Source organism: Kribbella sp. NPDC023855 (genome assembly GCF_040639475.1).
Classification (GTDB): domain Bacteria; phylum Actinomycetota; class Actinomycetes; order Propionibacteriales; family Kribbellaceae; genus Kribbella.
Genome location: NZ_JBFAAA010000018.1, coordinates 57,172 through 109,719 on the forward strand (window position 1 = coordinate 57,172; position 52,548 = coordinate 109,719).

General features: G+C 68.4%; 54 protein-coding genes (1 of these 54 only partly in view). 16 read left to right on the forward strand and 38 right to left on the reverse strand.

Translation table 11 applies throughout. The features are described from left to right. Positions 1-170: the 5' portion of a hypothetical protein gene (locus tag AB0F51_RS36930; RefSeq protein WP_360287985.1), read on the reverse strand. It extends 169 nt beyond the left edge of the window; only the first 170 of its 339 coding nucleotides appear in the window; the start codon lies at positions 168-170; the stop codon falls past the left edge of the window. A 68-nt stretch (positions 171-238) separates the two neighbouring features. Further along, on the reverse strand, positions 239-1,528 hold the full coding sequence (locus tag AB0F51_RS36935; protein WP_360287987.1) for an aspartate aminotransferase family protein: 1,290 nt from the start codon (positions 1,526-1,528) through the stop codon (positions 239-241). A gap of 65 nt (positions 1,529-1,593) precedes the next feature. Between AB0F51_RS36935 and AB0F51_RS36940 the strand changes: the two genes are divergently transcribed. Then, positions 1,594-2,691: an LOG family protein gene (locus AB0F51_RS36940; protein ID WP_360287989.1), complete on the forward strand. Its 1,098-nt coding sequence runs from the start codon at positions 1,594-1,596 to the stop codon at positions 2,689-2,691. Here AB0F51_RS36940 and pdxY read toward each other — a convergent pair. From pdxY to AB0F51_RS36965, 5 genes are all read right to left on the reverse strand, one after another. Then, complete coding sequence (gene pdxY, locus AB0F51_RS36945; RefSeq protein ID WP_360287991.1) at positions 2,688-3,539, reverse strand: pyridoxal kinase PdxY; 852 nt, start codon at positions 3,537-3,539, stop codon at positions 2,688-2,690. The genes AB0F51_RS36940 and pdxY overlap by 4 nt on opposite strands. A gap of 42 nt (positions 3,540-3,581) precedes the next feature. Then, positions 3,582-7,358, reverse strand: coding sequence for a hypothetical protein (locus tag AB0F51_RS36950; protein WP_360287993.1), 3,777 nt, complete (start codon positions 7,356-7,358; stop codon positions 3,582-3,584). A gap of 81 nt (positions 7,359-7,439) precedes the next feature. Then, the gene (locus AB0F51_RS36955; protein WP_360287995.1) at positions 7,440-8,063 is read right to left on the reverse strand and encodes a DivIVA domain-containing protein; all 624 of its coding nucleotides are present in this window, start codon (positions 8,061-8,063) and stop codon (positions 7,440-7,442) included. Then, on the reverse strand, positions 8,063-9,184 hold the full coding sequence (gene rlmN / locus AB0F51_RS36960; protein ID WP_360287997.1) for a 23S rRNA (adenine(2503)-C(2))-methyltransferase RlmN: 1,122 nt from the start codon (positions 9,182-9,184) through the stop codon (positions 8,063-8,065). The genes AB0F51_RS36955 and rlmN overlap by 1 nt, the downstream gene beginning before the upstream one ends. A gap of 103 nt (positions 9,185-9,287) precedes the next feature. Then, entirely contained in the window at positions 9,288-10,037 is a 750-nt protein-coding gene (locus AB0F51_RS36965; protein WP_360287999.1) for a C39 family peptidase, read from the reverse strand. A gap of 269 nt (positions 10,038-10,306) precedes the next feature. On the opposite strand from AB0F51_RS36965, the gene AB0F51_RS36970 reads away from it, so the two are divergent. Beyond that, positions 10,307-11,341, forward strand: a complete 1,035-nt coding sequence (locus AB0F51_RS36970; RefSeq protein ID WP_360288000.1) for an LLM class flavin-dependent oxidoreductase — start codon at positions 10,307-10,309, stop codon at positions 11,339-11,341. Here the strand turns inward: AB0F51_RS36970 and AB0F51_RS36975 are convergent. The 6 genes from AB0F51_RS36975 to rpsB all read right to left on the reverse strand — a co-directional run bounded on the left by AB0F51_RS36975 (position 11,331) and on the right by rpsB (position 16,415). Then, positions 11,331-11,939: a GNAT family protein gene (locus tag AB0F51_RS36975; protein ID WP_360288002.1), complete on the reverse strand. Its 609-nt coding sequence runs from the start codon at positions 11,937-11,939 to the stop codon at positions 11,331-11,333. The two genes, AB0F51_RS36970 and AB0F51_RS36975, sit on opposite strands and share 11 nt — an antisense overlap. A 32-nt stretch (positions 11,940-11,971) precedes the next feature. Next, positions 11,972-12,805: a phosphatidate cytidylyltransferase gene (locus AB0F51_RS36980; RefSeq protein WP_360288004.1), complete on the reverse strand. Its 834-nt coding sequence runs from the start codon at positions 12,803-12,805 to the stop codon at positions 11,972-11,974. After that, positions 12,805-13,362 (reverse strand): ribosome recycling factor, encoded by a 558-nt coding sequence (gene frr / locus AB0F51_RS36985; protein ID WP_360288006.1) that lies wholly within the window; start codon positions 13,360-13,362, stop codon positions 12,805-12,807. The genes AB0F51_RS36980 and frr overlap by 1 nt, the downstream gene beginning before the upstream one ends. Positions 13,363-13,494: 132 nt before the next feature. Next, positions 13,495-14,256 (reverse strand): UMP kinase, encoded by a 762-nt coding sequence (gene pyrH / locus AB0F51_RS36990; RefSeq protein ID WP_360288008.1) that lies wholly within the window; start codon positions 14,254-14,256, stop codon positions 13,495-13,497. A 50-nt stretch (positions 14,257-14,306) separates the two neighbouring features. Then, the gene (gene tsf / locus AB0F51_RS36995; protein ID WP_360288010.1) at positions 14,307-15,125 is read right to left on the reverse strand and encodes a translation elongation factor Ts; all 819 of its coding nucleotides are present in this window, start codon (positions 15,123-15,125) and stop codon (positions 14,307-14,309) included. A 312-nt stretch (positions 15,126-15,437) separates the two neighbouring features. After that, positions 15,438-16,415, reverse strand: coding sequence for a 30S ribosomal protein S2 (gene rpsB / locus AB0F51_RS37000; RefSeq protein ID WP_360288012.1), 978 nt, complete (start codon positions 16,413-16,415; stop codon positions 15,438-15,440). Positions 16,416-16,732: 317 nt separating this feature from the next. Here rpsB and AB0F51_RS37005 point away from each other — a divergent pair, with 317 nt between their 5' ends. Further along, on the forward strand, positions 16,733-17,581 hold the full coding sequence (locus AB0F51_RS37005) for a M23 family metallopeptidase (RefSeq protein WP_360288014.1): 849 nt from the start codon (positions 16,733-16,735) through the stop codon (positions 17,579-17,581). 56 nt (positions 17,582-17,637) lie between these two features. Here the strand turns inward: AB0F51_RS37005 and AB0F51_RS37010 are convergent, their stop codons facing one another. Together AB0F51_RS37010 and AB0F51_RS37015 are read right to left on the reverse strand one after the other, a co-directional pair. Continuing rightward, positions 17,638-18,117: an Rrf2 family transcriptional regulator gene (locus AB0F51_RS37010; RefSeq protein WP_360288016.1), complete on the reverse strand. Its 480-nt coding sequence runs from the start codon at positions 18,115-18,117 to the stop codon at positions 17,638-17,640. Positions 18,118-18,148: 31 nt separating this feature from the next. After that, entirely contained in the window at positions 18,149-19,090 is a 942-nt protein-coding gene (locus AB0F51_RS37015) for a tyrosine recombinase XerC (protein WP_360288018.1), read from the reverse strand. Positions 19,091-19,226: 136 nt separating this feature from the next. Between AB0F51_RS37015 and AB0F51_RS37020 the strand changes: the two genes are divergently transcribed. The 4 genes from AB0F51_RS37020 (at position 19,227) to dprA (ending at position 24,855) form a co-directional block, all read left to right on the forward strand. Further along, positions 19,227-20,852: an amino acid permease gene (locus tag AB0F51_RS37020; RefSeq protein WP_360288020.1), complete on the forward strand. Its 1,626-nt coding sequence runs from the start codon at positions 19,227-19,229 to the stop codon at positions 20,850-20,852. A 90-nt stretch (positions 20,853-20,942) separates the two neighbouring features. Beyond that, on the forward strand, positions 20,943-21,299 hold the full coding sequence (locus AB0F51_RS37025; protein ID WP_360288022.1) for a YraN family protein: 357 nt from the start codon (positions 20,943-20,945) through the stop codon (positions 21,297-21,299). Then, positions 21,299-22,876 carry a YifB family Mg chelatase-like AAA ATPase gene (locus AB0F51_RS37030; RefSeq protein ID WP_360288024.1) on the forward strand — a complete coding sequence of 526 codons (1,578 nt, stop codon included), beginning with the start codon at positions 21,299-21,301 and terminating at the stop codon, positions 22,874-22,876. Before AB0F51_RS37025 ends, AB0F51_RS37030 begins: the two co-directional genes overlap by 1 nt. Before the next feature lie 917 nt (positions 22,877-23,793). Next, entirely contained in the window at positions 23,794-24,855 is a 1,062-nt protein-coding gene (gene dprA / locus AB0F51_RS37035) for a DNA-processing protein DprA (protein ID WP_360288026.1), read from the forward strand. 27 nt (positions 24,856-24,882) lie between these two features. Here the strand turns inward: dprA and AB0F51_RS37040 are convergent, their stop codons facing one another. Together AB0F51_RS37040 and AB0F51_RS37045 are read right to left on the reverse strand one after the other, a co-directional pair. After that, complete coding sequence (locus AB0F51_RS37040) at positions 24,883-25,365, reverse strand: alpha/beta fold hydrolase (protein WP_360288028.1); 483 nt, start codon at positions 25,363-25,365, stop codon at positions 24,883-24,885. 89 nt (positions 25,366-25,454) lie between these two features. After that, positions 25,455-25,847, reverse strand: a complete 393-nt coding sequence (locus tag AB0F51_RS37045) for an alpha/beta fold hydrolase (RefSeq protein ID WP_360288030.1) — start codon at positions 25,845-25,847, stop codon at positions 25,455-25,457. A gap of 103 nt (positions 25,848-25,950) precedes the next feature. On the opposite strand from AB0F51_RS37045, the gene AB0F51_RS37050 reads away from it, so the two are divergent. After that, positions 25,951-26,826 (forward strand): helix-turn-helix domain-containing protein, encoded by an 876-nt coding sequence (locus AB0F51_RS37050; protein ID WP_360288032.1) that lies wholly within the window; start codon positions 25,951-25,953, stop codon positions 26,824-26,826. 200 nt (positions 26,827-27,026) lie between these two features. On the opposite strand, the gene AB0F51_RS37055 is transcribed toward AB0F51_RS37050, so the two are convergent. Further along, complete coding sequence (locus AB0F51_RS37055) at positions 27,027-28,058, reverse strand: hypothetical protein (RefSeq protein ID WP_360288034.1); 1,032 nt, start codon at positions 28,056-28,058, stop codon at positions 27,027-27,029. A gap of 510 nt (positions 28,059-28,568) precedes the next feature. Between AB0F51_RS37055 and AB0F51_RS37060 the strand changes: the two genes are divergently transcribed. After that, entirely contained in the window at positions 28,569-28,805 is a 237-nt protein-coding gene (locus tag AB0F51_RS37060) for a hypothetical protein (protein ID WP_360288036.1), read from the forward strand. A gap of 7 nt (positions 28,806-28,812) precedes the next feature. Here AB0F51_RS37060 and AB0F51_RS37065 read toward each other — a convergent pair whose 3' ends face one another. From AB0F51_RS37065 to AB0F51_RS37115, 11 genes are all read right to left on the reverse strand, one after another. Next, on the reverse strand, positions 28,813-29,136 hold the full coding sequence (locus AB0F51_RS37065; protein WP_077012708.1) for a DUF2469 domain-containing protein: 324 nt from the start codon (positions 29,134-29,136) through the stop codon (positions 28,813-28,815). After that, positions 29,133-29,831 (reverse strand): ribonuclease HII, encoded by a 699-nt coding sequence (locus tag AB0F51_RS37070; protein ID WP_360288038.1) that lies wholly within the window; start codon positions 29,829-29,831, stop codon positions 29,133-29,135. Before AB0F51_RS37070 ends, AB0F51_RS37065 begins: the two co-directional genes overlap by 4 nt. 8 nt (positions 29,832-29,839) lie before the next feature. Then, positions 29,840-30,604 carry a signal peptidase I gene (lepB, locus tag AB0F51_RS37075; protein WP_360288040.1) on the reverse strand — a complete coding sequence of 255 codons (765 nt, stop codon included), beginning with the start codon at positions 30,602-30,604 and terminating at the stop codon, positions 29,840-29,842. Continuing rightward, positions 30,601-31,248, reverse strand: coding sequence for a signal peptidase I (lepB, locus tag AB0F51_RS37080; RefSeq protein ID WP_360288042.1), 648 nt, complete (start codon positions 31,246-31,248; stop codon positions 30,601-30,603). Before lepB (AB0F51_RS37080) ends, lepB (AB0F51_RS37075) begins: the two co-directional genes overlap by 4 nt. A 119-nt stretch (positions 31,249-31,367) precedes the next feature. Continuing rightward, entirely contained in the window at positions 31,368-31,727 is a 360-nt protein-coding gene (gene rplS / locus AB0F51_RS37085) for a 50S ribosomal protein L19 (RefSeq protein WP_360288044.1), read from the reverse strand. Positions 31,728-31,946: 219 nt separating this feature from the next. After that, complete coding sequence (gene trmD, locus AB0F51_RS37090; protein WP_360288046.1) at positions 31,947-33,146, reverse strand: tRNA (guanosine(37)-N1)-methyltransferase TrmD; 1,200 nt, start codon at positions 33,144-33,146, stop codon at positions 31,947-31,949. Beyond that, positions 33,146-33,694 carry a ribosome maturation factor RimM gene (gene rimM / locus AB0F51_RS37095; RefSeq protein ID WP_360288051.1) on the reverse strand — a complete coding sequence of 183 codons (549 nt, stop codon included), beginning with the start codon at positions 33,692-33,694 and terminating at the stop codon, positions 33,146-33,148. Before rimM ends, trmD begins: the two co-directional genes overlap by 1 nt. Before the next feature lie 310 nt (positions 33,695-34,004). Beyond that, on the reverse strand, positions 34,005-34,256 hold the full coding sequence (locus AB0F51_RS37100; RefSeq protein ID WP_020389433.1) for an RNA-binding protein: 252 nt from the start codon (positions 34,254-34,256) through the stop codon (positions 34,005-34,007). A 5-nt stretch (positions 34,257-34,261) separates the two neighbouring features. After that, positions 34,262-34,774, reverse strand: a complete 513-nt coding sequence (gene rpsP / locus AB0F51_RS37105; RefSeq protein WP_360288053.1) for a 30S ribosomal protein S16 — start codon at positions 34,772-34,774, stop codon at positions 34,262-34,264. Positions 34,775-35,121: 347 nt separating this feature from the next. Beyond that, entirely contained in the window at positions 35,122-36,465 is a 1,344-nt protein-coding gene (locus AB0F51_RS37110) for a 6-phospho-beta-glucosidase (RefSeq protein ID WP_360288055.1), read from the reverse strand. After that, complete coding sequence (locus AB0F51_RS37115; protein WP_360288057.1) at positions 36,462-37,214, reverse strand: DeoR/GlpR family DNA-binding transcription regulator; 753 nt, start codon at positions 37,212-37,214, stop codon at positions 36,462-36,464. The genes AB0F51_RS37110 and AB0F51_RS37115 overlap by 4 nt, the downstream gene beginning before the upstream one ends. 124 nt (positions 37,215-37,338) lie before the next feature. Between AB0F51_RS37115 and AB0F51_RS37120 the strand changes: the two genes are divergently transcribed. The 4 genes from AB0F51_RS37120 to AB0F51_RS37135 are packed head-to-tail and all read left to right on the forward strand — an operon-like array spanning position 37,339 to position 41,360. Continuing rightward, the gene (locus tag AB0F51_RS37120) at positions 37,339-38,316 is read left to right on the forward strand and encodes a carbohydrate kinase family protein (RefSeq protein ID WP_360288059.1); all 978 of its coding nucleotides are present in this window, start codon (positions 37,339-37,341) and stop codon (positions 38,314-38,316) included. A 4-nt stretch (positions 38,317-38,320) separates the two neighbouring features. Then, on the forward strand, positions 38,321-39,607 hold the full coding sequence (locus AB0F51_RS37125) for an extracellular solute-binding protein (RefSeq protein WP_360288061.1): 1,287 nt from the start codon (positions 38,321-38,323) through the stop codon (positions 39,605-39,607). Then, the gene (locus AB0F51_RS37130; protein ID WP_360288063.1) at positions 39,604-40,536 is read left to right on the forward strand and encodes a sugar ABC transporter permease; all 933 of its coding nucleotides are present in this window, start codon (positions 39,604-39,606) and stop codon (positions 40,534-40,536) included. Before AB0F51_RS37125 ends, AB0F51_RS37130 begins: the two co-directional genes overlap by 4 nt. Further along, entirely contained in the window at positions 40,533-41,360 is an 828-nt protein-coding gene (locus tag AB0F51_RS37135) for a carbohydrate ABC transporter permease (RefSeq protein ID WP_360288064.1), read from the forward strand. The genes AB0F51_RS37130 and AB0F51_RS37135 overlap by 4 nt, the downstream gene beginning before the upstream one ends. Here the strand turns inward: AB0F51_RS37135 and AB0F51_RS37140 are convergent. Continuing rightward, positions 41,350-41,592, reverse strand: a complete 243-nt coding sequence (locus tag AB0F51_RS37140; protein WP_360288066.1) for an aminoglycoside adenylyltransferase domain-containing protein — start codon at positions 41,590-41,592, stop codon at positions 41,350-41,352. The genes AB0F51_RS37135 and AB0F51_RS37140 overlap by 11 nt on opposite strands. 42 nt (positions 41,593-41,634) lie before the next feature. Further along, on the reverse strand, positions 41,635-42,282 hold the full coding sequence (locus AB0F51_RS37145; protein ID WP_360288068.1) for a maleylpyruvate isomerase family mycothiol-dependent enzyme: 648 nt from the start codon (positions 42,280-42,282) through the stop codon (positions 41,635-41,637). A gap of 101 nt (positions 42,283-42,383) precedes the next feature. Here AB0F51_RS37145 and AB0F51_RS37150 point away from each other — a divergent pair, with 101 nt between their 5' ends. From AB0F51_RS37150 to AB0F51_RS37160, 3 genes are all read left to right on the forward strand, one after another. Continuing rightward, on the forward strand, positions 42,384-42,578 hold the full coding sequence (locus AB0F51_RS37150; protein WP_020389422.1) for a hypothetical protein: 195 nt from the start codon (positions 42,384-42,386) through the stop codon (positions 42,576-42,578). 24 nt (positions 42,579-42,602) lie between these two features. Beyond that, complete coding sequence (locus AB0F51_RS37155; protein ID WP_360288071.1) at positions 42,603-43,955, forward strand: SPFH domain-containing protein; 1,353 nt, start codon at positions 42,603-42,605, stop codon at positions 43,953-43,955. A gap of 143 nt (positions 43,956-44,098) precedes the next feature. Next, positions 44,099-44,881: a M23 family metallopeptidase gene (locus AB0F51_RS37160; RefSeq protein ID WP_360288073.1), complete on the forward strand. Its 783-nt coding sequence runs from the start codon at positions 44,099-44,101 to the stop codon at positions 44,879-44,881. Positions 44,882-44,923: 42 nt separating this feature from the next. Here AB0F51_RS37160 and AB0F51_RS37165 read toward each other — a convergent pair whose 3' ends face one another. The 7 genes from AB0F51_RS37165 to AB0F51_RS37195 all read right to left on the reverse strand — a co-directional run. Beyond that, positions 44,924-46,060, reverse strand: coding sequence for a S1 family peptidase (locus AB0F51_RS37165; protein ID WP_360288075.1), 1,137 nt, complete (start codon positions 46,058-46,060; stop codon positions 44,924-44,926). Between the two features lie 100 nt (positions 46,061-46,160). Beyond that, entirely contained in the window at positions 46,161-46,799 is a 639-nt protein-coding gene (locus tag AB0F51_RS37170; protein WP_360288076.1) for a response regulator transcription factor, read from the reverse strand. Further along, a complete protein-coding gene (locus AB0F51_RS37175) occupies positions 46,790-48,022 on the reverse strand; it encodes a histidine kinase (protein ID WP_360288078.1) in 1,233 nt (410 codons plus the stop codon). The genes AB0F51_RS37170 and AB0F51_RS37175 overlap by 10 nt, the downstream gene beginning before the upstream one ends. 127 nt (positions 48,023-48,149) lie before the next feature. Beyond that, on the reverse strand, positions 48,150-49,529 hold the full coding sequence (locus tag AB0F51_RS37180; RefSeq protein WP_360288080.1) for an N-acetylmuramoyl-L-alanine amidase: 1,380 nt from the start codon (positions 49,527-49,529) through the stop codon (positions 48,150-48,152). A gap of 197 nt (positions 49,530-49,726) precedes the next feature. Beyond that, a complete protein-coding gene (locus AB0F51_RS37185; RefSeq protein ID WP_360288082.1) occupies positions 49,727-50,818 on the reverse strand; it encodes an amidohydrolase family protein in 1,092 nt (363 codons plus the stop codon). 25 nt (positions 50,819-50,843) lie between these two features. Further along, positions 50,844-52,016, reverse strand: a complete 1,173-nt coding sequence (locus AB0F51_RS37190) for a lytic transglycosylase domain-containing protein (protein WP_360288084.1) — start codon at positions 52,014-52,016, stop codon at positions 50,844-50,846. A gap of 252 nt (positions 52,017-52,268) precedes the next feature. Beyond that, a partial coding sequence (locus tag AB0F51_RS37195) for a hypothetical protein (protein ID WP_360288086.1) occupies positions 52,269-52,548 on the reverse strand: 280 nt, incomplete at its 5' end.

The following is a 52,548-nucleotide window of genomic DNA, read 5'->3' on the forward strand; positions in this document are numbered from 1 at the left end:
CGGTACGCCGCGACCACCGCTTCGCGTCCCTCGAACGGTCCGACCGGGATGCCCACGAACGTCATCGTGCAGTCGGCCGTGAGGCCACCTGCGAGCTGCTCCGCATCACCGCCGGCGGCAACAGCGTTCACCGCTGCGATGTGCCGGTCGAGGATCTGTTGCTCGGTCATCAGCTCGCTTTCGGGTCGGACGCACACGGCTGCGGGCCCCCGGCCGGAGGCCCGCAGTACCGGCTTCGTCAGCGCAGGGTGTTGAAGGAGTCGCGGATGATTTCCAGGGCTTCGGTGGCTTCTTCTTCGGTCAGCGTCATCGGTGGAGCCATCCGGAGGACGTTGCCGTAGAGGCCGCCCTTGCCGATCAGGAGGCCGCGGTCCTTGGCCTCCTGCTGGAGTTTGACCGTGGTGGGGGCGTCGGGTTTGCCGTCGGCCGGGTCGACCAGCTCGGCGGCGAGCATCAGGCCCTTGCCGCGGACGTCGCCCAGCTCGGGGAACTCCTCCGAGATCCCGCGCAGGCCGTCCATCAGCTGGGCTCCACGCTTGGCCGCGTTGGCCTGCAGGTCGTTGTCGGCGATGTAGTCCAGCGTCGCCTTCGCCGCGGTGGTCGAGATCGGGTTGCCGCCGAAGGTCGACAGCGAGTTGGCGCTCAGGCTGTCCATCAGCTCCGGCCGGGCCACCACCCCACCGATCGCGAAGCCGTTGCCGAGGCCTTTGGCGAACGTCATCGCGTCCGGTACGACGCCGTGCGCCTGGATGCCCCAGAAGTGGTCCCCGGTCCGGCCCCAGCCGGTCTGCACCTCGTCGGAGATGAAGAGGATGCCGAACTCGTCGAGCACCTCCTTGAAGGCGGCGTACAGGCCGTCGGGCGGTGAGGAGAAGCCGCCGACGCCCTGGATCGGCTCGACGATCAGGCAGGCGACGTCACCCGCCGTACCGGTCTCGATGACGTTGCGGAGGTCGTCGACGCAGACCTTGATGTACTCCGCGTCGGGCAGGTCCTTGAACGGGCTGCGGTACCGGTAGGCGCCTTGTACGTACTGCACGTTGACCGGTGACAGGCTGCTCGCCGACCAGCCCCGGTTGCCGGTAATGGCGACCGTGCCGAAGCCGCGGCCGTGGTACGAGTTGCGCATCGCCAGCACCTGGTTGGAGCGGCGCTTCTGGGTGGCGAACAGCAGGGCCGCCTCGTTCGCCTCGGTGCCGGAGTTGGTGAAGAAGACCTTGGCGTCCGGGATGCCGGACAGCTCGGCGATCTGCTCGGCCAACTCGATCTGCCGCCGGATCAGGTACACCGTCGAGGTGTGCGCGATCCCGGTGTCCAGCTGCTCGCGCACCGCGTCGGAGATCTCCGCGATGTCGTAGCCGATCGCGTTGGTCAGGATGCCGGCGAAGAAGTCGAGGTACTCCTTGCCCTCCCCGTCGGTGACCCGGCGGCCGGTGCCCTTGACGATCTCGATCGGCTCTTCGTAGTACAACGCGAGCCAGTCCGGCATGACGGCCCGGTGGCGCTCCCACAACTCCGCATGTGTCATGTCCTAGCAATACCGCATCACGCAGCTGTCCGCTAGCGGCCTGCCGGTGACTTAGAGTGCTGCGGGTGACGACGCCGAGCATCCCGCACCTGGATATCGAGTCTCTGCAGCACTTCGACCAGGTGATCGCTGCTGGAGCCAGCTCGATGGGTGGCTGGCGGGTGCAGTCGGTGGACCTGACGGAGCGCACGCAGGTACTGCTCAGGTTGTCGCCGGCTGGTTCCCTGTTCCTGGGCTGTGCGCTGGAGGAGACCGCTGCGGCCTGGATCCGCGACGGCGGCGGGCTGATCTTCCCCGCGATCCCAGAGCTGCCGTTCGACCCGTACCGCGGCGCCCTGTACGCCGCCGAGGAGCTCTACGCCGACCTGTCGTCGGGGTACGAGGCGACACCCGATGCGCAGATCTACGCCTGGTCGCGGCAGCACGACGCGCGGGGCGACACCGGCCGGACGCTGGCGGCCGCACTGCACGACCACTCGATCGCCGACGCCCTGCACGAGCTCCCCGACGACAAGCCGTGGATCGGCGTGATGGGCGGGCATGGGATCGCGCGCACCGACCCGACGTACCGGTCAGCCGTCCTGCTCGGCCGCACGCTCGCCCGCGCCGGCCTGACCGTCGCCACTGGCGGCGGACCCGGCGCGATGGAGGCAGCGAACCTGGGCTCCAGCCTGTCCTCGTACGACGACGCTGCGGCCGAGGCGGCCCTTGCGGCTCTCGCGGCTGCCCCCTCCTTCCGACCGTCGATCGCAGACTGGGCTTCGACCGGTTTGGCGGTACGCCGGAACTACCCGGGCGACGGCGGCGTCTCGATCCCGACCTGGTTCTACGGTCACGAGCCGCCGAACGTGTTCGCGACCTCGATCGCGAAGTACTTCTCCAACGCCCTGCGCGAAGACGTCCTGCTCAGCCGGGCGCGCGGCGGGATCATCTACCTGCCCGGAGCGGCCGGCACCGTCCAGGAAATCTTCCAGGCCGTCACACCGAACTACTACGGGGACGCCGCCACCCAGGTCCCGATGATCCTGGTGGGCGTGGAGTACTGGTCGGTGAAGCTCCCCGTCTGGCCGCTGCTCGAGAGCCTCGCCGACACGCGCCCTATGGCGTCGTCAATCCGCCTGGTCGACACCATCGAAGAGGCCGCGGGGCTGGTGACCTCTTAGGAGACGCGCTGCGGGGTGAACTGCATGCGCGGGTTGGCGTAGGCGTCCTGGGAATCGACGAGCTGCAGCTCGCGCTCGCCCGACTCGTGCGTGCGGGTGAGCAGGTCGAACACACTCGACGTCGTCCGGGCCAGGGCGTCCGCGAGATCGCCCGTACGCCGGTAGTGCGCCGTGAAGAGTGCGGCGGTCACGTCGCCCGACCCGTTCGCCTTCATCGGGATGTACGGCGTCTGCACGAGCCACGCCCCGCTGTCGTCGACGGCCAGCATCTCGATCGTGCCGCTCTCGCGGTCGGGGCGCTCGACGCTGGTGACGAGCACGGTCCGCGGTCCGGTCGCGCGCACAAGCTCCACCGAGGCAAGCGTCGACTCGAGCGTGTCAGGCTCCGTGCCGGTCAGGAAGCCCAGCTCGAACTGATTGGGCGTGATGATGTCGGCGGCCGGGACTACCCGGTCGCGCAGCAGCACCGGGATGGCCGGCGCGACGAAGCAGCCGGACTTCGCGTTACCCATCACCGGGTCGCACGAGTACACCGCCGCCGGATTCGCCGCCTTCACCCGCTTGACCGCCTCGAGAATGACGTCGGCGATCCCCTCACCACCCTGGTAGCCCGACAGCACCACGTCGATCTGCGGGAAGACACCACGATCCTCGATGCCCAGCAGAACCTCGCGTACATCGTCCGGGCTGATCAGCGGCCCACGCCATGCCCCGTAGCCGGTGTGGTTGGAAAAGTTCACCGTGTACACCGGCAACACCTCCACCCCGATGCGCTGGAGCGGAAACACAGCGGCCGAATTACCCACATGCCCATAGGCAACCGCAGACTGAATCGAGAGAATCTTCACCGCCCGATCATGCCATTCCAACCGCGGCGAGCGGTCCGGCCCCTAACCACCGAAGCGAGCGTGGAGCATGTTGGCCACCGCGGGCGGACAGTCCGCCCGGCGAGCGAGTCTGAGGCTCACGACGCCGTTGGTCCCGGCCTCCACCCCCGCGATGCACTCGGCGATGGCGGCTTTGTCGGAAGCGGAACACCGCGGCCACACCGCTTCGAGCCGCGGGATCACCACCGGCTGCTTCGTGGCCACGCAGATCAACATGTTCGCCAGCCTCGTCCGCGGGATGCCGACCTTGTCCGGCTGAGGTTTCTCCCGCCAGATGGCGGCCGCCGAGTCGATGGTGAGCACCCTCAAAGCGAAGTCGCACAGTTGCTGAGGCCCGAGGTGGGCCGCACCCAGCGTCATGATGGCGCCCAGCAGCCGGGCATAGCTGGGTGATCGGGCCATGGAACCCGCCGCTGCCGCGTGTTCGAAGGCCGTCCGTGCGGCCACGAGGTGCGCCTCCAGGATCGCCACAGCGTCTGCGGTCCTGAGTCCGGTCCCGCGGTCGATCGCCGCGACCAGTGCGGTCAACGCGTTCTGGAGCTGCTGGTCGTCGCCGGTGGTGAGCGAGCGCACCAGCCGCTCGACGACAACGGGCCGCCAGGTCGCCGGGAGCCGGAGAGTTCCGCTCCGTTGCTCGATCGCCGTCACCACGGCGCTGACGGCGTTCGCTTGCTCCGAGGCCAGCAACTCGAGCAGCCAGGGCAGACCGGCCTGCTCGAGCTCCTCGCGATCCCAGTCGTCCAGCGAACCGGCCGCGGCTTTGGCCGCTGCCAACGCAACGTCCGGCCGGCCGCCTTCCAGGATCTGCTGCGAGACCCACTCGCGAGCGGTGACCGAGATCGGCGTCAGCCGACCCAGCAGGAGTCCGACCTGGTCGCTGTCTGCCGCATCGACCGACCTCAACAGCGACCTGAGTTCCGTTTCGAGTTCCTGGAGGACAGCAGGCCGGGCCGACGATACGAGGGCGACGAAGGCCCGGCGTACGGTGGATCGTCCGTGCATCCGGTTGCCTGCCTCCTCGACGGAGAAGCGGGCCAACCCGCTGACGTACTCCCGCAGCCGAGCGGGGTGGTCGCAGGCGAGCTTGACGAGTACCGCCCAGATCGGGTGTGGGTGGTTGGGCAGGTAGCCCTCCAGGGAATCGGCGAGCTCCAGACGCGTGCCGGCGTCCACCTTCGTCGTCAGGTGACTCGCAACGCTGGCCAGTGTGCCCAGGACACCGTTGGAGCTGGTTCTTGGCACCCGGAGGACAGCTTCGGCGACCAGGTCCGGGGCGTCGTCAGCCAGGTCGAGGACGGCATTCGTGTACTGCGTACGATCGATCGAGCTGTCCGGATCGAAGGCCGCCCGCAGGAGTTCCCCAGCGATCGCCCGGTCCGCGCAGAGGTGGCGCATCAACCGCAACTGACAGGCGTTCCATCGTTCCGGCAGCGAAGCGCCGAGCATCGATCGCCAGTCCGACCAGCCGGTCGCGGCCTGGACCTGGGAGTCCTGCCAGGTATCGATCAACAACCCCGCGGCGTCGTCCACCGCTTCGACCGGACACTTGAGCCGCAGGGCCCGCAGGGTCAGATCGGTCTTCAGCCCTGGATCATCGGCAAGCTGCCGGACTGCGGCCAGCGTCCAGGCCCGGGCAGCGTCCGGCAACTTGCCGTAGCGATCAACGAGAAGCCGCAGATCGAAACCGGTCGCGGCGGCGGTCGTCGCGTGTTCCAGCAGTCCCCGGACGATCATGCCGACCTGTCTGCGATCGCCGCCCGTCCGCTTCAGACAGAGCTCCACGGCCTGGACCAGGGCCGCGGCCTGGTGAGCAGATTCGGCTGAGGCGATCAGCGGTCCGACCGTCAACGCAACCCTGGGCAGACTCGAACGATCGGCGTTGCCCAGACACCACAGAGCAACCTCGAGCGCCGGGCCCAGGCAACTGCCGGTCGCCGGCTCCAGGACATCGACACTCGCGATGAGTTGGGTGGGGCGGCGTTCCTTCAGCTCGGCAGCCAACTGCTCGAGCCGGGAGGCGTCGTCGTGAACGATCGCGCTCTGGAAGTGGAGCCGTATCCCCTCGACCGAGTCCAGTGGCACGAGTGCGGCCAACTCCTGCAGCCGGTTCCGGTCGATCTCCAGCATGAGAAGGTGCTTGGCGATCGCCCAGTAGCCAGGTACTCCGGCCTGCAACCCGTCGTTCAATCGCGCGAGATCAGCTTCTGTGCCGCGGATGGCGAGGTGCCGTGCGACGGCGAACTCGGCGTAGGTCTGGTGGAAGAAGGCGTATCTCCCACCGACGTCCTGGACGGTTCCCTCGCTGAGCAGCCGGCCGAGACCGGTCATCGCGTCGTTTTCAGGGACGAACTCAACGAAGCGGTTGGCACTGGCTGCCCAGACCGCGGCGGCCAGTGCCTCGGCGGTGCGGAACTGGTGCGCAGCCCGGTCTGCTCGTCGACCACGCCGGTCCCGGGCAACCCGGCGCTCCCAGTAGGCCTCGTAGAGACGGGTGACGGTGAGGCCGGCCGGAACAGCGCCCGCGGCTGCGTAGAGGTCACACGCCATGGCGAGACGCAGCGGAGAGGAGAAGACATCACTGGCGGCCGGCAGCCGCTGGGTCAGGCTGGCAGCGAAGGTCTCCCGGCTGTACTGCGGGATGGCGCTCGCCTGCGCGTACGCGTCCGCCCACTCGCCGATCTCGTCCGGCGTCAGGTTCGGCAGGCGATAGAGCGCACCCGCCAGGTCGCGCTCGGGCTCCAGGAAGCTGTGCCACTCCTGGTCTCGGCAGGTCATCACGAGGAGGGCGCCGCGCGCGACCTGCCGTAGTACGTAGGCGATGTCGTCCGTGTTGTCCTCGGTCAGGACGAGATCGAGGGTGTCCACGATGACGACCACCCGCGACGTCGTCGCGGCCGCCAGGATCGCAGTCAACGGAGCCGTCTCCCGTACCCCGGAGGCGGCCTGCCCGAAGGCCAGGTCTACCGCTGCCGCGCCGACGAGTTCGGCAGAGGACGGGATCCGCGTGCACGGAACGAAGATCGCCGTCGTGTCGTCCTCTGACGCGAATCGCCCGAAGAGCTGGCCGGCCAGCACGCTCTTGCCGAGGCCTCCTTCGCCGAGGATCAGCAGCGGCGTCGTCGAGGTCGCGTCCAACGGTCCCACCGCGCGCTCCAGTAGGGCGAGCCGGTCCCTGCTCGGCAGGATCTCCGGTTGCGCGCTCTCGCGCGCGGCCGCGCTCGCCAGCCGGACCGCGGCCATGAGATCGCTACTCGAAGCCGGTTGCTGAACCGTTCTCTGCAGTTCGAGAACCTCCGCGACGGCCTTCCGCAGCAGGTCTGTGCTGACCAGGATCTCCGCGATCCCAGCCCGCTCTGCCTGTCCGGCCCTGTCGGTCCGATGGACCGTCACCGCGACGAATCCACAAGTGAGATCGAGGAGGCGATCGAAGTACCTCTGCGCGTCGTCGGACAGCAGGCCGGTCCGAAGCCTTCGCCCACCTCGGTCGTCGAGCAGATAGCTGCGCAGCGCCTCGCCGCCGCGTAGCGCGTGGCTCAGCGTTCCGCGCTCGGGCGCTGACGCGAGGAGGTCTTCGAGTGCGGCCTCCGCGGCACTCAGATCACCGTCTGCCGCATGCCGGAACTCGTGGCCGGCCCGGTTCAGGACCTTCGCGGCCAGCTCTGCCGGAACCTCGGAGAAGTCTCCCTCCGTCCGTCCGTCGGACAGCTCCTTCGCTGCGTCGGCGATCCTGCTGGCACCGGCCAGGTGCAGAACGGCCCGGACGATGTTCGACCCGCGCACCAGACGCACCCTCGGCCAGCTTGCCGCCACTCGACCTCCCCAGTCAGTCCCAGCCAGTATGGCGGTCGCAGGCGTGACGGGTCAGGAGGTGGTGAGCCAGCCTTCGGCTTGTTCGAGGAAGAGGTCGACCTCCATGACGTCGTAGCCCTCGCGGATGCGCACCGGGGAGAACTGGACGTTGCGAATCTCTTGCGGGGTGACGGGGCGGTCGACGGGCAGGCCGTTGACCGTCGCCATCACGCGGTCGACGAAGTCGTCGACCTCGGACATGTCGTAGCCCTCGCGGAGCTTGACGGGAGTGAAGAGCGGAGCGTCGCGCAGCCGCCGCGCTTCTGCCGGGCGGTCAGTGGGCCAAGCGCCCGGCGTCGTGGTGTGGTCCACCGCGCGGGCGTGGTCGACGGGGTGGCTGTGGTCGACCGGGCGGGTCTGGTCAACCGGGCGGGTCTGGTCAACCGGGCGCGGGTGGTCGGCCGGGCGGCTGGTCATGCTTTGGGCGGCCTGGTCGAGGAAGGCGTCGACCTCGTCGACCGCGTAGCCCTCGCGGAGGCGGACCGGGGTGAAGCTGACGTTGCGGATGTCGTCCACCGTCACCGGGCGTTCGACGTACCGGCCTTCGACGGTGGCCTCGAGCCGCTCGATGAAGGCTTCGACCTCGGCGATGTCGTAGCCCTCGCGCCAGCGGACGCGGCTGAACAGCTCCGCCATCAGTCTTTGTTGGCCGCGGCGAGCTGGCCGCAGGCGCCGTCGATCTCCTGGCCGCGGGTGTCGCGGACGGTCGTCGGGATCCCGCCGGCCTGCAGGCGGCGGACGAACTCGCGCTCGTCGGCCGGGTCGGAGGCGGTCCACTTGGAGCCCGGCGTCGGGTTCAGCGGGATCAGGTTGACGTGCACCCAGCCCCAGTCGCCGCGCGCCGCCAGCTTCTCGGCCAGCAGGTCCGCCCGCCAGGCGTGGTCGTTGATGTCGCGGATCATCGCGTACTCGATCGAGACCCGGCGCTTGGTCTTCTGGGCGTATCCCCAGGCAGCGTCGAGGACCTCGTCGACCTTCCAGCGGTTGTTGATCGGCACCAGCTCGTCGCGCAGCTCGTCGTCCGGCGCGTGCAGCGAGAGCGCCAGCGTGACCGGGATGCCCTCGGTCGACAGCTGGTTGATCCGCGGCACCAGGCCGACCGTCGAGACGGTCACGCCGCGGGCCGAGATGCCCAGCCCGTCAGGCGACGGCTCGGTGAACCGGCGGACCGCGCCGATCACGGCCTTGTAGTTGGCCATCGGCTCGCCCATGCCCATGAAGACGATGTTGTTGACCCGGCCGGGCCCGCCGGCGATCTCGCCGCGGCTCAGCGCCCGGGCGCCGTCGACGACCTGCTCGACGATCTCGGCGGTGCTCATGTTGCGGGTCAGCCCGGCCTGACCGGTGGCGCAGAACGGACAGGCCATCCCGCAACCGGCCTGGCTCGAGACGCACATGGTGGTGCGGTCCTTGTAGCGCATCAGCACGGACTCGACGAGCGAGCCGTCGAGCAGCTTCCACAACGACTTGCGGGTGGTGCCGTTGTCGCACTCGAGGTCGCGGACCTTGGTGAGCAGCGGCGGCATCAGCTCGGCGACCAGCTTGTCCCGGGTCGCGGCGGGCAGATCGGTCATGTCCGCCGGGTCGTCGGTCAGCCGCGCGAAGTAGTGGTTCGACAGCTGCCGGGCGCGGAACGCGGGCTCCCCGAGCGCGGCGACCGCAGTACGGCGCTCCTCTCCGCTGAGGTCGGCCAGGTGCCGCGGCGGCTTCTTGGCACGGCGCGGCTCATCGAAAACAAGCGGGAGGGAGGTAGTCATCGCCTTCCATTGTCGCCCGGCCGGTCCGCCATTCACAAATTCACATCAGTGACCCTGGACACCAGTCGCGCCCCGGGGCGGCCGGGGCGCGAGTGGCGAGGTGTCAGGCGGAGTACCCCTTCGGCGGGATCAGGGTGGCGAGCTGGTTGAAGGTCAGCCAGTACGTCGCGGGGCCGAAGCCGGCCGGGTCGGCGATCAGCACGGTCGAGTCGCTGGTGTCGTAGCCGATCACCGTGAAGTAGTGCCAGATCGTGTAGTTCGGGTAGCCCGGCGGGTGATTGTTGGCGGGGGCAACGATGTTCGCGACGATCGCGTAGCCGCGGTCGATGTCGTACTGGATGTCGTACCAGAGCAGGTTGCGCTGCGCCTGGGTCGGCGGATCGTTCGGCATCTCCTTGGTCTCGTAGTAGCCGGTGTTCAGCCGGTTGTTGAGGACCCGGGTGACCTGGCCGATCCAGTCGGTGCCGTTGGTCGTGGTGGGGAGCTCGTTGGCCAACTGCTGCTGGCTCGGCGGCGACGACATCCGCGCGGACAGGGCCATCCTGGTCGCGGCCGGGCCACACCAGTAGCCGGTCTGCTGGTACTGGAACTGGATGCTCACCGACCGCAGCGTCTGGGTCGAGTACCCGAGCGTCGGCACCTTCTTCTTCGCGGCAGCCGCGTTAGCTGCTAGCACCGCCTCTGCTGTGGTCGCCTCGACCCCAGCGTTCGCCGTGCCTGCTGCCGTCGCGGCAGATGCGGCCGCAGGCATGGACAGAGCGGCGATCAGGGCCAGACCACAGATCGCGGCCTTCAACTTCGTCGGCGTACGCCTCCCGAGCCTTACGGGCGGCTGGAACAGGTCACTGGACATGTGAGCTCCTCAGCCTCGCAGCGCCGACCTCCGTGGTCGCCGCACAGCCCAGTGGATTCCTCCCACCCAAGCTTGTAAAGCTACCCTCCGAGCCTGGTTGAGCACCCTCAGCAACTGCCTGAGGGACGTTTCCGCAGGTCACAGCGTTGTCAGCAGGTTTCCACGGTCTCTGAAACGCAGTAAAAATTTTCCCAACCATTTCCATCCAGATCGAATCCAAGCCTCGACGCCGAGGGAATGAGCCCTGCGATGCCCCAGTTGGACTCTGCATGGACTCACTCCCCCGTACTGCGCTCGCCGGGGTTCCGTTGTCTGTCCTCGACCGCTCGCGGACCCGCGCGGGCGAGACTGAGGCGGAGACGCTGCGCGGCACGGTGCGACTGGCGCAGCAGGTCGAGGAACTCGGCTACCACCGCTTCTGGGTGTCGGAGCATCACAGCGTGCCCGGTGTGGTCGGGTCGGCGCCCACTGTGCTGGCTGCGGCTGTTGCGGCGTCCACCACTCGCATCCGGGTCGGCACCGGCGGGGTGATGCTGCCCAACCACCAGCCGCTCGTCGTGGCAGAGCAGTTCGGCGTACTGGAGTCGCTGTTCCCAGGCCGGATCGACATGGGGCTGGGCCGCTCAGTCGGCTTCACCAATGGCATCAGGCGAGCACTGGGCGTCGAGAAGGACGCAGCGGAGGACTTCAGCGCCCAGGTCCGTGAACTGCTCGGCTACTTCACCGGGACCCAGCAGCACCACCCGCAGGTCCACGCACGCCCGGGTGAAGGCTTGACCGTGCCACCGTTCGTCCTGGCCGTCGGCGAAGGCGCCCTCCTGGCAGCGTCCCTCGGACTCCCCCTGGTGATCGCCGGCGTCAAGGGCGAGCAGGAGCTCCTCACCCTCCTGGACCGCTACCGCACTGGCTTCCAGCCCTCGCCGTGGGCCAGCAGGCCGTACGTCGTACTGGCGGCCACAGTGGCCGTTGCTGCCACCACGGACGCGGCCAGGCGCCTCCTGTTGCCTGAGGCGTGGTCCAGCGCCTACTCACGCACCCGTGGGGTGTTTCCGCCGCTGCAGCCGGTCTCAGAGGTACTGGGACTGGAGATGACCGAGAAGGAACGTGGGTTCTTCGAGCAGTCGTTGCGCGGGCAGATCTACGGAACCGCTGCCGAGGTGGACGCCGCACTGGGAGGTCTGGTGCAGCGGACCGGCGCGGACGAAGTACTGGTGACTACCAACACCTACGACCGCGCCGAGCTGCTGGAGTCCTATCGACTGCTGGCAGAGCTCGCCGAGCTCAGGACCGCCGTCAGCCGCTGATCCGGGCCAGCAGGCCCTTCCGGACCTCCGGCCACTCGTCGGCCAGGATAGAGAAGACGACCGTGTCCCGGAACGAACCGTCGGCCACCTTCTTGTGCCGCCTGAGCACACCCTCGCGGGTGGCGCCGAGCTTGGCGATCGCCGCCTGCGACCGGGTGTTGGTCAGACCGGTCTGGATCTTCACCCGGCCGAGACCGCAGTCCTCGAAGGCGTGCTGAAGCAGCAGGAGCTTGGCCGCCGGGTTGACCTTCGTGCCCCACACAGCGGGCGTGTAGCCGGTCCAGCCGAGGTGGACAGACTCGTTGTGGAGATCCACGTCGCCCAGGCTCGTCGTACCGACGACGGTGCCTTCGGCGCCCAGTTCGCTGTCAGCGGCCAGCCGGACGACGTATGCGACCCGCTTGGCCGCGGACGGCACCCACATGTCGCGCATGTGCTCGACGCTGGTCGGCATCGCGGCGGGCCCGCCACCGAAGCCCCCGGCGTACACCTCCTCGCGCGCGATCGCGGCGTACAGGGCATCGATGTCAGAGGGGACCAGCCGGTCCAGGCGGACGACGTCACCGATCAGGGAACGGCCGTCAGGAGAGATCGTCATGCCGCCAGCCAACCTGGCAGGCCCATGTCCCGTCAAACGAGCAGGTGCAGCAGCAACCAGACCGCGGGAGCCGTTGCCAGCAAGGAATCCAGCCGGTCCATCACGCCACCATGCCCCGGCAGCAGGTTGGACATGTCCTTGATACCGAGGTCGCGCTTGATCATCGACTCGGCCAAGTCACCCACGGTCGCGGTCAGTACGGCGACGGCGCCGACGATCGCACCGACCCACCAGTGACCGTCCAGCAGCCAGACCACCGAGCCGATGCCGGCACCGATGCAGGCCAGCGTGGAACCGGCGAAGCCCTCCCAGGACTTCTTCGGGCTGATCGTCGGAGCCATCGGGTGCTTGCCGAACAGCACACCGGCCACATAGCCACCGACATCGCTGGTCACCACGACCAGGAAGAACGTCACGACCCGCTGAGGGCCGTCGTCTTCCGGCTGGACCAGCAGGATCGCGAAACCGGCCAGCAGCGGTACATAGCCGAGCAGGAACGCGTTGGTGGTGACGTCGCGGACGAAACCGATCGAACCGCCCGGCATCCGCCAGAAGATCGTCGCCAGCACGGTCAGCGCCAACGCGATCAGCAGCGCGAGCGGGCCTCCGTAGTACGCGGAGACCAGCATGGCCGTCGTACCGACGAACAGCGGGATCCTGGACAGCTTCGCACCGCTGGTCTGGAACACCCGGACCAGTTCGTCGACGGCCGCCAGCACGGCGGCCAGCACGACCAGGACGAACAGCGACTTCTGCCAGAAGAGCGAACCGAGGATGACCGCACCGAGGGCGACCCCGACCGCGATCGCCGCGGGCAGGTTGCGCCCGGCGCGGCTCGGCGCGGGCGTGCTCTGGTCGACGCCCATCACACCTCGAGCAGTTCGGCTTCCTTGTGCTTGAGCAACTGGTCGATCGAGTCGACGTACTTCTTCGTCAGCCCGTCGAGCCGCTTCTCAGCACTCTTGCCCTCGTCCTCGCCCGCTTCGCCGTCCTTGACCGACTTGTCGATCTGGTCCTTGGCGTGCCGGCGGATCGTGCGGACCGAGATCTTCGCGTCCTCACCCTTGGTCTTGGCGACCTTGATGTACTCCTTGCGCCGCTCCTCGGTGAGCTGCGGCATGGTGACCCGGATGACCGAGCCGTCGTTGCCGGGGTTCACACCCAGGTCGGAGTCGCGGATCGCCTTCTCGATCGCCGCCATCGCGCCCTTGTCGTAGGGCGAGATGAGCACGGTGCGCGGGTCCGGCACCTGGAAACCGGCCAGCTGCTGCAGCGGCGTCGGCGAGCCGTAGTAGTCCGCCACGATGTTCGAGAACATCGAGGGGTGCGCCCGGCCGGTACGGATCGCGGCGAAGTCGTCCTTGGCGACCTCCACGGCCTTCGCCATCTTCTGCTCGGCTTCGCGGAGTGCTTCGTCGATCACGACATTCCTCGCTTCCTCGGGGCCGCGTCGGTGCGGCCCCATCAACCCTATGAACACTGGCAACCCTACGAGCGCTGGTTTACCAGATAACGGACGTCAGCCCGTGTCTTGGCCGTGATCTTAGTGCGTCTGCTAGTGACCTGGTGAGACGACCGTGCCGATCTTCTCACCCCGGACGACGCGGGCGATGTTGCCCTCCTCGAGTCCGAAGATCACGATCGGCAGCGCGTTGTCCCGGGCCAGGCTGATCGCCGTCGCGTCGGCGACCCGCAGCCCGCGGGCCAGGAAGTCGTCGTACGACAACTGGTCGAACTTGACCGCGTCGGGGTTCTTCTTGGGGTCGGAGTCGTAGACCCCGTCGACACCCTGCTTGCCCATCAGCAGCGCCTCGGCCCCGATCTCCAGCGCGCGCTGGGCGGCGACCGTGTCGGTGGAAAAGTACGGCATGCCGGAACCGGCGCCGAAGATCACCACGCGGCCCTTGGCCAGGTGCCGATCCGCCTTGCGGGGGATATAGGGCTCGGCGACCTGGCCCATCGTGATCGCCGTCTGGACCCGGGTCTCGACGCCGAGCTTCTCCAGGAAGTCCTGCAGCGCCAGGCAGTTCATCACCGTGCCCAGCATGCCCATGTAGTCGGCGCGGTTGCGCTCCATTCCGCGCTGCTGCAGCTCCGCGCCGCGGAAGAAGTTGCCACCGCCGACCACGACGGCGCACTGCACGCCGGCCCGGACCACCTCGGCGATCTGCTTGGCGATCGAGTTCACCACGTCGGGGTCGACGCCGAGCTTGCCGCCGCCGAACACCTCACCCGACAACTTCAGCAGCACCCGGTGATAGGCCGGAGCGACCGGCTCGGAGGCCGGACTCGTCTCGGTACCCAGGGTTTCCGTCACGACTCCGGCCTCCTCGTCGACTGCGCTGTTGTGGTCTGGTCGGTGAACCGTCAGGCTCCGACCTCGAAGCGAGCGAACCGCTTGACGGTCACGCCGGCCTCGTCGAGAACCGCCTTGACGGTCTTCTTGTTCTCCTGGACCGAGGACTGCTCGAGCAGCACGACCTCCTTGAAGAAGCCGTTCACCCGGCCCTCGACGATCTTCGGCAGCGCCTGCTCGGGCTTGCCTTCCTCGCGCGCGGTCGCCTCGGCGATCCGCTTCTCGCTCTCGACCGTCTCGGCCGGGACCTCTTCGCGGGTGGTGTACAGCGGGCGCATCGCGGCAGCCTGCATGGCCGCACCGCGGGCGGCGTCGAGGTTGTCGCCCTCGAACTCGACCAGCACGCCCACCTGGGCCGGCAGGTCGGCGGCACGCTTGTGCATGTACGCCGCGACCTTGCCGTCGAACACCGCGACCTTGCCGAGCTCGAGCTTCTCGCCGATCACCGCGGCCAGGGCCTCGATGTTCTCGGCGACGCTCTTGCCGTCGGCCAGCTTCTCGTTGAGCAGACCCTCGACGTCGCCGACCTTGCTGGCCGACGCGTGCGCGACGATGTCGGCCGCGAGCTGCTGGAACTGCTCGTTCTTGGCGACGAAGTCGGTCTCGCAGTTCAGCTGGACCATCGCGTTCTCGGCCGCGGCCACCAGGCCGTTGGTGGCCGAGCGCTCGGCGCCCCGCTTGGCGGCCTTGGCCGCGCCGTGGATGCGCAGCTCCTCGATCGCCTTCTCGAAGTCGCCGTCGGTGGTCTCGAGCGCCTTCTTCGCGTCCATCATGCCCGCGCCGGTGGCGTCGCGGAGCTTCTTCACGTCAGCGGCGGTGTAGTTCGCCATTCCTCGATCTCTCGTCTTCGGTGGTGCGTCAGCTGGTGGGGTTCGCCGCCCGGACCCGAGCCCGGCGACTTTGCTCGCCGTACCCGGTCTCCCGGCAACTTGCTCGCCGTCCCGGCGATCCGGTGATTCGCTCGCCCTACCCGGCTGGCCGGTGGCTAGCTCGTCTCCGGTCCGCTCTCCGGCTCTTTCGCCTCCGGCGTGAACCGGAGGCGATCGCCGTACTGCGGGTGGTCCGGCGGCTTGCTCGCCGTCCAGCGCCACCGGCGACCCCGTCGTACGGGATCTGGGTGGCGCCGAACGGCTACAGGCCGATCAGGCCTCGGTCTTCGGCGCCTCGGTGCCCTCGGCCGGCGTGTTGTCGGCCGCGGCGATCGTCTCGGCGACGGCGCCGGACTCGGCAACCGGAGCCTCGTCGGCAGCCGGAGCAGCCTCGGTGGCCTCAGCGGCCGGGGCCTCGTCGGCCTTGGCGTCGTCAGCCTTGGCGGCGGGGGCCTCGTCGGCCTTGGTGGCGCCGTTCTGGCTCTCCAGCAGCTCGCGCTCCCAGGCCGCCAGCGGCTCCTCGGCACCCAGCTCCTCGCCGGCCGCGGCCGCACCCTGGCCGCCACGCGACATCAGGCCGTCGGCGACGGCGTCGGCGACCACGCGGGTCAGCAGGCCGACCGAACGGATCGCGTCGTCGTTGCCCGGGATCGGGAAGTCGACCTCGTCCGGGTCACAGTTGGTGTCCAGGATGCCGATGATCGGCAGCTTCAGCTTGCGCGCCTCGTCGACCGCGAGGTGCTCCTTCTTGGTGTCGACGATCCAGACGGCGGCCGGAACGCGGGCCATGTCCCGGATACCACCGAGGGTCTTGAGCAGCTTGTCGTGCTCGCGACGCTTCTGCAGCAGCTCCTTCTTCGTCACACCGGAGGCGGCGACGTCGTCGAAGTCCAGCAGCTCGAGCTCCTTGAGCCGCTGGAGCCGCTTGTTGACGGTCTGGAAGTTGGTGAGCATGCCGCCCAGCCAGCGCTGGTTCACGTAGGGCATGCCGACCCGGGTCGCCTGCTCGGCGATCGCTTCCTGGGCCTGCTTCTTGGTCCCGACGAACAGGATCGCGCCGCCGGAGGCAACGGTGCTCCGGACGAACTCGTAGGCGCGGTCGATGTACGACAGCGACTGCTGCAGGTCGATGATGTAGATGCCGTTGCGCTCGGTGAAGATGAATCGCTTCATCTTCGGGTTCCAGCGACGGGTCTGGTGCCCGAAGTGGACGCCGCTCTCGAGCAGCTGCTTCATGGTCACGACGGCCATGAGGTGTTCCTCCTGTCGCGCTCCGGCCCGGCCGGAGACGCCTGTCTCGGTTGTCCGTGACGGCCCGGTTGGTCCGTCACGCCTGACACCCGCGCGCACCCATCCCGAACGAGCCGGGACCGAGCGGTGCGCCCACCAACCGCCACCGGGATTCCGGAGTCAGCCTTAGGCATGCGGGCGTGCGAAGTCGCCCCACTCACGCGGGACGCCACCAAAAGTCTACGGGAGACCAGCCACCCACACCTAACCGACCCCACCCATCCACAACCCCCAACATCCCCACCCCCACCCGCCACCCTTCACGGCACATTCCCCACATGACCCCCTTCCTCCTCACCCCCCTCACAATCGCCCTCCTAAACCCCCTAACCCCCACACCCCCACCCACCCCAAATCCGCCCACCCTCCACCCCCTTCAAGCCGTCACCCCAGCCCCCACCCCGCTCATCTCACCCCTCGACAGCGCTGCGCTCGCCTCACCTCCCGCCCGCGTTGCACTCGCGTCAACTCCCGGTCGCGCAGCGGTCACCTCGGCTGCCGATCCTGCTGCGGTCTGGCCGCTGACCCCACGGCCCGCGATCTTCCGCGGCTTCGAACCACCACCGAAGCCCTGGCTCCCCGGCCACCGCGGCCTAGACCTCAGCGGCTCCCCCGGCCAACAAGTCCGCTCCGCCACCCCAGGCACCGTCACGTACGCCGCCCCGCTGGCCGGCCGCGGCGTCATCGTCATCACCAACGGCCCACTCCGCACCACCTACGAACCGGTCATCCCCACGATCCGCGTAGGCGCCACCGTCACCCCCGGCACCCCCATCGGCCACCTCTCAGCAGCCGGCTCCCACTGCGCCCCCGCCACCTGCCTCCACTGGGGCCTACGGCAAGCCACCACCTACCTCAACCCCCTGTCCCTCCTCCCCCACCACCCCATCCGCCTACTCCCCCTAACCCCACCGCGTACCTCAGCCCCACCGTGGACGCCTGCCCGCCCACCCGACGACCCCACCGGCTACAAGCCCGCCAGACCCAGCGCCGCACCCGATCCCGGCCCGCCACCTGCCAGCCTCCAGGCCACAGCCCCACCGCGCGGCGAACTCACCTCAGGCGTGCTCGTCAGCCTGGCAGCCGCCGCGACCCTCATCGGCAGCCTCCTCATCAGGCGGCACTGATGCGCACCACCCCACCGCACCCCACCCGTACGGCGAACAGCCAACCGAGCCGCGACTCAGCTCCCGGGGACCCGCGCCTGCCAAGCGTCTTCATCCCGGGACCGACGCTCAACACCAGCCGGCAGCTTGCCCTTGGCCAGGTCGATCAACGTCGTGTGCTCCAGCACGTCCCGCAGGCTCGCCCGCGCCGCGATCCACACGCGCTGCAACACGACCGCCCGCTCGTTGTACGCGACGCTCTCCGGCCGGACCCCGGAGATGCTCACGATCGGCCCGTCCACCGCCCGCATCACGTCGGCCACCGATACCTCGTTCGGATCGACGGCGAGCTTCCACCCACCCGACTGCCCCCGCTGGCTCGACAGCACGCCGGCCCGGCGCAGGTCGGCGAGAATCCCCTGCAGGAAGCCATGCGGAATCCCCTGGGCACGGCTCAGTTCCTCGGCGGACACCACCGAGGGGTCGTTGGCCACCCATCGCTGGGTGATCTCGATCAGCGCCCGCAACGCATAGTCAGACTTCGCCGAAACCCGCATACTCCGCAGTCTGCCGTATCAAGGCCTCAGGTCAGGCGCGCGGATGCGCTTGTTCGTAGGCGCGTCGCAACCGGTCGCCCGACACATGCGTGTAGATCTGCGTCGTGGCCAGCGAAGCGTGACCGAGCAACTCCTGCACGCTGCGCAGGTCAGCCCCGCCTTCGAGCAGGTGTGTCGCCGCCGTGTGCCGCATCCCGTGCGGCGACAGGTCCGGCGCGTCGACCGCGTCCATCCGGGCGTGGACGAGCCGCCGTACGGTCCGTTGGTCGATCCGCCCACCGCGCGCCCCGAGGAACAGCGCCGGTCCACTCCCCGGCCGGAACAACTTCGGCCGCGCCCCGTCCAGCCACCCGTCCAGGGCCACGCCCGCCGGTACGCCGTACGGGACCGAGCGTTCCTTGCGGCCCTTGCCGAAGACGCGGACCACCCGGCGTTCGGTGTCGACATCGTCGATGTCCAGGGCGCACAGTTCGCCGACCCGGATACCCGTGGCGTAGAGCAACTCCATGATCGCGAGGTCGCGGAGTCCGACCGGGCTGCCGTCGTCGGCCGCGACCGCGGCCGCGTCGAGCACCGCCCGCGTTTCGGCCTGCCCGAGTACGCCGGGCAGCGACTTGTGCGGCTTCGGACTCGCGAGCAGAGCACCCGGATCGCTCTCGATCCGGCCGGTGCGCTGGGCCCAGGCGGTGAACACCCGGGCGGCCGTCGCGCGCCGCGCCATCGTGCTGCGCGACTTGCCGAGACTCTGCTGCTTGGCCAGCCAGGACCGCAGCCCGCGGATGTCGAGCCCACTCAGATCATCGTGACCAAGCCGAGTCAAATGATCGATTAAATCCACCACATCACCGATGTAGGCTCGCACCGAATGCTTGCTGAGGTCTCTTTCCGCCGTCAGATGCCGTTCGTAGTCAGCCAGTAACGCAGTGAAACCTTCCGGTACGGAAGGCGTTCCGCTGACCTCGTCCGGCGCCATGCCCCGACCATGCGGCAGTGACCCCGGCATCGCAAGCCACCGCGCGGTGCATACCCCGAGGAGGTCTGGCCCGAAGCCCACCGGTCGACTACTGTTCGGCCCGATTGCCCTAGTAGCAACGGAGGCACCCCTGACCATGGCCCCCTCAGCGAACGGACAGACCGTAGGCCGGCGCCTGCCGGTCGAGTCGGCGTTCACTCGAGTCGAGGATGCGCGGCACCGTCTGCCGCGCCTGTTCGGTCGTCGCGACCTAGTTGTTCTCGGACTCGGTGTGATGATCGGGTCCGGCATCTTCAGTCTCAGCGGTAAGCAGGCGGCCACCGTCGCCGGCCCTGCCGTGATCTTGTCGTTCCTGATCGCCGCGGTGGTCTGCGTGCTGGCCGCTGCCTGCTACGCGGAGCTCTCCTCGACGATTCCCGTCTCGGGCAGCGCGTACACCTTCAGCTACGTCACCTTCGGTGAGATGTGGGCCTGGCTGGTCGGCTGGGCCCTCGTGCTGGAGCTCGTCACGGCCGCCGCGATCGTGGCGCGGGTCTGGTCGGCGTACTTCCTGGCGACCCTCGACGGCTTCGGAGTCACCCTCCCGGCAAACATCGCCCAGTACTTCGGACCCGAAGCGAAGCTCAACCTGGTCGCGCCCTTGCTGCTGCTCGTGCTGACCGCGCTGATCGTGACCGGCACCAAGCTGTCGGCCCGCGTGCTCACCGTGGTGGTCCTGGCGAAGGTCGCCGTGATCGTGCTGGTCGTCGTGATCGGCGCCACGCACATCAACTTCGACAACTACCGGCCGTTCGTCCCGGACGCGCGGCCCGCGCCGGCCACGGCCAGTCCGACTTTGCTCAGTTGGATCCTGGACTCGTCGTTCGGCTCGTTCGGCCTGATGGGCATCTTCACCGCGGCCAGTTCGATCGTCTTCGCCTACATCGGCTTCGACCTGATCGCGACCGCGTCCGAGGACGCCCGCAACCCCCGCAAGACTGTGCCCCAGGGCATGCTGCTCGGCGTCGGCGCCGTCACGATCCTGTACGTCGCGATGGCGGTCGTCCTGGTCGGGATGCGGCCGTACGGCCAACTTGGTGGCGGCGCGCCGGTGTCGGAGGCGATGTCGGCCGTCGGCGTGGGCTGGGCGGCAAAGGTGGTCAATCTAGGGGCCTTGCTCGCCCTGATGACGGTCATCATGGTCGTCTTGATCGCCCAGAGCCGCGTCCTGTTCAACATGGGTCGTGACGGCCTGCTTCCGAAGAGCCTCGGCCGGGTCAGCCGCGTGTACTCCTCGCCGGCGCGGGCAGCCTCCGCTGCCGGTCTGGCCGCGGTCGCGCTGACGCTGTACCCGAAGGTGCTCGACCTGGAGGAACTGCTCGTCATCGGAGCCCTGTTCTGCTTCGCGTTCTGTGCCGTCGGTGTGCTGACCCTGCGGCGCACCGAGCCAAACCTGGAGCGCGGCTTCCGGGTCCCGATGGTGCCGCTGATCCCGCTGCTGTCGCTGGCCGCGACGCTGTGGCTGATGCTCAACCTGAAGACCAGCACCTGGACCAAGTTCGGCATCTGGATGGCGCTCGGTCTGGCGATCTACGGCCTCTACGGCCGCTGGCACAGCCGGCTGGCCAACGAGGACAGCTGGGACTTCGACATCGGCGACACCGACCCGGGGACGGGCGGTCTGCAGGCGGTCCGGCACGATCCGACCGACAGCAGCACCAGCGAACTACGCGCGGTCCGGACGCCGCCGAAGTCGACACGCGGCAAACACATGCGTAACTGACGACTTCGGGGCCTGTTTTCCACAGGCCCCGAAGTCGTCTGCCAGATCGGTGCGAACCCCGGCATGTTCTTTAGCCGGAGGTGGTCATCGATGCGAACCACGGACGCGCTCGGGCAGTACGGCGAAGATCTCGCCGCCAGGTACCTCGTGGAGCACGGCTTCACGATTCTGGAGCGCAACTGGCGTTGTGCCCAGGGCGAGATCGACATCGTCGCCCGGGAGGACCGGACCCTCGTCGTCTGCGAGGTCAAGACCCGGCGCGGCCTGAACTACGGATCTCCCCTCGAGTCGATCACGTATCGCAAGCTCAGCAAGCTGCGTCAGTTGGTCGGCCACTGGCTGCGCGAGCATGACTTGCGCCCCCGCGAGGTCCGGATCGACATCGTCGCCGTGCTCCTGCCACATCGCGGCGAGCCGAGCGTCGATCACGTCAGGGGCGTGGCCTGATGCCGCTCGCCCAAGCCTGGTCCGTGGCGCTGGTCGGTCTGGAGGGCCACCTCGTCGAGATCGAGGCCGACATCGCCCAAGGCCTGCCGAAGACGACTCTGATCGGCCTGCCTGACGCCTCCCTGTCCGAGGCTCGCGATCGGGTCCGGGCCGCTGTCGTCAACAGCGGCGAGAAGTTCCCCGACCGCAAGGTGACCATCGGCCTCTCCCCCGCGACCCTGCCGAAGACAGGCTCGCACTACGACGTAGCCATAGCCTGCGCCCTCCTCGCAGCCGCCGGTGTCGTCGACAATCAGCGGCTCCGCAGCGTCGCCATCATCGGCGAACTGGGCCTCGACGGCCGAATGCGGGAGGTGCGTGGAGCCCTCGCGATGACCCTGGCCGCGTCCCGCTCAGGCTTCGAGCGAGTCATCGTTCCGGAACTGAACACCGGCGAGGCGAAGCTGGTGCCAGGCATCGAGGTCTACGGCATGCGTTCACTGCGCCAGGTGCTCGCCCTCCTGCGGCAGACCGAGATGCCCGAGGAGGACCCGCCCCGCGCGGAGCCCCGATTGATCTCGGAGTCGCTCACCCGCGTCCCGGAGGTCGACCTCCACGACGTCCTCGGCCAACGCGAGGGCCGCAAGGCAATCGAGGCCAGCGCCGCCGGCGGGCACCACCTCTACCTGCACGGGCCGCCCGGCTCCGGCAAGACGATGCTCGCCGAACGCCTAGCCGGCCTGATGCCGGATCTCAGCACCGAGGACTCGCTCGAAGTCTCAGCGGTGCACTCCCTGGCCGGCTTGCTCACCAACGACGCGGAGCTGGTCGTGCGGCCACCCTTCATCGCTCCGCACCACACCGCATCGCTAGTCAGCCTGATCGGTGGCGGCTCCGGGATGCCTCGCCCCGGCGCCATCAGCTGTGCCCACCGAGGAATCCTCTTCATCGACGAAGCACCCGAGATGCATCCTCTGACCCTCGACACTCTGCGCCAACCGCTCGAATCCGGCTTCATCGAAGTCCACCGGACGGCGGCGGTGGCGAAGTTCCCAGCCCGCTTCCTGCTCGTCCTCGCGGCCAACCCCTGCCCGTGCGGCCAAGCCGGTACGCCGAACGGCATCTGCAACTGCACCCCGCAAAACCTGAACCGCTATCGCCAACGGATCAGCGGCCCGATCAAAGACCGCATCGACATCCAGCGCCAGATCCTCCCGGCGGCCCGTGGAGCCGCCGACGGCGACCCACCTGAGTCGACAGCCGAGGTCGCCGCCAGGGTCAGACTCGCCCGCGACCGCCAAGCCCACCGCTACAAAGCCACCACCTGGCGACTGAACAGCGAAGTACCCGGCCCGATCCTCCGCCGCGAATACCCGATTGACGAGCCCAGCCAGCGCCTCCTCGAAGACCTGTACTCCGAGGGCCGCCTGACCGCCCGTGGCTTCGACCGAGTCTCCCGCCTCGCCTGGACCCTCGCCGACCTCCAAGGCGCCCCCATCCCCACAGTCCCCCTAACCCACCAAGCCTTCCAACTCCGCACCGGCGCCCCCCTCACCCCCCACACAGACACCCGCCCCCTACGAGAGGCCCCCCAATGACCACACCCCCACCCCACAGCCCATCCCTCACCCTGGCCACCACCCCACCAGCCCCAACCAGCACCACCAGCCCATCCCCCACCACGCCACCTCCAACCGGCACGCCCAGCCCATCTCCAACCCCGCCACCTCCAAGCGGCACCCTCGCCCCATCCCTCACCCTGGGCAGCCACCCATCAGCTCCAACCGGCACCACCAGCCCGTCCCCAACCCCGCCCGCTTCGATCGGCACCCCCGCCCCAACCCTCACCCTGGGCATCAACCCCCCATCTCCAAGCGGCACCACCCAGCCGTCCCAAACCGCAGCAGCGCCCGTGCCCCAGACCGCCCGGCAGCCCATCAGCAGTAGGCCAGCGACCGCAGACCCTGTCGCAGCCAGCCATGCAGCCGCCACGATGCCCTTCGCCAGCCACCCCGTCCCAGCACTCACCCTCGGCCCCACCCCACCACCAGCTCCGGCCAGCACCAGTCCATCCCAAACCCCAGGAGCGCCCCACGCCACCCCACTGCCCACGGCGCCTCTCACCAGCCACCCAGCAGCAGCCGCAGCCGACCCTGCCGCCACCGCCACGGTGCCCTTCGCCAGCCATCCCGTCCCAGCACTCACTCTCGGCCCCACCTCAATCCCGACCTCCGACTACGGGTTCGAGGCGGAGCCGAGCCCGTCGCCACCGCCGCCGCCACCGGCAGAGGACGCCGGTTCGACTCCCAAGACCTCGCTCGCAGACGGCTCAGCGCCCACCGCCGCTCGGTTGTTCGACGGTGAGGAGAGTCCACTGTCGTCTGCGGGGCGAACGGCGCAGCGAACGGGGGAAACTGCTGGGCAGTTTCCTGTTGGCGGTGCAGTGGGGTGGGATGCGGAGCGGGTTGCTCGGGCTGGGTTGGCTCGGGTGGTGGAGCCGGGGGATCCTGCGGCGGTGGCTGCGTTCAGCGGGCTGGAGGCTCAGGAGCTGTGGCTGGCGTTGCAGGAGAAGCGACCGATGTTTGAGCGATGGTCTGCTCGGGTTGCGGAGGCTCGACCAGAGGCTGATCTGGAGCGCGCCGCGGAGGCTGGGGCGCGGTTCGTCATCCCGGGTGACAACGAATGGCCGGAGCAGGTCGAGGTGCTGGCGGATGCGGGTCAGCAGAGCCGTCGCGGCGGCGTACCGTTCGGGCTTTGGGTTCGCGGCCCGGCGCATCTGCGGCAAACGCTCGAGAAGTCTGTTGCCACGGTCGGTGCGCGCGCCTGCTCGTCGTACGGCGAACACGCGGCCTCTGAGCTGGCCGCCGGTCTAGCCGATGAAGGCGTGACGGTGGTTTCCGGCGGCGCTTATGGCATCGATGCCGCAGCCCATCGTGGCTCCCTCGCGAGCGGCGGTCCAACAGTCGCGATGCTCGCATGTGGAGTCGATGTCAGCTATCCGAAGAGCAACACCGCCCTCTTCGACCGGATAGCCGAAACCGGGTTGCTAGTAAGCGAACTCCCACCGAGATGCTCGCCCACCAAGCTGCGCTTCCTCGCCCGCAACAGATTGATTGCCGCAAGCACCCTCGGCACCGTCGTGGTCGAAGCCGCCGTCCGCAGCGGCGCGTTGAACAGCGCCGGCTGGGCCGAGCAATGCGGACGCCAGGTGCTCGCCGTACCGGGCCCGATCACCTCCCGGATGTCAGAGGGCGCCCACCTTCTGATCCGCGAACGCAACGCCGTTCTGGCAACAAACGTCGCCGACATCCTCGAGGCGATCTCCCCCATCGGCACCCACGTCACCGCCTACCCGCACGCGCCCGCCAACCCCACCGACAACCTCGACCACGAACTGAGCCGCACCCTCGACGCAGTCCCCGTACTACGCCCCGCCCACGCCCTCCGCATCGCCACCACCGCCGGCCTCGACCTCGACACCACTCAGGAGTGCCTGGAAACCCTCGCCGAATCCAACCTCATCGAATACACCCCCTCCGGCTGGCGCCTCTCCCCCGATCACCGCCAGGCCCTCTGACGGCGTTGAGGTGAGGTGGCGAGCTGGCTACCGGCGGGCGCGAGCAACTGCGGTGGTGAAGGGAAGGAGGGAGGCGGCGGTTCGGGGCGGATTTTCCAGGTTCGGGGAGTGACCTAGCACGGGAAGGAGTTCGATTTGGGCGCCTGGGACGGACTGATAGTCGTGAGCGGAGGCAGAGTGCCATCGGCGGTCGTTCTTGCCGAAGAGGACCAGCAGCGGTAGACCGAGGGGGCGTAGGCGGTCTGGAAGCGGTGACTGTTCGAGGTACTCGCGGGATGCCTGCTGCGTTGCGGTGAACGAGTGATAGGTCATCGCGCGCACGTCGTCGACAAGTTGGTCCGGGATTCGGTAGCCGGGGAGGCTGAAGGCGGTCTCCATCGCGTGGCGGATTTGCTCGTCGGTCAGCTGCGCCCACTTCGAGCGCTCAAGCTCGCCCTCCGGTTCAAGCTCGCCCTTGGGTTCGAGCCTGCCCTTGGGCTCAAGCTCGCCCATGGATTCGAGCCTGCCCATGGGTTCAAGCCTGCCCTCCGGTTCGAGCTTGCCGTTGGGTTCTGGTTTGCTGTCGGGGTCGGTCGTGGTATCGGGGGTGATGAGCGCGTTCAGGTGGGGCCGGTGTTGATGAGAGCGAGTGCGCTGACCAGGTTGGGGCGTTGCTCGGCGAGAGCGGTCGCCGTGTAGCCGCCGCTGGAGTGGCCGACTGCGATGACGCGCGTGATGCCGAGCCGGTCCAGCACGGCGCCGGCCCGCAGTGCCTGCTCGGGGATTCCGTAGAACGGACCTTCTGGTTTGGCTGATTGGCCATGCCCGAGCAGGTCGAGCCGGATGACGCGATGCGACCTGGTCAGCAGTGGAACAAGTGGTTCCCAGGCGCGGCTGCTGGAGCCGGATCCATGGATGAGCAACAGCGCGGGGGCGGCACGGGGGCCGTCGTCGCGAACGTAGATGCCGTCCTCGCCCATGTACAGCGTCGATTCCGCAGCGTCTTGTGTCATCTGCGGCTCCCGTCCGAGGTAGTCATGAGCCCAACTCTCGCTACCTGAACCGCCGATGGATTGAACAAATGTTCCCTCTGACCACCGGCTTTAGCATGTGAGGGTGGCGGCGGGTGCTGAGTGGGTCGACGGCGCGGTGTGGGAGGTTTCCCGGCCGAAGGGTGGGAGCCGGGTGCCGGGGGTGAGTATGGCTGGGTTCGGGGATCGGGGGATGACGCCGGAAGGGTTGCGGTTGATTCCGCATCCGGGGGTGACGGTGGCCTTGTTGTTCGGCGGTGGGTCGGTCAGTGTGGCGGATGAGTTCGGGCGAGAGCTGAGCGGGAGTCTCGTCGCGGGGCTGGGGTTCGGGGCTGCGCGGCTGCGGCGGGCGGTGGACTTTCAGTGCCTGCAAGTGCGGCTGAGCCCGGCGATCGCGCGGGCGGTTCTCGGTCCGGTGGCGACCGAGCTAGCAGGCTCGATGGTCATGCTCGACGATCTGTGGGGACGGGAGGCGCCGAGGATCGGCGAGCAACTGGCTGGAGCCTCGTCCTGGGACGAGCGCTTCGCGTTGACCGACAATTGGCTCGCTCAGCGACTCGCGACAGGTACGCCGCCGAGCTCGGAGGTTTCCTGGGCCTGGCGGCAGATCGTCGACAGCCGTGGGCAGTTGAGGATCGACGAGCTCGCGGTCGAGCTCGGGTGGAGCCGTAAACGCCTGTGGTCCCGGTTCGGCTCGCAACTCGGCGTGCCACCCACACGCGCCGCGAGCCTGGTTCGCTTCGACCACGCCGCCCACGAACTCGTCGCCGGCCACAACGCTGCCCGAGTAGCAGCCGACACCGGGTACGCCGATCAGTCCCACCTGCATCGAGACGTCATGGCGTTCACGGGCACCACACCCGCGCTCCTCCGCGACGAACCGTTTCTGACCATCGACGACCTCGCCTGGCCCGCCACCATCCAGCCTGCGGTCACACCGAAAATCCAGCCCGTCGGGTAGCCAGCGCGGTCGCCCGAGACGCGGCTCGCCAGGATGGCTTGCATCGCACGATCCGAAGCACTGGCACGTGCCGTCACCAGGGCGTGTGCCTGCGACGCGATTCGGCCAGGCGGATTGCTTCGCGTTCATCGAAGCGCTAACACGTGCCGTCGCCAGGGCGGTGGCTCGGGACGCGGGTCGCTCAGATGGATTCGTTCGGGCTATTCGAAATGCAGGGTCAGGTTGGTTTTGAGGATGGGGACGTGGGTGGCGGCCGCCTTGATGATGGCCTCGCCGGCTGTGCCTGTGGAGGCTCGTTCGATGGTGATGGGCAGTGATCTGGTCGACATCGCGGGGAACGCGGCTCGGGCCGGGACCTTTGCGACTGTGGGGTTGTCGGTCGTCAGGTCGACGATCAGGCCGGCTAGTGGGGCCGGGGCCGGTAGGCAGAGGATCAGGATGACTTTGTCCGTTCCGCTGGGTATCCGCCGGTCGGGAGTGCCTTTGAAGTACATCTCCGCGGAGAGCACCTGGACCTCGAGGCGTTCGCGGATCCGGGCGATGGGGACCGCGTAGCCGGTGGCGAAATCCAAGGTCGCCGCCACCAGAAGGCCGACCACCTGGTTCTGGATGTTGAGCACGACCGAGCCCGAATCACCGTTCTTCGCGAACGGACCCTCGAGCGCCGAGATCTCGAGCAGGCCCTTGAGTTCGTAGGTCCGGTCGCCCTCGGTCCAGGTCACAGTCCGGTGGCTACCGGTGACCCGGCCGTGCGTGATTCCGGTCTCCGATCCGCGCTTGCTGACCGGGTAGCTCCCGACCTCGTCGTCAGCGATGTCGTACTCACCCAGCACAGCCCCCAGTCCGATGACTTGGGGCAGGAACTTGTCGTCGTAGTGCAGCAGGTCGCAGATTGCGAAGTCGCCGTACTCGTCCTCCTTGCCGCTGACGGCGAGCTGTACCCAGCCGATCCGGTCGTTGTCGATGTCGTGCGGCTGACCGACCCCTGTCCCGATCGCGCCGATGACGTGTTCGGCGGACAGCGCGTACGTGCCGCCGTGTTTCAGCGACGAGTTGTTCCGGTCCGGGCCGCCGTCGGGTCCGGTGTACGTCACGGCACAACCGAGAGATCCGTAGTGAAGGTCCACTCCGGAGATCCGCTCGGTGTAACAGCCGCCCTGCAGCGGGCGGACCTTTGCCTTGTCGTAGTAGCCGTCCACCTCGACGATCTCGTCAAGATCCTGTGCAGTCATGCCCGGGGTTCCTTTCGGCTCGATTCGACATCGGTTCACGAAAAGTCACGCCTGCCGGATTCCGAACCTGAACTCCACAGCCGGCTCCCCATCGCCCGCCTCGGTGACAGCCGGCCGGCCGGCGGAGCAGTCCTGAGGCCAAAGGGCAGCCCGAGCTCGGAAAGTTACGCACCGCATTCGCAGAGTAACGCACTGTAGCGATCGGAGTACATGGCAAAGCCCAACCAGTTTCAGACCTCACTCGCGGGCCGCACGTGCGGGGTGGGCTGGCCGCGTGTGGGTGGGGTCGAGCCGCGCGTGCGGGTGGGCAAGCCGCGTGTCGGTGGGGTCGAGCCGCGCGTGCGGGTGGGCAAGCCGCGTGTGGTGGGGTCGAGCCGCGCGTGCGGGGTGGGCGGGCCGCGCGCTGTGGGTGGGCGAGAGCCGCGCGTGCGGGGTGGGCCGGTGAGCCGCGCGTGCGGGGTGGGCCGGTGAGCCGCGTGGGTTTGCTTCGATCATGCTGCACACCAGTCGGTGGGCGGACACGTCGTAGCCCGGGTAGCTGCCGAGAGCGGTTACGCCGACCAGTCGCAGCTGCGTCGAGATGGCGTGGCGTTCGCCGGTACGACGCTCGCGAATCTGTCCGGCGGACCGGTTCTCGCGATCGACGATCTCGCCTGGCCCAGCCAATCAGCTCAGCCAGTCAGCCCAGCCGGCCTGGCCGAGCCAGCCGGCCTGAGCCACCGGGGGCTAGGCCGGCTGGTTGAGTGAGTAGGGGTTAGCGGCCGAAGTCTGAGTCTTTGGGGACTTCGAGGTCTGTTTTGGCCAGTTCTTCGATGTTGACGTCGCGGAAGGTGACGACTTTGGCGTTTTTGACGAAGCGGGCTGAGCGGTACACGTCCCAGACCCAGGCGTCGGCCATCGTCACCTCGAAGTAGACGTCGCCGCCTTCGGTGCGGACTTTCAGGTCGACCGCGTTGCACAGATAGAAGCGTCGTTCGGTCTCCACCACGTACTTGAAGATCCCGACGACGTCCTTGTACTCCCGATAGAGCTGGAGCTCCATATCGGTCTCGTACTTCTCAAGGTCGTCAGCACTCATCGGCTCTCCACTCCGGTGGGACTGGTGACATTCTGTCCCATATCGGGCCGCATACTGCGGCGGACATTCTCGAACCGCCGTCTGTGTTGTGGACACGGGCCGTATTCGTCCAGTGCCGCCTGGTGTTCCGGGGTGCAGTAGCCCTTGTGAACCGCGAAATCGTATTGCGGATACACCTCGTGCCAGTGCTGCATGATCCGGTCCCGGGTCACTTTGGCGATCACCGAGGCGGCCGCGATGCAGGCTGCCACCCGGTCACCCTTCCAGATCGCCAGCCCCGGTACGCCGAGGCCGTCCACCCCGAAACCATCGGTCAGCACGTACTGCGGGCGCTGGTCGAGCAGGAAGATCGCCCGGCGGAGCGCCTCCACGTTCGCGACGTGCATGCCCAGCCGGTCGCACTCGGCCGCCTCGATCGAGACCACCGACCAGGCCAGCGCCCGCTCGCGGATCTGGTCGTAGCAGCGTTCCCGCGCCTTGGCCGTGAGCAGTTTGGAGTCGGCGAGCTCCGGGATCTGGCCGCGTTTGCCGTCCGGCAGGATCACCGCGGCAGCGACCAGCGGGCCGGCGCACGGACCGCGGCCCGCCTCGTCGACCCCGGCGATCGGGTCGAGGCCGACCCGGCGCAGGGCGCGCTCGTACCCGTACAGCCCGGCGTCACGCCGGATGGTGCTGCCGCGCGGAAGTGCGCTCATCCATCAACTCACTTGGGGGGTGGTGTGAGGGAGATCGAGGGTTTGTCGGGAGCCGGCCCGGGCGCCGGGATCGACTTGAAGGTGTCCGGTACGTCCAGTTTGCCGAACCTGTTCGCCGGCCACACCACCAGGATCGCGCGGCCGGTGATCTTGTCCATCGGCACGAAGGCCGAATCGCCCGGGCTCCCGCCGTCGGGCCCGGTGTCGCTCAGGTGCACCCGCGAGTCGCCCGACTCGGCCCGGTGGTCACCCATCAGGAAGACCTTGCCGGCCGGCACGGTGACCTGGAACTCCATCGCCGAGGGGGCGTCACCGGGGTACAGGTAGGCGCTCTCCTCGAGGGGCTGGCCGTTCACCATCAGCCGGCCCTTGGAATCGCAGCAGGCGACCTTGTCGCCCGGCATCCCGACCAGGCGCTTGATCAGGTGTCCGTGGCTGGAGTCCGGCAGCAGGCCGACGACCTCGAAGAACCGGCCGACAGAGCCGCGCTTCTGGCCGCTCTCCCCGCTGCCCAGCCAGCCGCCCGGGTCCTCGAACACGACCACGTCACCGCGCTCGACATCGGTCAGCTTCTCCACCACGACGCGGTCGCCGACCAGCAGCGTGTTCTGCATCGACTCGCTCGGAATGATGAACATCTGGCCGACGAAGGCCCGCAGGATCGACGAGACGATCAGCGCACCGACCACGATCAGCACGAACTCGCGAGCGGCAGCCGCGAGGCCGGAGCGGTGGGCGGGTTTCTCTTTCGTCGCGGTCGGTGTCTCAGTCACTTCTTCAGCCCCGGCTTCTTGAAGGTTTCCGGAGGACGCAGCATCGTCATCCGGTCAGACGGCCAGATTACGCAACAGGCACGGCCAACCACGTTCTCGACGGGGACGAACCCGCCACCGGGACCGCCCATGTGCGCGCGCGAGTCGGCGGATTCGGCCCGGTTGTCACCCATCACCCACAGTGAACCAGGCGGCACCACGACGGTGAACGGCGAGTTCGACGGCTTGGCGTCCTTGAGCAGGTACTCCCGCTCGTCCAGCGCGATGTTGTTCACCGCGATCTGCCCGGCCTTGTTGCAGCAGACCACCTTGTCGCCGGCCACGCCGATCACCCGCTTGACCAGGTGGCCCTCACCGCTGCGCGGCAGGATGCCGACGAACTCGCCGAGCTGGCGCAGCGTACCGGGGGTCTTCGGCGCCTCGTTCAGCCAGTTGGCCGGGTCCTTGAAGACGATGATGTCGCCGCGGTCGACGTCGCGATGCAGATAGCTGACCTTCTCGGCCAGGATCCGGTCGTTGGTCGTGAGCGTGTCGTACATCGACTCCGAGGGCACGTAGAACGCCTCGGCGACGAAGAGCCGCAGGACAACCGTGATGACCAACGCGAGCACCGTCACGGTGGTCATCTCGATCAGCAGGCTCATCAGCGGGTTGCGCTGTTTGAGCCTACGGTGACGTCCCTTGGTGCGACGTGCCCTCCTGGCTGGCGGGCGAGCGCGCGTCGCGGTGCTCGGCGCCATACCTGACCGTCGTCAGTCGACGATCAGGAGGCCGGGACGTCCCGCTTCTCCTTGATCTTGGCGGCCTTGCCGCGCAGGTCGCGCAGGTAGTACAGCTTGGCGCGGCGGACGGCGCCGCGGGTGACGACCTCGACCTTGTCGACGATCGGGGTGTGCAGCGGGAAGGTCCGCTCGACACCGACACCGAAGCTGACCTTGCGGACCGTGAAGGTCTCCTGCAGGCCACCACCCTGGCGCCGGATCACGACACCCTTGAACACCTGCACGCGGGAGCGGTTGCCTTCGACGACCTTGACGTGCACGTTGACCGTGTCACCGGCGCGGAAGGCGGGGATGTCGTCACGCTTGCTCGCGTTGTCGAGCTCGTTCAGGATGTTGCTCATCAGGTGTCTCTTCCTCGCGCGTGCCACAGGTCACCCACGAATGTGCTCGGTGTGAGAGTCGAAGATGCTGTCATCCGGTGGTCACCCCCTGTGGCAGGATCACCGTATGGCAACAGCGACCAAGTTTGCCACACGCACCGACCGCGACGAAATCAGCCGTCTCGGTGCGCGCGGCGGTGCCGGTTGTGGGCCGTCTGGTACCGGTTCAGTGCTGCCGGTTCAGCGCCGCCGACGGCGCTTGGCCAGCAGCACCAGCTCGACCTTCTCCGTCTGCCGCTCCCGCTTGATCTCGCGGTACCCGGCATTGCGGTAGATCTGCAGGTTGCGCTCACTGGCCGCCCCCGTGAACAGCTCGTACGTCGTGACCTCGGCGGGCGCTGTCTTCTCGGCGACCTGCAGCAACTTGGCGGCGATCCCCCTGCGCTGCCAGTCGGGCGCCACCATCAGCCGCCCGATCCGGCCGACTGAGCCGGAGATGCCCAGCTGGACCGATCCGACGATCCTGCTGCCCGCCACGGCCTTCCAGACCGGCCCGTCGGCAAAGCGGGCGACACACTCCTCCAGCGACTCCAAGAGCGGCGGTATGGAGAGGTCGCCGTACGCCTGCGCCTCCGTGAGGAAGGTGGCTCGCTGCAGGGTGAGCAACTCCCCCGCATCCGCCTCAGTCGCCGGCAGTACCCGGACCTGCGAAGCCGGGTCGTCCTCGGCAGGCATGGAGCTCCCCCACGCCGCCAACAGGTCCGGCCTGCGCTCAGCAGTACGCCGTACAGACTCCTCGTGGCGCCACTCGGCGATCAGCTTGTGGTTGCCCGACAGGAGGATCTCCGGTACGTCGTGCCCGCGCCACGACGGTGGCTTCGTGTAGACCGGGTACTCCAGCAGGCCATGACCGGAGTGGGACTCCTCGGCCAGCGACTCCGGGTTGCCGATCACCCCGGGCAGCAGGCGGGCAATCGCCTCAACCATGACCAGTACTGCGACCTCGCCACCGTTCAACACATAGTCGCCGATGGAGATCTCGTCGACCTGCATCCGCTCAGCAGCGTGGGCAGCCACGCGGGCGTCGATTCCCTCGTACCGTCCGCAGGCGAAGGCCAGCCAGGGCTCGGCTGCCAGCTCGTAAGCCAGCTCCTGGCTGAACGGCCGGCCAGCAGGCGTCGGGACGATCAGCCGCGGCTGGGACGGCCCGTCAGCAGGCAGTACTGCGTCAAACGCCTCTCCCCACGGCTGCGGCTTCATCACCATGCCCGCGCCACCGCCGTACGGGGTGTCGTCGACAGTGCGGTGCCGGTCGTGGGTCCAGTCACGCAGGTCGTGCACCCGGACGTCCAGGAGGCCGCTCTTGGCCGCCTTGCCCACCAGGGAGACGTCCAGGGCCGCCAGGTACTCCGGGAAGATGGAGAAGACGTCTAGCCTCATCAGCTGTCTCCGGGGTCCGCCGGGACGACCTCGGCGCCTTCCGGATCGAGCAGCCCGGGGCGGTCGGCCACAGTCACGTACTTCGCCCCGAGGTCGATCTCCGGCACCAGCTCCTCGACCAGCGGCACCAGTACTGCGTTCCCTGCCGGGCGACGGATCTCCAGCAGGTCCTGGGACGGCAGGTGGATGACGTCGATGACCTCACCCGCCTCGACCCCGTCGGTGGTCCGCACCTTGAGCCCGATCAGCTCGCGGTCGTAGTACTCCTCCGGGTCCTCGGGACGCTCGTCCTCGCCGATCTCGGCCTGGACCTCGAGGTTGCGCAACTGCTCGGCGGCGGTCCGGTCCGGCGACTCGGCGAACTTCACCAGCAACCGGCCACTGTGCCACCGGCTGGACTCCACGGTCAGCGTCCGCGGCGGCTCCGACACCGTCACCAACCGAGCCCCCTCGGCAAACCGCAGATCAGGATCATCCGTCCGGACGATCATCCCGACGTCCCCCTTGATCCCATGCGCCCGACCGATCCGGCCCACAATCACCAGCACCGCAGTTCCTCCGCTTGCTCATCACCCGTACATCGCGCGGAGCGGACCGCTCCACGTCGCAATCTGCCAGCCCAGGCCGCACATTCTGTCCAGTGACACTGGACAGAATGTCGCTCAACGGTTGACAGCGTAGGCGGCAGAAGCCGATCCCCACCAAACGCCGGCACCCGTCGGGAGCCCTGGTGGTAGCTGGACTGTGCAGCGGCGTGGCACGTCGCAGCCCAAACGACAACGGAGGGGCGCCGGGCCCACCAGAAGAGCAGAGAAGGGCCGCACCCAGTGGGTACGGCCCTTCGGGGACTGTCTGAGGTCAGCGGCGCGGGCGCCGGTTGAACTCGTCGACGAAGTCGATGCGGACCGACTGCTCGGAGCTGAGTGCTCCGACCACGGTCCGGATCGCGGTCGCCGTCCGGCCGTTGCGGCCGATCACCTTGCCGATGTCGTCGGGGTGCACGTGCACCTCGAGGGTGCGTCCGCGCCGCAGGTTGCGGGACCGGACGCTGACGTCGTCAGGGTTGTCCACGATGCCTCGGACCAGGTGCTCGAGCGCCTCGGTCTCCATCATCGTCAGGCCTTGGCGTCGTCGGCCGGCGCGTCGGCGGCAGCCTCCGCGGCGGGAGCCGCAGCGTCAACCTCGTCGGCCTTGGCCTCGTCAGCCTTCGCCTCGGCCTTCTTGTCAGCCTTCGGCTCCGCCTTCTTGGCGGCGGCCTTCTTGGTGACGGCCTCGGTCTTCAGCGTGCCGTGCGCCTCGGCGAGGGCCTCGTTGAAGATCTCCTGCTTGTCGCGCTTCGGCTCCTTGACCCGCAGCGGCGGCGGCGCGTCCAGACCCTTGAACTTCTGCCAGTCACCGCTGGCCTTGAAGATCGCCTCGACGGCCTCGGTCGGCTGCGCGCCGACGCCCAGCCAGTACTGCGCCCGGTCCGACTCGACGTGGATGAACGACGGCTCGGTCTTCGGGTTGTACTTGCCGATCTCCTCGATGGCGCGGCCGTCACGCTTGGCGCGGGCGTCCATCACGACGATGCGGTAGTGCGGCGCACGCTTCTTGCCGATGCGCTTCAAACGGATCTTGACTGCCACGTTTGTGGGGTCTCCCTCGGGATTTCATGTCTTGGTTGAGCGATGCACCGGCGTCGTGGGGACAACGGGTGACCACTCGAATGGGCCGGCCGGGACGTGGAGTTAGAGGGCTGCACGTGATCCGGACGGACTCAGCCCAACATTCTGCCAGATCCAGCTACCTCAAACCAATCCACCCTGACCCAACCACCAGCAACCGACCGCGACGCATCCCGCCGCCGGCTCCAGCGGTTACTGCGAGAGGCAGTCGCCAACTGATCTGTGGGAGGCATCCGCGGCTGGGGCGGCAGCCCGCGGAGGCGGGCGGGTTAGGCGCGGAAGGCTGCCAGGTCGGGGGGGCCGGTGGGTTAGGCACGGAAGGCGGCCAGGTCGGGGAGGTGGGTGGCGTAGCCGTCCAGGAGTTGGTGGGCGGCGGTTACTGAGTCTATGAGGGGGTGCCAGGCGAAGGCTCGGATGGCGGCGGCTCGGGAGCCGGAGGTGGCGGCTTCGATGGTGGAGCGTTCGACCGCCTTCACGGAGAGGACCAGGCCGGCCTGGTGGTCGGTGAGCTGGGAGACCGCGACCGGGCGGGCGCCGTTCGCGTCGACCGTGCAGGGGATCTCCACCACGGCGTCGTCGTCGAGGTGGCGCAGGGTGCCGCGGTTGCGGACGTTCAGGATCAGCGACGCCCGCTCGTTGTGGGCGATCGCCCGCATCAGCGACAGCGCGACCTGCTCGTACCCGCCCGCCGACATGTCCCGCTCGTCCCGCTCCCCCGCGTCGGCCACCGCCCGACTCTCGACCATGTACGTCGATTCCCGCTCGGCCCGCGTCTTCTGCCACAGCTCCAACGCATTCGACGGCTGCCGCGCAGTCTCGGCATAGAAGGCGGACTGCTGCTCCAGCAAGAACGTCCCCCGCGTCTGCTCCACCGCCTGTACTGCGGCCAGCGTCTCCCGCGCGAAGTAGTAGTAGTGCAGGTACTCATTGGGGATCGACCCGAGCGACCGCAGCCACTCGACCCCGAAAAGCCGCCCCTCCTCGAAATCCCCCAGCGCAGCAGGATCCGCGAGCAGCGCCGGCAAATGGTCCACACCACCCGACTGCAACCCACGCAGCCAACCAAGGTGATTCAGCCCGGCGTAGTCGTAGAACACCGAAGACGCGTCCAGCCCCAAAGCCAAAGCGGCCCGCCGCCCCAGCCCAGAAGGCGAATCGCAAATCCCGATCACCCGGTCGCCGAGGTACGGAATCATTGCCTCGGTCACCATCCCCGCCGGGTTGGTGAAGTTGATGACCCACGCCTCAGGCGCCAGCGCCGCGATCCGCTGCGCGATCGCAGTTGCCACCGGCAACGTCCTGAGCGCATAGGCGATCCCGCCCGCCCCGACGGTCTCCTGACCCAGTACGCCGAGGTCGAGCGCGACCCGTTCGTCGATCGTGCGCCCTTCGAGCCCTCCGACCCGGATCGCCGAGAAGACGAAGTCGGTACCCCGCAACGCCTCGTCGAGGTCGGTCGTCTCGGTCACCGCCGGCGCATCGGAGTACGGCGCGGCCTGCTGGCGTAGTACGGCGCCGATGGCGGAAAGCCGGGTGCGGTCGGTGTCGTAGAGCACGACGGAGGTGATCCGGCCCTCGCCACGATCGCCGAGCAAAGCCTGATACACGAGCGGAACCCGAAACCCGCCGCCTCCGAGGATGGTCAGTCTCATGCGAGCACCACCTGCACCCCTGCCTCCTCCAGCTGCGTGCGGGTTCCTTCGTCGGCACCCGGCTCGGTTACCACCATGGTCAGTTCGGTCGGCTCGCACACGCGGGCGACGCCGTGACCGGGGAACTTGGTCGCATCGGCCAGCAGCACCACGCGGTCGGCGGCCTTGATCATCGCCCGCTTCACCGGTACCTCGATCATCGTGCTGTCCATCACCCGGCCGTCGGGACGGACCCCGGAGGTGCCGAGGAACAGCCAGTCGACGTGGATCTGGCGCAGCGACTCCTCGGTCAGGTAGCCGACCAGCGACCGATAGCTGCGCCGGACGAAGCCGCCCAGGATGATCAGCTCGATCTCCTCGTCGTTCTGCAGCTCCTCCAGTACGGCGAGGTTGCTCGTCACCACGGTCAGCGAGCGGCCGTGCAGATGCTGGGCGACCCGGTGGGCCGTCGTACCGATGTCCAGCAGGACCGACTGTCCGTCGCTGACCAGGGCGGCCGCGCGGCGGGCGATCTTGTCCTTCTCCGACGCGCGCACAGCGCTGACCTCGGCGAAGGGTTCGTCACCGCCGTCGACCGCGAGCGCGCCGCCGTAGACGCGGGTCAGCCGGCCCTGCTCGTGCAGCTGTTCGAGGTCGCGCCGGATCGTCGCCTCACTGACACCGAGCTGGGCAGCCAGCACTTTCACGCCCCCGGCCCCATCGGCCCGAAGCGCACGGACGATCTGATCCTGCCGCTGCTTTGGCAACACGGAGAGACCGTACCACGCAAAGTCCGTCATATTCACTCATCCAAGTGCAAGGGTATTGCGCAATCTGCTCGAAAGATCCACACTGCATGCACGACTTTGAGCGACCCTGCAGGAGTGTGTGCCGATGAGCGACCTGGACGTGGTGGTGTCCGGCCTGGTCTTCCACGACCTGGTGCTCGGCCTGCCCTCCGCGCCGCGCCCCGGCACCGAGGTCTGGGCGGACGACTCCGCCGAGAGCCCCGGCGGGATCGCCAACTTCGCCGTCGCGCTGGCCCGGCTCGGGCTGCGGACGGGACTGGCCGCGACCTTCGGCGCCGACGACCTCGGCGACCGGCTCTGGGACCGGCTGGAACGCGGCGTTGGCATCGATCTGACTCTCTCCCGCAAGCTCGCCGGCTGGCAGACGCCCCTCACGGTGGCCCTTGCCTATGACAACGACCGGGCACTGGTCACCAGGGGTACCCCTCCTCCGCTGTCAGCCGACGAGCTCCTCACCACGCCGCCGGCCGCTCGGGCCGTCGCCGCTCACATCGGACCCTGGCCGAACGAGTGGCTCGCCAAGGCCCGGGCGGCCGGCAGCGTGGTCTTCGCCGACGTCGGCTGGGATCCCTCCGAGCGATGGGACCCCGCGGTACTCGATCAGCTCGAGCACTGCGACGTGTTCCTGCCGAACGCCGGCGAGGCGATGAGCTACACCCGCACGAGTACGCCGGACGAGGCGCTCGCGCGGCTGGCCGAGAAGGTACCCGTGGTCGTCGTCTCCGACGGCGCGAACGGAGCACTCGCGCTCGACGCGGGCTCCGGCGAGCGGGTCGTCGTACCGGCTGTGCAGGTCTCGGCGGCGGACACCACCGGGGCGGGTGATGTGTTCGCCGCCGGGTTCATCGCGGCGACGTTGTGGGAGCTGCCGCTCGCCGAGCGGGTCCGGTTCGCCGCACTGACGGCCGCGCTGTCCGTGACCCGGCTGGGTGGTGCCGACGCGGCCCCGACCTGGGCCGACCTCGCCGAATGGCATCAGCAGCACCCAGCAGACCAATCCCTTGCGGCGCTGATCAGCGCCCACTCCGGAAGCGCTCCCCTGCGCGACCAGTCAGGAAGGTAGAACCATGGAGCTCTCACGTCGGACGCTGCTCGCCGGGGGCTTCGCGGCCATGCTCGGCGGATCGGTCGTCGGCTGTTCGTCCAGCATGGACGCCGGCCCGGCGAAGAAGAACGCGACCGGCAACATCGCGTTGTGGTGCTGGCCGGGCGGCCTGGGCAAGTCCGTCCTGGACGACACGATCGCGCACTTCCCCGACCAGCACATCAAGTACTCCGAGGTCGGCGGCGACTTCAAGCAGAAGCTGCTCACCACCTTCAACGGTGGGACGTCGATCCCGGACATCACCGGCGTCAAGGGTGAGGACATCGCCTCGCTGCTGCCGCAGGCCAACCGGTTCGTGGACCTCAAGACGATCGGCGCCGACTCGTTCCTCGGCGACTACCTGGAGTGGAAGGTCAAGCAGGCCACCACGCTGGACGGCAAGGTGCTCGGCCTCCCGATCGACATCGGCCCGACCGCGCTGTTCTACCGCGAGGACGTTTTCACCGCCGGCGGTCTGCCGGGCGACCCGGCCAAGGTGGCCGAGCAGCTGAAGACCTGGGACGACTTCCTGGCCGCCGGGGTCGAGCTGAAGAAGGCCAACCCGAAGGCGCCGATCGTGGCCGACGCCGCCGACCTCTACGGCACCATCGTCAACCAGGGCACGGCGCGCTACATCGACAAGGACAACAAGTTCATCGGCGACCAGGACCACATCCGCAAGGCCTGGGACACCGCGGTGAAGGCGATCACCCTGAAGGTCGACGGCCGGACGCTCGGCGGGTCGCCGGACTGGAACGCCGGCCTCGACCAGGGCACGGTGCCGACCGTCACCGGCGCGGCCTGGGTCGCGCTGGACATCAAGGCCGCCTGCAAGACCAGTGTCGGCAAGTGGCGGGTCGCGCCGACCCCGAGCGGTCCGGCGAACTTCGGTGGCTCGTTCCTGACCATCACCAAGAACGCCGCCGACCCGGCCGCCGCGCTCGAGGTGATCAAGTACATGCTCAGCCCCGACAACCAGGCCAAGGCGTTCGCCGACGCGCAGATCTTCCCGTCCGCGCCGGCCGCCTACGACAAGCCGCAACTCAAGGCGGCCGACCCGTTCTTCGGCGGGCAGGTGCCGATCGAGGTCTTCGGGCCGGCCGCGAAGGCGATCCCGATCGCCTACGAGGCTCCGCTCGACAGCGCGATCGCCGTACCGTTCACCGACGGCATCAAGCTCGTCCAGGCGGGCAAGAAGACCTCGGACGCCGCCTGGGCGGAGGCCGTCGCGAAGGCGAAGCAGATCGGCAAGCGTCAGGGCGTGCAGTGACACTGACCGCGACAGCACCGGTCAAGACCTCCGGTACTACGAACGCGAACCGCCGGCGCAGCGTCTGGTCGTACTGGCGTTTCTACCTGGCGCTGTCGCCGTTCTACCTGATCTTCCTGGTGTTCGGGCTGTACCCGGTCGCCTCGACGATCCTGCTCGCCTTCCAGCGGTGGGACGGGTTCGGGCCGCGGCAGATGGTCGGGTTGCAGAACTTCCGCAACCTGGCCGAGGACAGCACCTTCTGGCTGTCGCTGTGGAACACGGTCGTGCTGTTCGTGATGTCGACCGCGCCGACGCTGGTGATCGCGATGGCGCTCGCGGTGATGCTGCACTCGGCCGTCCGGTTCAAGGGCATCTACCGGATCGCGTACTTCATCCCGAACATCACCTCGCTGGTGGCGGCGGCGATCTTCTTCGCCGCCGTCTTCAGCACCAACTTCGGGCTGATCAACTCCGGGCTGCGCGCACTCGGGCTGCCGACCGAGGACTGGCTCAGACAGCCCTGGGGGATCAAGATCGCGATCTCCACGATGATCGTGTGGCAGTGGGCCGGCTACAACACGATCATCTACCTTGCCGGCCTGCAGGCGATCCCGACCGAGCAGTACGAGGCCGCCAAGATGGACGGCGCCGGCCCGTTCCGGACGTTCTTCTCGATCACCCTGCCGCAGCTGCGGCCGGTGGTGCTGTTCACCGTGATCATGTCGACGATCGGCGGCCTGCAGACCTTCACCGAACCGCAGGTGATGGTCGGCAACAACGGCGGCACCGGGCAGAGCGGCATGACGATCGTCATGTACTTCTACAACCAGGCGTTCTTCGCCAACGACTACGGGTACGCCGGTGCGATTGCCCTGAGCATCTTCATGCTCGTCCTGCTGTTCACCGCGATCAACTGGAAACTGCTCGGCGGAAGGGGCAAGCAATGAAGCGAGTGAGCCGGCGCGGGGTGCTGCTGCACGCACTGCTGGCGATCGCGGCGGTGCTCTGCCTGTTCCCGTTCTACTGGACGTTGGTGATGGCGACCAACACGACGTCCGACATCTACCGGTTCCCGCCGAAGTTCACCTTCGGCTCGCAGTTCGACGACAACGTCCGCGAAGTCCTGGCGAACGTGGCGTTCTTCCAGTCGATGGGCAACACCGCGATCGTGGCCGTCTCGACGACCGTGCTGGTGCTGTTGTTCGACTCGCTGGCCGCGTTCACCTTCGCGAAGTTCCGGTTTCCCGGCCGGAACGCGTTGTTCGTGATCCTGCTGGCGACGATGTTGCTGCCGGCGCAACTGGGCGCGGTACCGCAGTTCCAGACGATGGCGGCGTTCGGCTGGGTCGGGTCGCTGAAGGCCCTGATCATCCCGGCGGCGGCCAATGCCTTCGGCATCTTCTGGTTGCGGCAGTACTTCCAGAACTCCATCCACGACGAGTTGGTCGAGGCTGCGACACTGGACGGCTGTGGCTTCCTGGGCGTCTACCGGCACGTGGCCCTGCCGTCGGCGCGGCCCGCGCTCGCCTTCCTGGGCATCTTCACCTTCGTGGCGTCGTGGAACGACTACTTCTGGCCGCTGATCGTGCTGACCAACCCGGATCACCTGACCCTGCAGGTCGCCCTGTCGTCACTGAACCGCAGCCACGGCGTCGACTACAGCATGGTGATGACTGGCGCGCTGATGGCGATGGTGCCCCTGATCATCGTCTTCGTGATCTTCGCCCGCCAGTTCATCAAGGGCGCAACCGAAGGCGCCATCAGAGGCTGACGAGTTGGCTGGTGACGTCGCGGACGAAGTCCTTTGCCTCCTCGGCGTCTGGCGGCTCAGCACTACTAGCCCGCTGAACCGCCAGCGCTGAGAGCACGACTGGATTGCCCGGGTGTCGTTCCAGGTACCACTCGCCGGCCTCGACCTTCGAGCACTGAATTCCCTGTACTGCGAAGCGCAGCGCGCGGCAGGCGTTGAGCACGGCGTACGTCGTCGGCGCGTGCGCCAGCACCGCGGCGAGGGTCGCGGGCGAAGTCCAGCAGCATCGAGGCCGTCAAGGGTTGAGGCGCATGGCGAGGTGGGTGGCGCCGTCGCCGGTCAGTTCTTGTCTGGTGGCTCCGCGGCCGTTGAGGATTCGCAGTACCGTGTCGCCGGCCGCGCGGACCTCGTGGCCTTCGCCGTACGACCAGTTGTAGCCCTCAGCAACCAGTCGGACGCCGGCCAGCCGCTTGCGGGCGCTGCCTCCGACGGAGACGTTCATCGGCCACTTCGCCTGGACGGAGAAGTCGGCCACCGGGGTGAAGGCCTCCGGGGGAACGGGTCGCGGGCTGCTCAGCGGGTGGCGGATGTCGATCGCGTGGACCACCGCGTCGACCAGGGCCGCAATCTCCGGTACGCCGGGCGGCTTGGCGTCCGTCTCAGCGTTCTGGCGGAGCTGGGCGACGATCGCCTCCGGGCCGCGCTCGGCCCACCGCTTGGCGATCTCGGCGCTCGCCTTGTTGAGCCGGAAGCGCGCCTTGACGATCGCCGGAATCATCTCGCTGGGCCGCAGCAGCGGCGCCCAGGCCAGGTGCGCGGCGACGTCCTGGACCGTCCACTCGTCGCACAACGACCGCGTCGCCCACTGGGTCGGCCCGAGGGTCTCGAGGAAGTCGGCCAGCGCCAGACGTTCGGTACGGATCAGCTGCGGCAACTCACTCATCCTCGGAGTGTGACACTGCGGGCTCTACCCCGGTAGAGGAAACGCCGAGGGCACTAAGCTGCGGGAACCCACAGGGGTCTTACGAACGTCGGAGGGGCGTCATGGTTGGCAAGCGAGGACGCGTGATCGGCCGGATCGCACCGGGAATCGTCGGCGAGGTGATGCTGCCGGTCCGCGGTGCCACCGAGGCCTTCTACGCTTACCCCGCGGCCGACGAGGTGATCGAGGTCGGTACCCCGGTCGTGGTGGTCGAGTTCGACCCACCCCGCACGGTCTATGTCGCCCGCGCCATCTGATTCATTTTGTTCCCTGGAGGGGAAATGCTCTGGACCTACCTGATCGCCGGCGCCGTCGCGCTGGTGGTCCTCCTGCTCCTGTTCCGGATGGTCTGGCGGGTGGCGGAGCCGAACGAGGCTCTGATCATCTCCGGTCTCGGCGCGCACTCGAGCCAGGAGCAGATCAACGAGACGCTCGGCTTCAAGATCGTCGTCGGCCGCGGCACCGCGGTGCTGCCCGGCTTCCAGACCGTCCGCCGGCTGCCGCTCGACATCCGGGCCACGCCGCTGACCGTCACCTGCGTCTCCAGCCAGGGCATCCCGCTGCACATCAAGGGCGTCACGGCGTACAAGGTCGGTGACGACTACGGCTCGATCGCGAACGCCGCGCGGCGGTTCCTGGAGCAGAGCGACGAGCAGGTGATGAACACGATCCACGAGCTGTTCGCGGGTCACCTGCGGGCGATCGTCGGTTCGACCACGGTCGAGGAGATGCTGCACGACCGGGAGACGCTGACCACCAACATCCGGGGCTCGCTGGCCGGCGACATGGAGAAGCTCGGCCTGGTGGTCGACTCGCTGCAGATCCAGGAGATCGACGACGAGTCCGGCTACATCAAGAACCTGGGCCGTCCGCAGGCCGCCGCCGTCGAGGCCGCGGCCCGCATCGCTCAGGCTGAGCGGGACCGGGAAGCCACTGAGCGGGAGCAGGTCGCCGCGGCGGCCAAGGCGGCCGCGGTACGGCAGAGCTCGATCGCGCAGGCCGGTTACCAGGCCGAGGTCGACCAGGCGAAGTCGAAGGCGTCGCAGTCCGGTCCGCTGGCCGAGGCGCTGGCCCGGCAGGAGGTCGTGGTCGCCGAGACGGAGACCGCGAAGCTGAACGCGTCGCTGGCCGAGAAGCAGCTGGAGTCGTCGGTGCTGAAGCCGGCCGACGCCGAGGCGTACAGGCAGCGCACGCTGGCCGGCGCCGCCCGGGACGCGCAGATCGCGGCCGCGGAGGCGAACGCCCGCGAGGTGACGCTGCGCGGTGAGGCCCAGGCCAAGGCGACCGAGCTGAACGGTAAGGCCGAGGCGGCCGCCGTGCAGGCGAAGGCGATGGCCGAGGCGGCCGGTATCAAGGCGCGTGCCGAGGCGCTGGCCACGAACACCGACGCCGTTGTCGCCCAGCAGCTGGCCGAGGCCTACCCGGAGATCGTCCGCGCGGCCGCCAGCTCGTTCGAGAAGGTCGGCAACATGGTCGTCCTGAACGGTGCCCAGGGCATCGAGGACACCTTGGTGAAGACCATCACGATGGGTGGTTCGGGCTTCGCACTGGCCAAGCAGCTGATCGACTCGCTGTCCGCGAACGGCAAGCCGGCCACGCTCGAAGCGGTCCCGGACGAGAGCCCCCGGGCCTGACCTTTCGACCACAAGTTAATCATTAACGCGTCATTTGACTGATCCGTTCCTAAGTCACGACGGCTGCGCTAGCTTGAGGGGCATCACTCCCAGCGTCACGGCTCTCACCAACCGTGACCGGTCGCCCCGAAGGACTGATCACCGTGCCACTCCGACGATTGCTAGCCGTCCTGGCCGCCCTCCTGGTCGGTACCGCCACCCTGGTGGCGGTACCGACCGAGGCGCAGGCCGCGCCGAACTTCAAGGCTCCGTACCCGTGTGGTCAGCGCTGGACCTACAGCCACCACTCGGCCGAGGTCCGTCGCGCTCTCGACTTCGTCCGCACTGACGGCACCACCAACGGCACGCCGGTCCTGGCTTCAGCGGGCGGTACGGCGTACCAGTACTCGCAGCCCAGTGGCGCCGGCAACTACATCGCCATCGAGCACGGTGGCGGCTGGAAGACCTACTACTTCCATCTCGGCTCGTTCTCCGTCGGCAACGGCGCCCAGGTCAGCCAGGGCCAGCAGATCGGTACGACGGGAAGCACCGGCAACTCCAGTGGTCCGCACATCCACTACGAGCAGCTGTACAACGGTGTCGGGCAGAACATCGTCATCAACGGCTCCGCTCTGGCCTACCCGGGTTCGTACTACCAGTACTTCCTCACCAGCGACAACGGTTGTGGTAGCCAGCCCGGGACTCCCTTCATGACCTGGGGATCCGGCGTACGGGTCCGGTCCGACGCCTACCTGAGCTCACCGGTCGTGGCCACGCTGGGCGGGCCGACCTCGGTACGGGTCCTTTGCCAGAAGCAAGGAGACACGGTGAACGCCGAGGGCTACACCAACAACTGGTGGGCCAAGCTGGCCAGCCCGGCCGGCTTCGTCAGCAACATCTACATCGACCATCCGGCCGCCATACTCCCAGGCGTCCCAACCTGCTGACAGGCAAGAGGCCGGGCCCACCCTGAGGTGGGCCCGGCTTTCTCATGTGGTGTGCAACGTCAGCCCGTAGGCACCCAGGATCTCGTTGACCGGCTGGAACCAGGTCTCACCACCACTGCTGCAGTTGCCCCAGCCACCGGACGTCACGCCCTGCGCCTGGTCGCCGGTGATGAACGAGCCACCGGAGTCGCCGCCCTCGGCGCACACGTTGGTCTTGGTGGCGCCGTAGAACAGCTGCCCGTTGCCGTAGTTCACTGTCTCGTTCTTGGCCAGGATCGTGCCGCAGTGCCAGTGCGTGGTCGAGCCACTGCGGCAGACCGACGTACCGACCGGGGCTTCCCAGGAACCACGAACGAGCCGGTCGCTGGTCTGGCCCCAACCCAGTACTACGGGCACAGTCCACCAGCCGCTGTCGATCTGGACCCAGGCATAGTCGTTGCCGGGGAAGGACGAGCCGCGGAAGACTCCCTGAGCCGATCCGTCCCAGCCGCGCGTCCTGGCGCCAGCGCCCGAGCAGTGGCCGGCTGTGACGTAGCCGCCGTGCACGGAGAAGCCGATCGAGCAGCGGACGTTGCCGGTGTAGTACGGGTCTCCCCCGACGGTCCCGGCGGCGAAGGTGCGCGGCGCCTGGGCCACGACCTCCTTGACCGTCACAGGTCCCGCCTTGGAGACCTTGGCGACGAAGGCATCAACAACCGGGGATCGCTTACCTGCTTGGACATTCACGACCACGCTGCCTGTCCGCGGGTCGGCGCTCCAGCCGCTGACTGCATCCGGGACGGCCTTCCCGGCCAGCTTGTCAACAGCAGCCTTGCGCTGCTCGAGTTGCTTGGCAGTAGCCGGTACTACGGACGCCTCAGCACCAGTGGCCCGTACTGCGTCCGCTACAGCCGGGCTAGTCACACCGACGACCAGCCGCTGCCGCGCGGCGTCGTACCAGACACCACCGAAGGCAGCTCCTGCAGCGCGCTGCGCGGTTGGTACGAGCTTGGTGGCGGCAGAATCGGCCTTCAGTCGTTCCTTGGCCTGCTGCTCGGTCAGACCGAGATCTGCCTGCAGGGCAGCCGCCTGCGCCGGTACTGCGAGTTGCTGGTCAGCCTGGTCAGGCCCTGCGGCCACGGCTTGAGACGGTACGGCTACCGCGCTCGCAACGAGCACGGCGGCAGTCAAAACCTTCATGGACTCTCCTCACCTAGGGGCGGTTCGGTGCGGTGAGAGCGCTCTCTAGACTGAGAGTGTCCTAGTGGTCACCTCTGGTCAAGCATCAGTCGGGAAGTGGTCAGAGGCCGAGGTGAGCCAGGACGGCGAGGACCCGACGGTGACCCGAGTCGGTGGGCGGCAGGTCGAGCTTGAGGAACACGTTGCCGACGTGCTTGTGGACGGCACCCTCGCTGATCACGAGCTTCTGGGCGATCGCAGTGTTGCCGAGGCCCTCGGCCATCAGGGCGAGCACCTCCCGCTCCCGCGGCGTCAGGCGCTCCAGCGGATCGCTGCGCTTCACCATCAGCTGACTGACGACTTCGGGGTCCAGCACCGTCCCGCCGGCCGCCACCCGGCGTACGGCCTCCATGAACTCGTCCACCCGCGACACGCGGTCCTTGAGCAGGTAGCCGACTCCCTCGCTCCCTGCCGCCAGAAGCTCCGCCGCGTACACCTCCTCGACGTACTGCGAGAAGACCAGCACCGGGAAGCCAGGCCGGAGCCGGCGGGCCTCGATCGCGGCCCGCAGACCCTCGTCGGTGTAGGACGGTGGCAGCCGCACGTCGACCACCGCAATGTCGGGCTGATGCTCGGCTACCGCCTTGGCGAACTCGTCGGCGTCACCGGCGACAGCGGCCACCTCGAACCCGGAGTTGCCCAGCAGCAGGCCGAGGCCCTCGGCAAGGATCGGGTTGTCCTCCAGGATCACTACTCGCACGGAAGGATCACCTCGACCGTCGTCGGCCCGCCGATCGGGCTCTGCAACTCCATCTGACCGTCGATCGCTTCCACCCGATGCACCATGCCATGCAAGCCGCTCCCCCGCCCCAGCAGGTCCGCCTGCTCGCTGATCCGGGCTCCACCGATGCCGTCGTCAGTGATCGCCAGGTAGAGCTGTGAGCCCCGCCGCTCGAGCAGTACGTCGACATGGCCGGCCGCGGAGTGCTTGGTGACGTTGGTGAGCGACTCGGCGACTACGAAGTACGCGGCAGCTTCTACGGAGGCAGGGACGGTGCCGAGCTCGCCGATGCGCAGCTCGACCGGGATAGGGCTCCGGGCACACAGGGCCGAGACAGCACCCGCCAAACCACGGTCAGCCAGGATCGGCGGGTACATGGTTCGCAGTACGCCGCGCAGCTCGGTCATGGCCTGCTCTGCGCCGTCTCTGGCGTCGTCGAGGATCTTGGCGGCCTTCTCCGGGTCCGCTGCCATCGTCTGCTTGGCAATGCCGATCCGCATGGCCAGCGAGACCAACTGGGCTTGCGTACCGTCGTGGAGATCCCGCTCGATCCGCCGCAACTCAGCACCGTGCGAGTCAACCGCACCGGCCCTGGTCCGAGTCAGCTCCTCCACGCGCTCGCTGAGGCGGGCGGCCTCTAGTTCGGCAGCGCTCGGGGCAAGCCGGCGGCGTACGGCTCGGGCATGAAAGCCGCCCACAGCAGGAGCGGCCCAGCCGAGCAGGCCGAGGCCGAGCAGGATCTGGAGCGGGCCGAAGAGCAGCGACTTCCACCAGCTGTCGATCGGCACGCCAACCAGGTTGAAGCCGCCGGGGTCGAGCGGCCACAGCACCATGCTGGCGAGCGCCGAGGGCACCGCCACCAGGGCGAGCACCGCCACGAACAGCTCGGGGATCATCACGATCGGCATCAGCAGGACCTGGACGCTGCGCCGGAAGGCCTTGTCCCGGAACAGCGCGACCACGTTGCCCGCCCGCCGCGGCGCCGCCGCGGGCAGCGCCGGCTGCTCCGGCAGGCCGAGGTACTTCGATGCCTCCCGCTGCTCCCGGTTGGCCAGCCGTACCAGGGTCGAGGTGATATCGGGGCTCGCCCAGCCGAACAGCACGATGACGGGCATCACCGCCAGCAGCGAGACGCCCATGAAGAACCGGGTGAGCAGGTACTTGCAGGCCGGCCACCCCCGGCGCAGGATCTTCGTGAGCATCGTCAAGCCTTTCCGTTGTCGTCAGCACCGATCCTGACGCAACAGAGCGGCCCACGTCGGTACAGCAGGCTCTACTCTTCCAGGTGGAGACCCGGGGCCTGTCGTCGACAGACCCCGGGCCGCAACGCTAGGGGCAGACCGGGACGCCGGGGAGCTTCGCGTTCGGGTCCTGGATGTAGATGTTGGTCATGTAGCCGCCCTGGTCGCGCAGCTTGGCCCACCAGTTGTTGGTGGTGCCCTCGGCGGTGACCGTGTCGCCCTGGACCTGGCAGGTGACGAAGACCTGCGTCGGGCCGGGCAGCTCGGTGATGATCGAGGCGCTCAGCCTGGGCGCCGAGCGCACCCGCACGCCACTGCCGTAGGTGGTGAAGTTGTAGGTCGGCGTGGTGCCGCCGTTGACCAGCTGCATGTAGTAGGTCCAGTTCCAGTTCGGACCCGGGTCGGTGTGCGTCTGGTTCGGGAACTCGCTGTGACCCTTGATGTGGGCACGGTCCTTCGGGATGCCCCGACGGTCCGCGATGTTGCGGACCAGCGCCGCCGAGGAGCGGTACATCGCGTCGGTGAACCAGGACGGCTGGTCGACCCAGCCCTCGTGCTCGATGCCGACCGTGTAGCCGTTCTCGGTGCCGACGTGCCAGGCCTTGTCCTTCTCGGCCACCATCTGCGTGACCTGGCCGTCGCTGGACCGGATCACGTAGTGCGCGCTGACCTTGGCCGCGGGATTCTTGAACCAGCTGATCGTGCCGGCGTACGAGCCCTGCGTCACGTGAATGGTGATCGCGGAGATCGCCTGGGTGCGGCCGACGGTGTAGTTGCTCGGGCTGGCCGCGTTCCAGAGGGCGCCCGGGTAGTCGACGGCCGCCAGCGAGGTCGCGGACTTGGCGCCGAGCGGAGCCACCTTGGCGTAGGCGCCGCGCTCCGGCGTGACCTTCTTCGGAGCGCTCCGCACGCCGGCGGCACCGACTCCTTCACCGATGATCCGGTAGACCTCGTCGGTGTAGAGCCGGCCGGTCGGGGCATCGGCGGAGTGCGAGTACTGCGCGACGACCGGGTACCACTTGGCGATGTTCTTGCGAGCCTCGCCGGTCAGCCCGGCCTTGTCGGCGTACGCGTCGAGGACGGCGGCGGCGCCGGTGATGTTGGCGGTCGAGTCCTTGGCCAGCTTCTCGACCGGCAGGCCGGTCAGCTTGGCGGCCTCGGACATCGTCGGGTTCTGCGGATTGCTGACCAGATGCATCAGGCCGTAGCCGTTGCTCTGGCTCGGCTTGCCGTCATGGCCGTCGAGGTGGGACTCGGCATAGCCGATGCCGACGAGCACTTCACGGGGTACGTCGTAGGTGGCGGCGGCGGTGTCGAAGGCCTTGGCCAGGTCTCCTGGCACGGCCGAACTGGTCGGATCGGGCGCCTGCGCGGCGGTGCTGGGAAGCGCGCCGCTCAAGGCGATCGCTCCGGCAGCGGCTGCGGCGAGCAGCGCGGTCAGTCTGGGCACTCGGGCGGTCTTACCCATGGGGGTTCGTTCCTTCCCATCTGACGTCCGTCGCGCCTCCCGCGACGTCCGTCCCACCGAGGGGCGTTCGGCGGGTGCGACTCACGGTAGGGCAATATCTTCCGTCGCGGCCAGTAGTTACGTGAATATTTCCCGTCACAGGCTGAAATTGTTCGGTCACGCAGCCGTTCAGCCGCGATCCTGCCATTCCAGCGGGGTCAGGAGCGGTAGACGCGACCGCGCAGCACGATGCATTCGGGGTAGGACAGGACCGCCGGATTGGCCCGGGGATCCTCGGCGTACACGACGAGATCGGCCGGATCGCCGGGCGCAAGCGTCGAGGGAGCACCGAGCCAGTCGCGGGCGGCCCACGAGCCGGCGGCCAGGGCCTGCTCGCCGGACATCCCGATGCTGGTCAGCGCCTGGATCTCCTCAGCTACCAGACCGTGCCCGAGAACTCCCCCGGCGTCAGTCCCCGCATAGATCGGTACTCCGGCCTCGAAGGCGGAGCGCAACGTGTCGAGCCGGCGCGTGTAGAGGTCACGCATGTGGTCGGCGTACACGGGAAACTTGCCGGCCGCCTGGTCGGCGTACTGGGGGAAGTTCTCAAGCTGGATGATCGTCGGTACGACGGCGACGCCGCGGCTGACGAACTGGTCGAGCAGGTCGGGCATCAGCCCCGTGCCGTGCTCGATGCAGTCGATCCCCGCCGTCAGCAGGTCGGGCAGGGCGTGCTCGCCGAAGACGTGCGCGGTGACGCGGGCGCCGAGCTCATGAGCCCGGGCGATCGCCGCGGTGAGCGCATCCAGCGGCCAGCACGGCGTCAGGTCGCCCTCGTCGCGGTCGATCCAGTCGCCGACCAGCTTGACCCAGCCGTCGCCGCGGCGGGCCTCCTGCTCGACGTACGCGACCAGCTCGTTCGGCTCGATCTCCCAGCCGTAGTTGCGGATGTAGCGCTTGGAGCGGGCGATGTGGCGGCCGGCCCGGATGATCTTCGGCAGGTCCTCCCGCTCGTCGATCCAACGGGTGTCGGCGGCCGAGCCTGCGTCGCGGACCAGCAGCGCGCCGGCGTCCCGGTCGGTGATCGCCTGCTGCTCCTGGACGTCCCGCTCGACGGCACCATGCTGATCCAGGCCGATGTGGCAGTGCGCGTCCACCAGACCGGGCACGATCCAGCCGCCCGTACTGACGGTGGTGACGTCAGCAGTGGCGGGCCGGTCGACGACCAGCCCGCCACTGAGGTGAAGCTCCTGCTGCTCACCGGCCGGCAGAACCGTGCCGGCAAGCCGTAGTACACCGGTTTCGGTCATACCGCTGACCGTAGCCGGATTGAGGTTAGCCGTGCGAGCCGCTGCCCTGGGTGCAAGGCGTGGGGTTCGTCTCGGTGGCGCAGGGCGAGCCGGACGGGGTCCCGGTCGGGGTCTCCGTGGGTGTTTCGGTCGGGGTGGGTGTGGGGGTCGGCGTCGGGGTGTCGCTCGGCGTCGGCGTCGGGGTGTCGCTCGGCGTCGGGGTCGGCCGGCCGGTCGGCGTGTGCGTCGGACGGGTCGGGCGCACGGTCGGCGTCGTGATCGGATCCGGGATCGACGGCTTGCCGGTCGTCTGCGCGGGTGGCAGCACGGGCGGCTTCGCGGTCGCCGGCGGCGTCGGCGTCAACGAGTCGTCCGGAACCTCCGGAACCTCGCGCGGATCCACGTTGCTCTCGACGTTGCCGGTCGGCTTCGGCGGGGCCAGCTTGCCGGTCGCGTTCGGCACCAGGACGGCGCTCTTGCTGTAGACCCGCATCCAGCGCAGGACGGTGGCGACGAAGTCCTTGGAGTGCTGGTACCGCAGCAGCGAGGCGACCAGGTCGCGCGGGCGCTTCAGGTCGTCGCCCTCGGAGCACAGGTAGACCGCGACCGTGGTGACGGCGTCGTACACGTTGTTCGGGTTCCGGAAGCCGTCGCCGTTGCCGTCGGCACCGAACTCGTTCCAGACGCCCGGGACGATCTGCATCGGCCCGACGGCACGGTCCCAGCCGAGGTCTCCGTCGTACCGGCCCTTGTCGGTGTCCCTGATCCGGCCGGTCCCGCGGCGGCCGTTCAGCACCGGACCGAGGAGCTTGCCCCGGGTGGTCCCGGCCACGTCGACCTTGCCGCCGGCGGCGTGGTCGGACTCGACCTTGCCGATCCCGGCCAGCAACGGCCAGGTCAGTCCACAGTTGGGGCGGACCACGGCGAGGTTGGCGGTGGCGCGGCGATAGGCGGGGAAGACCCCGCGGGGGATGCCGTTGACGGCACCGGGTCGTCCCGGCCGGACCACGGACCGGCCGTCGGTGGCACCCTGCACGGGCACGTCGGCCCGGGCTGGTTTGTCCGTTCCGATCCGGCCGTCCACTCCTGGACGCTGGGGGACGATCATGGTCAGTTCGTCGAATTCACCGCTGTTCAGACCGGCCCCAGGCGAAGGGGCGACCGGGCTGTCCGCCGCGAGCTGGCCGGAGGCACCGGCTCCGCCCGAGGCGACTGTCACGATGGCCCCCACCAGGAGGGGGGCCGTGCACAGTGAGGCGATGATGATTTTGACCCGACGGTTTCCACTACGGGTTAGGCGCATAGTTCCCCCAACGATCCACGCGCCGGAAAGTTACCGAGGGTCGACGGAAAGTTACCTGAGTCGGTAGCCCAGCGGTCGGGAAACTGCGCCGAACGGGCCTGCCCACGCTCAGTGATGTGCCCTGGCGAGGGGCCCGCGATGGGAAATCTTAACGTTCAGAGCCCGATCTCAGGGACTTTCCATCCTCAGGAGGAGGGCGATCCCGAGGGAGTCGGTGACGTGTTCTCCGAGGCCGGGGTCGGGGTGGTCTCGTCCGGGGCCTGCGTGGGCGCCGCCGTGCAGCTCGGGGCGGGCGCCGGGGGTGCGGTCGGCGGCACCGGCTCGTTCGGGCCACAGGGCGTCGGCGTCGGCGTCGGGCTCGGCGTGGGGGTCGGCGTGGGGGTCGGCGTGGGGGTCGGCGTCGGCGTGGGGGTCGGCGTCGGGGTCGGAGTCGGTAAGCGAGGCGTGT

What these genes read in the sequence shown, in the direction of transcription:
- AB0F51_RS36970 (WP_360288000.1), top strand. Translation starts at nt 10,307, where the DNA reads ATGGACTCACTCCCCCGTACTGCGCTCGCCGGGGTTCCGTTGTCTGTC.
- AB0F51_RS36980 (WP_360288004.1), bottom strand. Translation starts at nt 12,805, where the DNA reads ATGGGCGTCGACCAGAGCACGCCCGCGCCGAGCCGCGCCGGGCGCAAC.
- AB0F51_RS37110 (WP_360288055.1), bottom strand. Translation starts at nt 36,465, where the DNA reads ATGAGACTGACCATCCTCGGAGGCGGCGGGTTTCGGGTTCCGCTCGTG.
- AB0F51_RS37015 (WP_360288018.1), bottom strand. Translation starts at nt 19,090, where the DNA reads ATGGCGCCGGACGAGGTCAGCGGAACGCCTTCCGTACCGGAAGGTTTC.
- AB0F51_RS37070 (WP_360288038.1), bottom strand. Translation starts at nt 29,831, where the DNA reads ATGAGCGCACTTCCGCGCGGCAGCACCATCCGGCGTGACGCCGGGCTG.
- tsf (WP_360288010.1), bottom strand. Translation starts at nt 15,125, where the DNA reads ATGGCGAACTACACCGCCGCTGACGTGAAGAAGCTCCGCGACGCCACC.
- AB0F51_RS37125 (WP_360288061.1), top strand. Translation starts at nt 38,321, where the DNA reads ATGGAGCTCTCACGTCGGACGCTGCTCGCCGGGGGCTTCGCGGCCATG.
- AB0F51_RS37165 (WP_360288075.1), bottom strand. Translation starts at nt 46,060, where the DNA reads ATGAAGGTTTTGACTGCCGCCGTGCTCGTTGCGAGCGCGGTAGCCGTA.
- AB0F51_RS37100 (WP_020389433.1), bottom strand. Translation starts at nt 34,256, where the DNA reads ATGGAGACCGAGGCGCTCGAGCACCTGGTCCGAGGCATCGTGGACAAC.
- AB0F51_RS37180 (WP_360288080.1), bottom strand. Translation starts at nt 49,529, where the DNA reads ATGGGTAAGACCGCCCGAGTGCCCAGACTGACCGCGCTGCTCGCCGCA.
- AB0F51_RS37145 (WP_360288068.1), bottom strand. Translation starts at nt 42,282, where the DNA reads ATGAGTGAGTTGCCGCAGCTGATCCGTACCGAACGTCTGGCGCTGGCC.
- rpsB (WP_360288012.1), bottom strand. Translation starts at nt 16,415, where the DNA reads ATGGCCGTCGTGACCATGAAGCAGCTGCTCGAGAGCGGCGTCCACTTC.
- trmD (WP_360288046.1), bottom strand. Translation starts at nt 33,146, where the DNA reads ATGAGGCTAGACGTCTTCTCCATCTTCCCGGAGTACCTGGCGGCCCTG.
- AB0F51_RS37065 (WP_077012708.1), bottom strand. Translation starts at nt 29,136, where the DNA reads ATGAGTGCTGACGACCTTGAGAAGTACGAGACCGATATGGAGCTCCAG.
- AB0F51_RS36965 (WP_360287999.1), bottom strand. Translation starts at nt 10,037, where the DNA reads ATGTCCAGTGACCTGTTCCAGCCGCCCGTAAGGCTCGGGAGGCGTACG.
- AB0F51_RS37040 (WP_360288028.1), bottom strand. Translation starts at nt 25,365, where the DNA reads ATGGGCAGGCTCGAATCCATGGGCGAGCTTGAGCCCAAGGGCAGGCTC.
- rlmN (WP_360287997.1), bottom strand. Translation starts at nt 9,184, where the DNA reads ATGACTACCTCCCTCCCGCTTGTTTTCGATGAGCCGCGCCGTGCCAAG.
- AB0F51_RS37055 (WP_360288034.1), bottom strand. Translation starts at nt 28,058, where the DNA reads ATGACTGCACAGGATCTTGACGAGATCGTCGAGGTGGACGGCTACTAC.
- rplS (WP_360288044.1), bottom strand. Translation starts at nt 31,727, where the DNA reads ATGAGCAACATCCTGAACGAGCTCGACAACGCGAGCAAGCGTGACGAC.
- AB0F51_RS37135 (WP_360288064.1), top strand. Translation starts at nt 40,533, where the DNA reads ATGAAGCGAGTGAGCCGGCGCGGGGTGCTGCTGCACGCACTGCTGGCG.
- AB0F51_RS37155 (WP_360288071.1), top strand. Translation starts at nt 42,603, where the DNA reads ATGCTCTGGACCTACCTGATCGCCGGCGCCGTCGCGCTGGTGGTCCTC.
- AB0F51_RS37010 (WP_360288016.1), bottom strand. Translation starts at nt 18,117, where the DNA reads ATGCGGGTTTCGGCGAAGTCTGACTATGCGTTGCGGGCGCTGATCGAG.
- AB0F51_RS37120 (WP_360288059.1), top strand. Translation starts at nt 37,339, where the DNA reads ATGAGCGACCTGGACGTGGTGGTGTCCGGCCTGGTCTTCCACGACCTG.
- AB0F51_RS37020 (WP_360288020.1), top strand. Translation starts at nt 19,227, where the DNA reads ATGGCCCCCTCAGCGAACGGACAGACCGTAGGCCGGCGCCTGCCGGTC.
- AB0F51_RS36935 (WP_360287987.1), bottom strand. Translation starts at nt 1,528, where the DNA reads ATGACACATGCGGAGTTGTGGGAGCGCCACCGGGCCGTCATGCCGGAC.
- AB0F51_RS37025 (WP_360288022.1), top strand. Translation starts at nt 20,943, where the DNA reads ATGCGAACCACGGACGCGCTCGGGCAGTACGGCGAAGATCTCGCCGCC.
- AB0F51_RS37030 (WP_360288024.1), top strand. Translation starts at nt 21,299, where the DNA reads ATGCCGCTCGCCCAAGCCTGGTCCGTGGCGCTGGTCGGTCTGGAGGGC.
- AB0F51_RS37175 (WP_360288078.1), bottom strand. Translation starts at nt 48,022, where the DNA reads ATGCTCACGAAGATCCTGCGCCGGGGGTGGCCGGCCTGCAAGTACCTG.
- AB0F51_RS37045 (WP_360288030.1), bottom strand. Translation starts at nt 25,847, where the DNA reads ATGACACAAGACGCTGCGGAATCGACGCTGTACATGGGCGAGGACGGC.
- AB0F51_RS37185 (WP_360288082.1), bottom strand. Translation starts at nt 50,818, where the DNA reads ATGACCGAAACCGGTGTACTACGGCTTGCCGGCACGGTTCTGCCGGCC.
- AB0F51_RS36975 (WP_360288002.1), bottom strand. Translation starts at nt 11,939, where the DNA reads ATGACGATCTCTCCTGACGGCCGTTCCCTGATCGGTGACGTCGTCCGC.
- lepB (WP_360288042.1), bottom strand. Translation starts at nt 31,248, where the DNA reads ATGAGCCTGCTGATCGAGATGACCACCGTGACGGTGCTCGCGTTGGTC.
- AB0F51_RS36955 (WP_360287995.1), bottom strand. Translation starts at nt 8,063, where the DNA reads ATGGCGGAGCTGTTCAGCCGCGTCCGCTGGCGCGAGGGCTACGACATC.
- AB0F51_RS37005 (WP_360288014.1), top strand. Translation starts at nt 16,733, where the DNA reads ATGACCCCCTTCCTCCTCACCCCCCTCACAATCGCCCTCCTAAACCCC.
- AB0F51_RS37150 (WP_020389422.1), top strand. Translation starts at nt 42,384, where the DNA reads ATGGTTGGCAAGCGAGGACGCGTGATCGGCCGGATCGCACCGGGAATC.